This is a genomic window from Phytohabitans flavus (genome assembly GCF_011764545.1).
In the GTDB taxonomy this organism is placed as follows: Bacteria; Actinomycetota; Actinomycetes; order Mycobacteriales; family Micromonosporaceae; genus Phytohabitans; species Phytohabitans flavus.
Genome location: NZ_AP022870.1, coordinates 6,385,911 through 6,443,581 on the forward strand (window position 1 = coordinate 6,385,911; position 57,671 = coordinate 6,443,581).

At 69.4% G+C, this 57,671-nt stretch carries 48 protein-coding genes, 1 tRNA gene and 8 pseudogenes (2 of these 57 cut by a window edge); 20 read left to right on the forward strand and 37 right to left on the reverse strand.

Annotated elements, in window-relative coordinates:
• Positions 1 to 802, forward strand: the 3' end of a protein-coding gene (locus Pflav_RS27860) for an ATP-binding protein (protein ID WP_173039432.1). The gene continues 1,514 nt to the left of window position 1, outside the view; the window shows 802 of its 2,316 coding nt (coding positions 1,515–2,316); its start codon lies beyond the left edge, outside the window; the stop codon is at positions 800 to 802.
• A gap of 113 nt (positions 803 to 915) precedes the next feature.
• On the opposite strand, the gene Pflav_RS27865 is transcribed toward Pflav_RS27860, so the two are convergent.
• The 5 genes and pseudogenes from Pflav_RS27865 to Pflav_RS27885 form a co-directional block, all read right to left on the reverse strand.
• A complete protein-coding gene (locus Pflav_RS27865) occupies positions 916 to 1,662 on the reverse strand; it encodes an ABC transporter permease (RefSeq protein ID WP_173039434.1) in 747 nt (248 codons plus the stop codon).
• 22 nt (positions 1,663 to 1,684) lie between these two features.
• A pseudogene (locus tag Pflav_RS27870) lies at positions 1,685 to 2,404 on the reverse strand (ABC transporter ATP-binding protein); the annotation flags it as partial.
• A 13-nt stretch (positions 2,405 to 2,417) separates the two neighbouring features.
• A complete protein-coding gene (locus Pflav_RS27875; RefSeq protein ID WP_173039438.1) occupies positions 2,418 to 3,161 on the reverse strand; it encodes a hypothetical protein in 744 nt (247 codons plus the stop codon).
• Positions 3,158 to 4,033, reverse strand: a complete 876-nt coding sequence (locus Pflav_RS27880; protein ID WP_173039440.1) for an ATP-binding cassette domain-containing protein — start codon at positions 4,031 to 4,033, stop codon at positions 3,158 to 3,160. The genes Pflav_RS27875 and Pflav_RS27880 overlap by 4 nt, the downstream gene beginning before the upstream one ends.
• On the reverse strand, positions 4,030 to 4,383 hold the full coding sequence (locus tag Pflav_RS27885; RefSeq protein ID WP_173039442.1) for a GntR family transcriptional regulator: 354 nt from the start codon (positions 4,381 to 4,383) through the stop codon (positions 4,030 to 4,032). Before Pflav_RS27885 ends, Pflav_RS27880 begins: the two co-directional genes overlap by 4 nt.
• 196 nt (positions 4,384 to 4,579) lie before the next feature.
• Between Pflav_RS27885 and Pflav_RS27890 the strand changes: the two are divergent.
• Positions 4,580 to 5,430: pseudogene (locus Pflav_RS27890) on the forward strand (ABC transporter ATP-binding protein).
• Positions 5,427 to 6,218 (forward strand): ABC transporter permease, encoded by a 792-nt coding sequence (locus Pflav_RS27895; protein ID WP_173039444.1) that lies wholly within the window; start codon positions 5,427 to 5,429, stop codon positions 6,216 to 6,218. The pseudogene Pflav_RS27890 and the gene Pflav_RS27895 overlap by 4 nt, the downstream one beginning before the upstream one ends.
• On the opposite strand, the gene Pflav_RS27900 is transcribed toward Pflav_RS27895, so the two are convergent.
• Both Pflav_RS27900 and murA read right to left on the reverse strand, forming a co-directional pair.
• On the reverse strand, positions 6,215 to 7,069 hold the full coding sequence (locus Pflav_RS27900; RefSeq protein ID WP_173039446.1) for a 3-hydroxyacyl-CoA dehydrogenase family protein: 855 nt from the start codon (positions 7,067 to 7,069) through the stop codon (positions 6,215 to 6,217). The genes Pflav_RS27895 and Pflav_RS27900 overlap by 4 nt on opposite strands.
• A gap of 102 nt (positions 7,070 to 7,171) precedes the next feature.
• Positions 7,172 to 8,464 (reverse strand): UDP-N-acetylglucosamine 1-carboxyvinyltransferase, encoded by a 1,293-nt coding sequence (gene murA / locus Pflav_RS27905; RefSeq protein WP_377310526.1) that lies wholly within the window; start codon positions 8,462 to 8,464, stop codon positions 7,172 to 7,174.
• A 64-nt stretch (positions 8,465 to 8,528) separates the two neighbouring features.
• On the opposite strand from murA, the gene Pflav_RS27910 reads away from it, so the two are divergent.
• Positions 8,529 to 9,098 (forward strand): cob(I)yrinic acid a,c-diamide adenosyltransferase, encoded by a 570-nt coding sequence (locus tag Pflav_RS27910; protein WP_173039448.1) that lies wholly within the window; start codon positions 8,529 to 8,531, stop codon positions 9,096 to 9,098.
• Entirely contained in the window at positions 9,095 to 10,198 is a 1,104-nt protein-coding gene (locus Pflav_RS27915) for a beta propeller repeat protein (protein ID WP_173039450.1), read from the forward strand. The genes Pflav_RS27910 and Pflav_RS27915 overlap by 4 nt, the downstream gene beginning before the upstream one ends.
• A gap of 56 nt (positions 10,199 to 10,254) precedes the next feature.
• On the opposite strand, the gene Pflav_RS27920 is transcribed toward Pflav_RS27915, so the two are convergent.
• The 15 genes and pseudogenes from Pflav_RS27920 to Pflav_RS27990 all read right to left on the reverse strand — a co-directional run bounded on the left by Pflav_RS27920 (position 10,255) and on the right by Pflav_RS27990 (position 23,966).
• Positions 10,255 to 10,692 (reverse strand): DUF2550 domain-containing protein, encoded by a 438-nt coding sequence (locus tag Pflav_RS27920; protein ID WP_173039452.1) that lies wholly within the window; start codon positions 10,690 to 10,692, stop codon positions 10,255 to 10,257.
• 10 nt (positions 10,693 to 10,702) lie between these two features.
• Complete coding sequence (locus Pflav_RS27925; protein ID WP_173039453.1) at positions 10,703 to 10,984, reverse strand: F0F1 ATP synthase subunit epsilon; 282 nt, start codon at positions 10,982 to 10,984, stop codon at positions 10,703 to 10,705.
• 98 nt (positions 10,985 to 11,082) lie between these two features.
• Positions 11,083 to 12,198, reverse strand: coding sequence for an LCP family protein (locus Pflav_RS27930; RefSeq protein ID WP_173039455.1), 1,116 nt, complete (start codon positions 12,196 to 12,198; stop codon positions 11,083 to 11,085).
• Positions 12,199 to 12,321: 123 nt separating this feature from the next.
• A complete protein-coding gene (atpD, locus tag Pflav_RS27935; RefSeq protein ID WP_173039457.1) occupies positions 12,322 to 13,761 on the reverse strand; it encodes a F0F1 ATP synthase subunit beta in 1,440 nt (479 codons plus the stop codon).
• The gene (locus tag Pflav_RS27940; RefSeq protein ID WP_173039458.1) at positions 13,761 to 14,690 is read right to left on the reverse strand and encodes a F0F1 ATP synthase subunit gamma; all 930 of its coding nucleotides are present in this window, start codon (positions 14,688 to 14,690) and stop codon (positions 13,761 to 13,763) included. The genes atpD and Pflav_RS27940 overlap by 1 nt, the downstream gene beginning before the upstream one ends.
• A 9-nt stretch (positions 14,691 to 14,699) precedes the next feature.
• On the reverse strand, positions 14,700 to 16,343 hold the full coding sequence (atpA, locus tag Pflav_RS27945; protein ID WP_173039460.1) for a F0F1 ATP synthase subunit alpha: 1,644 nt from the start codon (positions 16,341 to 16,343) through the stop codon (positions 14,700 to 14,702).
• A 38-nt stretch (positions 16,344 to 16,381) separates the two neighbouring features.
• A complete protein-coding gene (locus tag Pflav_RS27950) occupies positions 16,382 to 17,206 on the reverse strand; it encodes a F0F1 ATP synthase subunit delta (RefSeq protein ID WP_173042673.1) in 825 nt (274 codons plus the stop codon).
• Complete coding sequence (locus Pflav_RS27955) at positions 17,203 to 17,739, reverse strand: F0F1 ATP synthase subunit B (RefSeq protein WP_173039462.1); 537 nt, start codon at positions 17,737 to 17,739, stop codon at positions 17,203 to 17,205. The genes Pflav_RS27950 and Pflav_RS27955 overlap by 4 nt, the downstream gene beginning before the upstream one ends.
• A 22-nt stretch (positions 17,740 to 17,761) precedes the next feature.
• A complete protein-coding gene (locus Pflav_RS27960; protein ID WP_173039464.1) occupies positions 17,762 to 17,989 on the reverse strand; it encodes an ATP synthase F0 subunit C in 228 nt (75 codons plus the stop codon).
• Positions 17,990 to 18,054: 65 nt separating this feature from the next.
• Entirely contained in the window at positions 18,055 to 18,831 is a 777-nt protein-coding gene (atpB, locus tag Pflav_RS27965) for a F0F1 ATP synthase subunit A (RefSeq protein WP_173039466.1), read from the reverse strand.
• Between the two features lie 15 nt (positions 18,832 to 18,846).
• A complete protein-coding gene (locus Pflav_RS27970; protein ID WP_232071987.1) occupies positions 18,847 to 19,005 on the reverse strand; it encodes a hypothetical protein in 159 nt (52 codons plus the stop codon).
• 228 nt (positions 19,006 to 19,233) lie between these two features.
• Positions 19,234 to 19,701, reverse strand: a complete 468-nt coding sequence (locus Pflav_RS27975) for a hypothetical protein (RefSeq protein WP_232071989.1) — start codon at positions 19,699 to 19,701, stop codon at positions 19,234 to 19,236.
• Positions 19,698 to 20,992, reverse strand: a pseudogene (locus tag Pflav_RS27980) (serine hydroxymethyltransferase). Before Pflav_RS27980 ends, Pflav_RS27975 begins: the two are co-directional and overlap by 4 nt.
• Before the next feature lie 31 nt (positions 20,993 to 21,023).
• The gene (locus Pflav_RS27985) at positions 21,024 to 23,099 is read right to left on the reverse strand and encodes a transglycosylase domain-containing protein (protein WP_173039468.1); all 2,076 of its coding nucleotides are present in this window, start codon (positions 23,097 to 23,099) and stop codon (positions 21,024 to 21,026) included.
• Positions 23,100 to 23,159: 60 nt separating this feature from the next.
• Positions 23,160 to 23,966 carry a lytic polysaccharide monooxygenase auxiliary activity family 9 protein gene (locus Pflav_RS27990; protein ID WP_232071991.1) on the reverse strand — a complete coding sequence of 269 codons (807 nt, stop codon included), beginning with the start codon at positions 23,964 to 23,966 and terminating at the stop codon, positions 23,160 to 23,162.
• Positions 23,967 to 24,155: 189 nt separating this feature from the next.
• On the opposite strand from Pflav_RS27990, the gene tsaE reads away from it, so the two are divergent.
• The 5 genes and pseudogenes from tsaE to tsaD all read left to right on the forward strand — a co-directional run bounded on the left by tsaE (position 24,156) and on the right by tsaD (position 26,951).
• The gene (tsaE, locus tag Pflav_RS27995) at positions 24,156 to 24,641 is read left to right on the forward strand and encodes a tRNA (adenosine(37)-N6)-threonylcarbamoyltransferase complex ATPase subunit type 1 TsaE (RefSeq protein WP_173039471.1); all 486 of its coding nucleotides are present in this window, start codon (positions 24,156 to 24,158) and stop codon (positions 24,639 to 24,641) included.
• 83 nt (positions 24,642 to 24,724) lie between these two features.
• A complete protein-coding gene (locus tag Pflav_RS49010; protein WP_415624399.1) occupies positions 24,725 to 25,042 on the forward strand; it encodes a hypothetical protein in 318 nt (105 codons plus the stop codon).
• Positions 24,970 to 25,287: a hypothetical protein gene (locus tag Pflav_RS28005; RefSeq protein ID WP_173032648.1), complete on the forward strand. Its 318-nt coding sequence runs from the start codon at positions 24,970 to 24,972 to the stop codon at positions 25,285 to 25,287. The genes Pflav_RS49010 and Pflav_RS28005 overlap by 73 nt, the downstream gene beginning before the upstream one ends.
• Positions 25,288 to 25,346: 59 nt before the next feature.
• Positions 25,347 to 25,953: pseudogene (locus tag Pflav_RS46335) on the forward strand (L-threonylcarbamoyladenylate synthase).
• On the forward strand, positions 25,950 to 26,951 hold the full coding sequence (gene tsaD, locus Pflav_RS28020; RefSeq protein ID WP_173039478.1) for a tRNA (adenosine(37)-N6)-threonylcarbamoyltransferase complex transferase subunit TsaD: 1,002 nt from the start codon (positions 25,950 to 25,952) through the stop codon (positions 26,949 to 26,951). The pseudogene Pflav_RS46335 and the gene tsaD overlap by 4 nt, the downstream one beginning before the upstream one ends.
• Positions 26,952 to 26,962: 11 nt before the next feature.
• Here tsaD and Pflav_RS28025 read toward each other — a convergent pair whose 3' ends face one another.
• The 3 genes from Pflav_RS28025 to prmC form a co-directional block, all read right to left on the reverse strand.
• Complete coding sequence (locus Pflav_RS28025; protein ID WP_173039480.1) at positions 26,963 to 27,577, reverse strand: arsenate reductase/protein-tyrosine-phosphatase family protein; 615 nt, start codon at positions 27,575 to 27,577, stop codon at positions 26,963 to 26,965.
• A 1-nt stretch (position 27,578) separates the two neighbouring features.
• A complete protein-coding gene (locus Pflav_RS28030; RefSeq protein WP_173042676.1) occupies positions 27,579 to 28,229 on the reverse strand; it encodes an L-threonylcarbamoyladenylate synthase in 651 nt (216 codons plus the stop codon).
• A 141-nt stretch (positions 28,230 to 28,370) separates the two neighbouring features.
• Entirely contained in the window at positions 28,371 to 29,243 is an 873-nt protein-coding gene (prmC, locus tag Pflav_RS28035) for a peptide chain release factor N(5)-glutamine methyltransferase (protein ID WP_269474547.1), read from the reverse strand.
• Between the two features lie 126 nt (positions 29,244 to 29,369).
• On the opposite strand from prmC, the gene Pflav_RS28040 reads away from it, so the two are divergent.
• Positions 29,370 to 30,929: a GGDEF domain-containing protein gene (locus Pflav_RS28040; RefSeq protein WP_173039484.1), complete on the forward strand. Its 1,560-nt coding sequence runs from the start codon at positions 29,370 to 29,372 to the stop codon at positions 30,927 to 30,929.
• An 8-nt stretch (positions 30,930 to 30,937) separates the two neighbouring features.
• Here the strand turns inward: Pflav_RS28040 and prfA are convergent, their stop codons facing one another.
• On the reverse strand, positions 30,938 to 32,026 hold the full coding sequence (gene prfA / locus Pflav_RS28045) for a peptide chain release factor 1 (RefSeq protein WP_173039485.1): 1,089 nt from the start codon (positions 32,024 to 32,026) through the stop codon (positions 30,938 to 30,940).
• A 76-nt stretch (positions 32,027 to 32,102) separates the two neighbouring features.
• Complete coding sequence (gene rpmE / locus Pflav_RS28050) at positions 32,103 to 32,327, reverse strand: 50S ribosomal protein L31 (protein WP_173039487.1); 225 nt, start codon at positions 32,325 to 32,327, stop codon at positions 32,103 to 32,105.
• Positions 32,328 to 32,498: 171 nt separating this feature from the next.
• Here rpmE and Pflav_RS28055 point away from each other — a divergent pair, with 171 nt between their 5' ends.
• The gene (locus Pflav_RS28055) at positions 32,499 to 33,395 is read left to right on the forward strand and encodes a phosphatase domain-containing protein (RefSeq protein WP_173039489.1); all 897 of its coding nucleotides are present in this window, start codon (positions 32,499 to 32,501) and stop codon (positions 33,393 to 33,395) included.
• Positions 33,396 to 33,413: 18 nt separating this feature from the next.
• On the opposite strand, the gene Pflav_RS28060 is transcribed toward Pflav_RS28055, so the two are convergent.
• The 7 genes and pseudogenes from Pflav_RS28060 to Pflav_RS28090 form a co-directional block, all read right to left on the reverse strand.
• Positions 33,414 to 36,722 (reverse strand): phosphodiester glycosidase family protein, encoded by a 3,309-nt coding sequence (locus Pflav_RS28060; RefSeq protein WP_173039490.1) that lies wholly within the window; start codon positions 36,720 to 36,722, stop codon positions 33,414 to 33,416.
• Between the two features lie 159 nt (positions 36,723 to 36,881).
• Complete coding sequence (gene rho, locus Pflav_RS28065) at positions 36,882 to 38,768, reverse strand: transcription termination factor Rho (protein WP_173039492.1); 1,887 nt, start codon at positions 38,766 to 38,768, stop codon at positions 36,882 to 36,884.
• Positions 38,769 to 38,986: 218 nt separating this feature from the next.
• A pseudogene (gene thrB / locus Pflav_RS28070) lies at positions 38,987 to 39,930 on the reverse strand (homoserine kinase).
• A gap of 20 nt (positions 39,931 to 39,950) precedes the next feature.
• Complete coding sequence (locus Pflav_RS28075) at positions 39,951 to 40,130, reverse strand: type II toxin-antitoxin system antitoxin (protein WP_173039496.1); 180 nt, start codon at positions 40,128 to 40,130, stop codon at positions 39,951 to 39,953.
• A 13-nt stretch (positions 40,131 to 40,143) separates the two neighbouring features.
• Positions 40,144 to 41,016 carry an SPFH domain-containing protein gene (locus Pflav_RS28080; protein ID WP_173039498.1) on the reverse strand — a complete coding sequence of 291 codons (873 nt, stop codon included), beginning with the start codon at positions 41,014 to 41,016 and terminating at the stop codon, positions 40,144 to 40,146.
• A 50-nt stretch (positions 41,017 to 41,066) separates the two neighbouring features.
• Entirely contained in the window at positions 41,067 to 42,296 is a 1,230-nt protein-coding gene (locus Pflav_RS28085) for an MFS transporter (protein ID WP_173039500.1), read from the reverse strand.
• An 11-nt stretch (positions 42,297 to 42,307) separates the two neighbouring features.
• Positions 42,308 to 45,519, reverse strand: a pseudogene (locus tag Pflav_RS28090) (efflux RND transporter permease subunit).
• Between the two features lie 233 nt (positions 45,520 to 45,752).
• Here Pflav_RS28090 and thrC point away from each other — a divergent pair.
• Together thrC and Pflav_RS28100 are read left to right on the forward strand one after the other, a co-directional pair.
• Positions 45,753 to 46,802: a threonine synthase gene (thrC, locus tag Pflav_RS28095; RefSeq protein WP_173039502.1), complete on the forward strand. Its 1,050-nt coding sequence runs from the start codon at positions 45,753 to 45,755 to the stop codon at positions 46,800 to 46,802.
• Positions 46,803 to 47,201: 399 nt separating this feature from the next.
• The gene (locus Pflav_RS28100) at positions 47,202 to 48,272 is read left to right on the forward strand and encodes an IS110 family RNA-guided transposase (RefSeq protein WP_173039504.1); all 1,071 of its coding nucleotides are present in this window, start codon (positions 47,202 to 47,204) and stop codon (positions 48,270 to 48,272) included.
• A 39-nt stretch (positions 48,273 to 48,311) separates the two neighbouring features.
• Here Pflav_RS28100 and Pflav_RS28105 read toward each other — a convergent pair whose 3' ends face one another.
• From Pflav_RS28105 to argS, 3 genes are read right to left on the reverse strand one after another with little or no spacing between them, the layout of a single operon-like run.
• A complete protein-coding gene (locus tag Pflav_RS28105; protein ID WP_173039506.1) occupies positions 48,312 to 49,604 on the reverse strand; it encodes a homoserine dehydrogenase in 1,293 nt (430 codons plus the stop codon).
• Positions 49,601 to 50,986: a diaminopimelate decarboxylase gene (gene lysA / locus Pflav_RS28110; protein ID WP_173039508.1), complete on the reverse strand. Its 1,386-nt coding sequence runs from the start codon at positions 50,984 to 50,986 to the stop codon at positions 49,601 to 49,603. The genes Pflav_RS28105 and lysA overlap by 4 nt, the downstream gene beginning before the upstream one ends.
• Before the next feature lie 3 nt (positions 50,987 to 50,989).
• Positions 50,990 to 52,633 carry an arginine--tRNA ligase gene (gene argS / locus Pflav_RS28115; RefSeq protein WP_173039510.1) on the reverse strand — a complete coding sequence of 548 codons (1,644 nt, stop codon included), beginning with the start codon at positions 52,631 to 52,633 and terminating at the stop codon, positions 50,990 to 50,992.
• Positions 52,634 to 52,732: 99 nt separating this feature from the next.
• Here argS and Pflav_RS28120 point away from each other — a divergent pair.
• From Pflav_RS28120 to Pflav_RS28140, 6 genes and pseudogenes are all read left to right on the forward strand, one after another.
• Positions 52,733 to 53,583 (forward strand): annotated as a pseudogene (locus Pflav_RS28120) (DUF3105 domain-containing protein).
• Between the two features lie 5 nt (positions 53,584 to 53,588).
• Positions 53,589 to 54,248: a DUF305 domain-containing protein gene (locus tag Pflav_RS28125; RefSeq protein ID WP_232071993.1), complete on the forward strand. Its 660-nt coding sequence runs from the start codon at positions 53,589 to 53,591 to the stop codon at positions 54,246 to 54,248.
• 417 nt (positions 54,249 to 54,665) lie between these two features.
• Positions 54,666 to 54,740 (forward strand) — tRNA-Arg (locus Pflav_RS28130).
• A 555-nt stretch (positions 54,741 to 55,295) separates the two neighbouring features.
• A pseudogene (locus tag Pflav_RS49015) lies at positions 55,296 to 55,583 on the forward strand (aminotransferase class III-fold pyridoxal phosphate-dependent enzyme); the annotation flags it as partial.
• A gap of 122 nt (positions 55,584 to 55,705) precedes the next feature.
• Positions 55,706 to 56,716, forward strand: coding sequence for an aspartate aminotransferase family protein (locus Pflav_RS46340; RefSeq protein WP_269474548.1), 1,011 nt, complete (start codon positions 55,706 to 55,708; stop codon positions 56,714 to 56,716).
• On the forward strand, positions 56,716 to 57,671 hold the start of the coding sequence (locus tag Pflav_RS28140) for a Pls/PosA family non-ribosomal peptide synthetase (protein ID WP_197938772.1). Its footprint extends 3,265 nt past the window's final position; 956 of the gene's 4,221 nt are visible here — the first part of the coding sequence; the start codon lies at positions 56,716 to 56,718; the stop codon falls past the right edge of the window. Before Pflav_RS46340 ends, Pflav_RS28140 begins: the two co-directional genes overlap by 1 nt.

Consider the following 57,671-nt stretch of genomic DNA (forward strand, 5'->3'; position numbering starts at 1 on the left):
GGCCGTGGCCATCGCCGAGCGGCTCGGCGACGGCGCCGCGGAGGCCGAGGCGTTCACCGTGTACGGCGAGTGCCTGCGCGACCTCAGCCGCTTCGACGAGGCCCGGGTGGCGCTGGAGCGGGCGGTTGACCTCTTCGTCGAGCTGGACGATGTCGACGAGGAGGTGGGTGCTCGCATCGCGCTGGGCACGCTCTTCAACTCGCTGTGGCAGCCCGAGCTCGCCGCGCCGGTGCTGGAGCGGGCGCGCGAGCTGATGCAGGCCGCGCAGGACCACCGGCGGCCGTGGACGCTGCTCGGGCTGAGCACGGCCTATCGGTTCACCGGGCGGCGGGCGGAGGCGGTCACGCTCAACGCCGAGGCGCTGGAGCTGGCGCGCGGCGGGAAGGACCGCTTCGCGTACGGGCACGGGCTGATCGAGCGCGGCTGGCTCGCCGTCGACGAGCGGCGGTACGACGACGCGGTCCAGGACATGCGCGCGGCGCTGGGGCTGTTCGAGGAAATCCGCCACGGCATCGGCGTCGGCCTGGCCTACCAGGCGATGGGCGAGGTGGCCGCCACGGCCGGGCGCCCCGCAGACGCGATCGCGGCGTGCGATGCGGCGATCGACCAGTTCGAGCGGCTGCGCGACCGGGTGCGCAACGGGCGGGCTCGGCTGCTGCGTGCCCAGGCGCTGGCCGATCTCGGGCGGGAGGCCGAGGCGCGGGGCGAGTGGCGCGCGGCCGAGGCGCTTATCGGCGATACGCCGCTTCCCGACGCGCCGCGCCGGCGGGAGAGCCTCCAGGAGCGCCTCGAAGGCTTCTGATGCCCATCTCCCACGCCTCGCTAGAGCCAGGCGGGGCGCTGCAAGGTCCAGAAGGCGGAGATGTGGCGGGCCCCGTGCCCCGCCACATCCCCTTGCCGATCACTCGCGGTGGGTCACTCCCAGCGGAAGAGCCGTGCCGCGAGCGCGCCGGCCGCCAGCAGGTAGCCCACCATCACGACCAGGTGCAGCGCGGACGGGAAGCTGCCGCTCCACGCGTCCTGCATCGCCTGGGACGCGGCGCCCAGCGGTGTGAAGTCACTGACCCGCCGCAGCCCGTCCGGCATGACCGGTCCGGGCGTCCACACGCCAGCGAAGAAGAGCATCGGGAAGTACACGAGCATGCCGATCCCGGTGGCGGTTTTCGCCCGCGGCGCGACCGCCGCGATCAGCAGGCCCATCGCGAACATCGCGGCCGTACCGAACACGAGCGCGATCAGGAAGCCAAGCACCTGCTGGGGCAGGTCCACGCCGAACGCCACCGCGCCGACGACAACCGCCAGCCCGACCGCGACGAGCGTGCCCGCGCCGTTGACCACAAGCTGCGCACCGAGCAGCTTGACCGGGCCGACTGGTGTGGTGGCCAGCCGGCGCAGCACGCCCCGCTCCCGGTACGTCGCCAGGTACGTCGGCAGCACGCTCACGCTCGTCGTGCAGATCGCCATCGCGAGCACGATCGGCACGTAGATGTCGATCGGCCGCAGCCCGTCCAGGTCGTCTGTCGCGTCCCGGAAGCCGGGGATCGCGAGGCCGAGCAGGAGCAGCAGTACAGCGGGGAAGGCGACGCCCATGACCATGGTCGTCGTGTCCCGGAGGAAGAGCTTGGACTCCACAATGGTCAGCCGCGCGACTGCGGTGGACATGGCGCTAAACCCCGATCTCGTGGCCGGTGAGGGCCAGGTAGGCGTCTTCGAGAGTGGCCCGCGTGAGGCCACGCTCGGCCTGGACCTTGGCGATGAGGGCGGCCGGCTTGTCGACCGCGACGGTACGGCCGGCGTCGATCACCGCCACCCGGTCGCAGAGGCGCTCGGCCTCGTCCATGAAGTGCGTGACAAGTACCACCGTGACGCCCCGGTTTCGGACGCTCTCGATCAGCGCCCACGTCTCCCGCCGGGCCGCCGGGTCGAGCCCCGTGGTCAGCTCGTCGAGCACGGCCACCTGCGGGTCACCGACCAGCGCGAGCGCGATGGAGAGCCGCTGCTTCTGTCCGCCGGAGAGCGTGCCGTAGCGGGCGTCGCGCCGCGCGGAGAGCCCCAGCACGTCGAGCAGCTCGCGCCAGTCGGCGGGCTTGCGGTAGAAGGAGCTGTACAGGTCCAGCGCCTCCCACACCCGGATCCGCTCAGGCAGCTCGCTCTCCTGGAGCTGCACGCCGACCAGCTCCCGCAGCTCGGCGCCGTCGCGGTCTGGGTCCTTGCCGAGCACCCGCACCGTGCCGCCGTCGCGCCGGCGCAGGCCGCTCAGCACCTCCACCGTGGTCGTCTTGCCCGCGCCGTTCGGACCGAGGATCCCGAAGATCTCGCCACTGTCCACTGTGAACGACACGTCCGAAACGGCCACGGTCTGGCCGTACGTCTTCCTGAGGTTGGATATCTCGATGACCGGCATGGTGCCTCCCCGTTCAGCCGGAAACTTTTTTGATGGCGACCGCGCGGACGAGCGCGAAGTTGACGGACCAGGCCACCGCGATGCAGGCGGCGGCCATGAGCACGCCGACTGCCAGCGGCGGACGCTCGATGCCGAGCCCGTTGTTGATGAGGTGGCCAAACCAGAGCGCGTCGAAGCCGATCTCGGTCACGATCGCCGGCGCGACCGTCAGCGGGATGAGGCCGATGCCCAGCCAGTTGCCGCACCTGTAGAAGCAGGTGCCCATCAGCCACCCGCAGCACAGGTAGACGATGCCGATGCACAGCTCGGCGACGAGCGCGACCAGCCCGTCCGTGACGTTCAGCACCGGGTACGGCTCCTGCAAGCCGCCCATGAGATCGGCCGAGGTGTAGATGCCGTGCTCGACGACGTAGCCGAGCGTCATGATGACCGCGTACACCGCGGCGATCACGAGGAGGTAGAGCGAACCGCCGAGCACGAAATGGCGCCGGGTGACCCCGTTGCCCACGTAGGCCGGGAGGAACACCGTCGTCAGCATCACGCCGACGGCCAGCAGGAAGTACTTGGGTGCCGATCCGCCGGAGGTGGCCCAGATGCTGACTTCGGTGTCGCCAGCAGCCAGCACCGCGGTGATGATCACCGTGTAGATCACGGCCATGACGCCCCAGTAGCCGGCGATCATGGGCAGGGCGGCGCGCAGCTGGGCACGCGAGACGATCAGAGGGGTGTTGACGATTCGCGCGCTGCGCTCGCTCATGGCCGCTCCTCGGCGGTCAGGTGGACGAAGAGGTCCTGGAGCCCGACCGGGCCCAGGTCCAGCCCGGCATACCGGGCCTTGGCCCGCTCGTCATCGGTGAGCTGGCCGTAGATCGTGGTCGAGCGGGTGCCGCCCAGCCGCTGGTCACCCAGCACCGTGCGCCCCTCGGTAAACGCCGCGACCGTGTCGGCCGGGCCGGTGACCGCGACGCCCCGCGCGCGCAGCGCCTCGGTCTCCTCGTGCGCCACCAGGCGGCCCTTGTCGAGGATCACGACCTCCTCGAAGAGGGAGCCCACCTCCTCGATCAGGTGCGTGGAGACGATGATCGTGCGCGGGTGGGTCATGTAGTCGTTGAGCAGCTCGTCGTAGAACGCGTACCGCGAGGGGGCGTCCATCCCCAGGTAGGACTCGTCGAAGATAGTGAGTGGCGCCCGCGCGGCCAGGCCGAGCGTGACGCTGAGCGCCGACTTCATGCCTCGGGAGAGCCCACTGATCCGCTTCCTGACCGGCAGGCGGAAGCGCTCGATCAGGGCCTGCGCGTACTCCTCGTCCCAGTTGGGGCGCAACGCGCGGGCCATCCGGAGCACGGCGGTGACCCGGTCGGTGTCCTGCGCGTCCACCCGGTCCCGCACGAAACAGATCTGCCGGGTCAGTGCGGCGTTTTCGAAGGGCTCGGCGTCGCCGACGAGCACCGCGCCGCTGGTCGCCGGGCGGAACGCGGAGACGGCCGAGAGCACGCTTGTCTTGCCCGAGCCGTTGCGCCCGAGCAAGCCGTAGATCTTGCCGCCGGCCAGCCTGAGCGTGAGCCTGTCCACGGCGACCGTGTCCCCGTACCGGATCGTGAGGTCTTTGACCTCGACGGAGAGGGTCACCTCGCCCCCTCGATCCGCCGGACGATCTCGTCCAGAGAGATGCCGATCACTCGGGCCTCAGCGATCATCGCGTCGACGACCTCCTCGAAGAAGCGCTCACGCCGCTCGGCGCGCAGCTTTTCGCGGGCATCGGCGCTGACGAACATGCCGATGCCACGCCGCTTGTACAGGACGCCCTCCTCGACCAGCTGCTGGAAGCCCTTGGCCGCGGTGGCTGGGTTGATCCGGTAGTAGCTCGCGTACTGGTTGGTGGACATGACCTGCTCGTCCTCCCCAAGTGCCCCGCTCAGGATGTCCTCTTTGATCTTGTCGGCGATTTGCAGATAGATCGGACTCCGGTCGTCAAACACGGGAGCACCTCAAGGTTCTTAGGTTCGTTACTTGACTAATGAACCGTAGCACCGAAGAACTGAGGCGGTCAATGGGTCGGTTCCTGATCGCGCCGTTCACCGGGGTGCGGCGGGCTGCGGACTCTCGCCGCTCTTTGCCCGCTGACCTGTCCGGGCGGGCGATACGCCAGAGATTGCTCCGACATAGTGTCTGCCCATGGGGAACGATCTCGCGGTCTCGGTGAAGGGGCTGCGCAAGGCATACGGCCGCACGGTGGCGGTCGATGGCCTGGACCTGGATGTACGGCGGGGCGAGGTCTTCGCCCTCCTCGGCCCGAACGGGGCCGGCAAGACCACCACTGTCGAAATCCTGGAGGGATACCGCAAGCGCGACGGCGGCGAGGTGAGCGTGCTCGGCCTGGACCCCGCCGCCCCGACCGCCGAATGGCGGACGCGGGTGGGATAGTGCTACAGGGCACCGGGGAGTTCGAGGAGCTCACTGTCGGTGAGCTGGTACACCACTTCGCGGCGTTCTATCCAAAGGCGGACGACCCCGACGATGTGATCGCGCGAGTCGGGCTGACCGACAAGGCGAAGGCCCGGACACACAGCCTCTCCGGCGGGCAGCGGCGGCGGCTGGATGTGGCGCTCGGCATCGTGGGCCGGCCCGAGCTGCTCTTCCTGGACGAGCCGACGACCGGCTTCGACCCGGAGGCGCGGCGGGAGTTCTGGCAGCTGATCCGGGAGCTCAACGGCGCCGGTACCACGATCATGCTGACCACCCACTACCTGGACGAAGCGGAGGCGCTCGCCCAGCGGGTAGGCGTGATCGCCGACGGGCGGCTCGTCGAGGTGGCCGAGCCGAGCCGGCTGGGCAACCGGGAGGGCGCGCCGGCAACAGTCTCGTGGCGTACCCCCGACGGCTCGGTCGAGTCGAAGGAGAGCGAGACGCCGACGGCGCTCGTCGCCGAGCTGGCCGCGCGCTTCGATGGCGAGGTGCCCGGCCTGACCGTCACCCGCCCCACCCTGGAGGACGTCTACCTACGCATGATCGGAGCCGTGGCATGAGCAGCGTGGACCTGGCGCGCCGGCAGGGCACCCTCGAGATCAAGCAGTTCATGCGCAGCCGCGAGGCGGTCGTGTTCACGATGGCGTTCCCGGTCATCATGATCTTGATCTTCGCCTCGATCTTCAACGACGAGATCGCGCCGGGCGTGAACTACACGCAGTACTTCATCACCGGCATGATCGCGACCGGCTTGATGACCGTCGGCTTCCAGAACCTCGGCATCCAGATCCCCATCGAACGGGACAAGGGCGTACTCAAGCGCTATCGCGGTACACCAATGCCTAAATGGGTCTACTTCGCCGGCAAGGTGCTCATGGTGGCCGCCATCGGGGTAATCGAGGTGGCGATCCTGCTGGTCATCTCGATCACCCTCTTCGACCTGCACGCACCCGCCTCGGCCGAGAAGTGGTTCACGTTCGCCTGGGTGTCGTTGCTGGGGCTGACCGCGTCCACGCTGTGCGGCATCGCGTTCTCGTCGGTACCCCGCAACGCGCGCAGCGCCACCGCGGTCGTGACCCCGGTGGCGCTGGTGCTTCAGTTCATCTCGGGGGTGTTCTTCGTCTTCACCGACCTGCCCACGTGGATGCAGCAGATCGCGGCGATCTTCCCGCTGAAGTGGATGTGTCAGGGGCTGCGGTCGGTCTTCCTGCCCGACTCGTTCGCCGCCGCCGAGCCGGCCGGCAGCTGGGAGCTGGGCAAGGTCGCGCTGGTCCTGTGCGCCTGGTGCGTGGTCGGCCTGGTGGTGTGTATCCGCACCTTTAGCTGGCAGAACAAGTACAGCCGTTAGGACTGGTAGTCGTAGAAGCCTCGGCCGCTCTTGCGGCCGAGGTCACCGGCGGCGACCATGCGCTGGAGTAGCTCTGGCGGGAAGAACTTCTCGTCCGCGGTGTCGGTGTAGATGTTCTTCGTGGCGTGCAGCAGCACGTCGACGCCGGTCAGGTCGGTGGTGGCCAGCGGACCCATCGCGTGGCCGAAGCCGAGCTTGCACGCGGTGTCCAGGTCCTCCGGCGAGATGACGCCGGACTCGACGAGCTTGACCGCCTCTACCACCAGCGCGGAGATAAGCCGGGTGGTCACGAATCCGGCGATGTCGCGGTTGACCACCACGCACGTCTTGCCGACCTCCTCGGCGAAGGTCCGGACCGTCGCCAGCGTGGCGTCCGACGTCTTGTACCCGCGCACGAGCTCGCAGAGCTTCATCATCGGCACCGGCGAGAAGAAGTGTGTACCCACGACCGACTCGGGCCGCTGGGTGGCGGCGGCGATCTGGGTGACCGGGATCGCGCTCGTGTTCGTCGCCAGCACTGCCTCCGGCCGGCAGATCTTGTCGAGCTGCCGGAAGACCTCCTGCTTGACGTCCAGCCGCTCGAACACCGCCTCGACCACGATGTCCGCCTCGGCCGCCGCCTCCAGCTCGGTGGTCGGGGTGATGCGGCCCAGCGTGGCCTCCACGTCGCCGGGCTCGATCGTCCCCTTGCTCGCGAACCTCTCCAGCGACTTGCGGATCCCCGCCAGGCCCCGGCTCGTCGCCGCGTCATCGAGATCGCGGAGAGTGACCTCCCAGCCAGCCTGCGCGGCCACCTGGGCGATGCCCGAACCCATCAGCCCGGCCCCGACGACCGCCAGTCGACCCGCCATGCCCTCACTCCTCAACTCGTTAGCCATGGATGGATGCTAAACGACCATTCAGGATGAGCTTGAGGTGCGAGGCTGACGCCATGGCGCTGGCCCGAGGGCGCTCTACTGGAATGTGAAGGTCGGCTCCTCCGGCGCGGCCACCCGCTCGACCTTGACTCCCAGGCCGCGCAGGTTCGGCACGAAGTCCGGGTAGCCACGGTCGATGTGGTGCACGTGCGACACCTCGGTCATGCCGTCGGCGCAGAGCGCGGCCATCACCAGCCCGGCACCGGCCCGGATGTCGGTCGCCCGTACCGGCGCGCTGGAGAGCCGCTCCCGCCCCTGCACCACGGCGTGGTGACCGTCGGTGCGGATGTCGGCACCGAGGCGGACCATCTCGTTCACGAACATGAACCGGCCGTCGAAGATGTTTTCCGTGACGAGCGACGAGCCGTCGCTGACCGAGGAGAGGCCGATCGCCATCGGCAGCAGGTCGGTCGGGAAGCCCGGGAACGGCAGCGTGACCACGTCGACCGCGTTCGGGCGGCGATCCATCTGCACGCGGAATGAGTTGGACCGGGTCTCCACCAGGCCGCCCGCCGAGATCACCTTGTCGAGGGCGATCTCCAGGTGGGCGGGGTTAACCCCGGTCACCGTGACGTCTCCCCGCGTCATCGCCGCGCCGAACGCCCAGGTACCGCCCACGATGCGGTCACCGATCGTGGAGTGATGCACCGGGCGCAGCTCGGTCACGCCCTGCACGCGCAGCGTGGACGTGCCGGCCCCCTCGATGCGGGCGCCCATCTCGGAGAGCATCGTGCAGATGTCGACGATCTCCGGCTCGCGGGCCACGTTGTCGATAACCGTCTCGCCGCGCGCCAGCACCGCCGCCATCAGCAGGTTTTCGGTGGCGCCCACGCTGGGGAAGTCGAGCCAGATCGTCGCACCCCGCAGCCCGCGTGGCGCCGAGGCGATCACGAAGCCGTGCTCGCCGGTGATCTCCGCACCCATCCGGGCCAGCCCGTCGATGTGCATGTCGAGCCCACGCGAGCCGATCGCGTCGCCGCCCGGGTGGGCCACCCGCACGAACCCGCGCCGCGCCAGGAGCGGGCCGAGCACGCAGATCGAGGCGCGCAGCCGCCGCACGAGGTCGTAGTCGGCCTCGGTGCCGGTCTCCTCGGGGACGTCGATCGAGACGTCGTCGCCCGTGTACTCCACCGTGCAGCCTAGCCGCCGCAGGACCTCACCCATGATCGCGATATCCGTGATCCTGGGGATGTTGCGCACCACGCTCCGGCCGGGCGCCAGCAGCGCCACCGCCATGAGCTTGAGGGCCGAATTCTTGGCGCCGACGACGTGTACCTCGCCTGCCAGCCGCGCCCCACCGAGCACCTGGATCACATCCACGTCGGCCATCGTAGAAGCTTCTGTCTCCGCCATGTCGTCGGCCGGGACCGCTGACGGTCGTACGCTAAGGCTCATGGCCGTCCACCTCACCAGGATCTACACGAAAGCCGGCGACACCGGCGCGACCCGGCTCGTCAACAACGAGCAGGTGCCAAAGACTCACCCGCGGATCGCGGCGTACGCCGACGTGGACGAGTGCAACGCCGCCATCGGGGTCGCGCTCGCGCTTGGGCAGCTCACCGACGAGGTACGGGCCGTGCTCGGCACCGTGCAGAACGATCTCTTCGACGTGGGCGCCGATCTGGCCAACCCGGAGTCGCCGGGCGAGGGGCGGACGCTGCGGATCACCGAGGAGTACGTGACCCGGCTCGAGGGCTGGTGCGACGACTTCAACGCGCAACTGTCCACACTCGACTCCTTCGTGTTGCCCGGTGGTACGCCGGGCGCCGCGCTGCTGCACGTGGCACGCACTGTTGCGCGCCGTGCCGAGCGTGCGGCGTGGACTCTCGTGGAGAGCGATCCGGACCGAACCGGTACCCTCCCGGCAAAGTATCTCAATAGGCTGTCCGATCTGCTGTTCATCCTGGCGAGAACCGCAAATCCCGCCGGAGACGTGGTCTGGGCACCGGGCGCCAACAGGTGAGATCTGGCGCGCTCGCCCTGTGCGTGCTCGCCCTCGCGTCCTGCTCGTCGCCGCCGCCTGTCCCACCCACGCCTCATACCCTCACCTGGCGCGAGGTCACCCTCCCGGCCGCCGGCGCGACAATCCAGGACGTCGCGTTCTGCGACGACCACTGGCTCGCGGTGGGCGGCCTCCCGACCGGACCGGCGGCCTGGCGGAGCACGGACGGCATGACCTGGACCGGGGTACGGCTCGCGCCCGTCAGCTTCTACGGCAGGCAGAGCACGCTCTCCACGGTCGCCTGCCGGGGCGCCGACGCGGTGGCGGTGGGCGCTGCCTCGGGCGGTGCGCACGGCAACCCGCGTACCAGCACGTGGCGCAGCCGGGCGGACGGGAGCTGGCTGGAGTACGAGCCGGCCTTCACCCAGTTCGGAGGACAGGACTCGGTCGGCGTCGGTGCCGCGGCCGCATCACTGGGCGCCCCCGCCGCCTGGGCCATCGTCGGCAACTGGCTAGGCCCGGACGGCTCCCCCGGCCCCGCACTGTGGCACTCGGCGGACGGTGCCACGTTCCAGCGCACGCTCGTCGCCCCAGGATCCGCCGCGCGGGGTACCGACGTGGCACCCCTGCCGGGCGGCGGCTGGCTCATGGCCGGCGAGGCGTACGGGACCACGCTCACCGGCGCCTCCTGGACCTCGGAGGACGGCGGCACGACGTGGACTCCGGTCCCGGTGGGCGGACCGCTGGCGCTGGTCACCCCGTACGGGAGCGGCACGCTGGGCGTGGGCCAGGCCGGCTCCTGGTGGTACGACGGCACGACCTGGCAGCGACGCGGCACATTCGGCGACGCGAACGGGTGGCGCTTCCTGTCCCTGTCCGCCGCCGCGCTGCCCGCCGCCGCGGTCGACAGCGGTCTGGGCGTGGTCACCGCCGCGGCGGGCACGGCCTGCCGGATGTGGACCAGCCGGGACGGCGGCGCCAGCTGGCAGGAGGCGGCGATGCCGGTATCCCTGCCGGTGACGGCCGAGACGGTCGCCGCGACCGCCGTGAACGGGGACACCGTGCTCCTCGCCACCGACGACGGCACACAGGCGCGGCTCTGGCTGGCGAGCGCCGCCTAGGGCGCACAGATTGGCGTGCGCGCGGCCCCTGCTGAGCGGGTGAGGCCGGGGCGAGGCTAGTGGGTGGCCAGAAACGAGGAGACCGCCCCGGGTGGGGCGGCCTCCAGCCACGACATGAAACCCGTCACCGTCGTCTTGGCCATCGCGATCTCGACGGGAGCCTGGTGGCTCAGACAGCGGAGGATCACCCAGTCGGCGGGGATGCTCATCAGCTCCTGTCCCTCCGGTCTGCGCCGGCGCTCCACCACCAAGCCGTCGCGGGAAAGGCGGCGCTTCGGGCGGATGGCGAGGCTGAACATGCGGTAGAAGCGCAGCTCGTCACCGGCAAAGCGGCCGAATCCCGGAGACCACCCGCGGCCGTCGAGCATTGTCGACACGCGGAGGTTAAGCCTGATGGTCCCGCTGCCCGCCATGACGGCACGGCGGATGAACAGGGTCGCCACGAAGGCGAGCAGGATGAGTATGCCGATCCCGATCCACTCCAAGACCAGCATCGGCGTACTGTCAGCGAGCGGCTGGAGCGGCCTGCTCGGCGCTCTCCGCGAGCACCGTCACGCCCTCGTCCGTGATGGAGAGGAAGCCACCCGACACGTCATAGCTGATCTCGTCGCCACCAGAGATCTTGACGCGGACCTGGCCCGGCTCGGCCAGCTGGCCCAGCAGGGGCGCGTGGCCGGGAAGCACACCCAGCTCACCCTCGGTGGTCCGTGCGACGAGCATCTCGGCCTCGCCGGACCAGATCTTTTCCTCGACCGCTACAACCTCGACGTGCAGCTGGTTCGCCACGCTGTCTCCTCGGTAACTCTGGGGATTAGACCGAGTTTAAACAGCGGACCGACGTCGCCCTAACGAGGGTGGCGCGCAACACAGTCACAAACAGACCGTCATTTATTGATCATCTCGGGGTGCGCTGCCATGAACGCGTCGACGGTGTCGTCCTGTACCGCCGCGAAGAAGTCCTCGGACGGGGAGACCAGCCGCTCCCCTCGGTAGTTTCGGCCGCTACCGACCCCTTCGCCGGGGAGCTTGACCATGGTGATCGAGTCGGAACGGATGTTGCGCAACGTGAAAGCGTAGTCGACCACGCTGTGGCCGCGGCCGTTGAAGACAAGTGACTGGCCGCCGGCGCGCAGCACGGCGTCGAGCTTGCCCGGGTTGGTCACCACGTCCCTGCTGAACGCCTGGTTGACCATCGCCTTGATGAACTGCTGCTGGTGGCGCTGCCGCACATAGTCGCCGCCAACCGTCTTGCGCTGCCGCACGATGTCGAGCGCCTCCCAGCCCTTGAGCTCGTGAGTGCCCTTCTTGTACAGCTTCTGCGGCCCCACGTACCCGTCGCCGTAGGGGTTGCCATCGCGCCCGCTGCCGTCCGGCTTGAGGTGCTCGGAGCGGATGTCCATGTCGAGAGTCATCGTGACCCCGCCCATGGCGTCGACGATCTTGCGGAAGCCCTGGAAGTTGACGATCGCACCGGCGTCGAAGCGCTTGATGCCCGTGTACTGCGTGATCGTGCTGGCCAGAAGCTCGAAGCCGCGGGCCGGGTCGGGCACCTCCTGGCCGGGGACCCTGCTGCCATACGCCATCGCGGCGTTTATCTTGTCGCGCCCGCCCCCGAAGTCGGCCTTGGGAAACCGCGGGATCTCGACCAGCAGGTCGCGCGGGATCGAGAACAGGTAGGCCCGATCGTGCGCGTCCGGGACGTGCAGGATGAGGATCGAGTCGGAGCGGGGCGGCTCGTTGGGGTTGTCGACCCGGGGGTCGATGCCGACCAGCAGGATGTTGAGCGGGCCCTTGATGTCGGTCTTGGGCTCGGGCGTCGGGTCGGCCTGGTCGCCGAAGAGGTCGGCGGTCTGCACCGTGGCCTCGTAGCGGGACAGCAGCACCTCACTGGCGAGCAGCGCGCCTCCACTGCCGAGCACCAAAAGCGTGCCGAAGACAGTGCACAGCACGGCCCATCTGGGCAGTCGACGGCTCGCCTGGCCCACGCGGCCTCCAATCACGGGTTCCCTCTACAGGTAAGACGGATCAGGAGGGCGTGAAGGTTTGCTACCCAAAAGTATCTCGGCATATACAAAGGCGCCCGCCGGGAACTGGCGGGCGCCTTCGGTTGAAAAGGGGGCAGATCAGTCGTTCTTCATAAGCTCGCGGGCGTTGCGCTCGAGGTCGTCGAGGCCGCCGCACATGAAGAAGGCCTGCTCGGGGAAGTGGTCGTACTCGCCCTCGCTGATCTTCTTGAACGCCTCGACGGTGTCCTTGATCGGCACGAAGGAGCCCTCGATACCGGTGAAGACCCTCGCCGCGTAGGTGTTCTGCGACAGGAAGCGCTCGATCCGCCGGGCCCGGCCCACCGTGACCTTGTCGTCCTCGGAGAGCTCCTCCAGGCCGAGGATCGCGATGATGTCCTGGAGGTCCTTGTACCGCTGGAGGATCCGCTTGACCTCGGAGGCGACCGTGTAGTGCTCCTGGCCGACGTACTCCGTCGCGAGGATCCGGGACGAGGACGCCAGCGGGTCCACCGCCGGGTAGATGCCCTTGTCGGAGATGGACCGCTCCAGGTTGGTGGTCGCGTCCAGGTGGGCGAACGTGGTGGACGGCGCCGGGTCGGTGTAGTCGTCCGCCGGCACGTAGATCGCCTGCATCGAGGTGATGGCCTGGCCACGGACCGAGGTGATCCGCTCCTGAAGCTCGCCCATCTCGTCGGCCAGCGTGGGCTGGTAACCCACGGCCGAGGGCATCCGGCCCAGCAGGGTGGAGACCTCGGAACCGGCCTGGGTGAACCGGAAGATGTTGTCGATGAAGAGCAGCACTTCCTGCTTCTGCACGTCGCGGAAGTACTCGGCCATCGTCAGCGCCGACAGGGCGACCCGGAGGCGGGTGCCCGGCGGCTCGTCCATCTGGCCGTAGACCAGCGCGGTCTTGTCGATAACGCCGGTCTCGGTCATCTCCAGGATGAGGTCGTTGCCCTCGCGGGTGCGCTCACCGACGCCGGCGAACACCGAGGTACCACCGAAGTTGTTGGCAACCCGGATGATCATCTCCTGGATGAGCACCGTCTTGCCCACGCCGGCACCACCGAAGAGGCCGATCTTCCCGCCCTTGACGTACGGGGCGAGCAGGTCGAGCACCTTGATGCCGGTCTCCAGCATCTCGGTCTTGGGCTCGAGGTCGGCGAACGCCGGAGGCTTGCGGTGGATCTGCCACCGGTCGCTGATCTCGAGGCGCTCGCCCTCCTTGAGGTTGAGGCAGTCCCCGATCGCGTTGAACACGTGACCCTTGGTGGCGTCGCCGACCGGCACCGTGATCGGCGAGCCGGTGTCGCGCACCTCGGCGCCCCGGATCAGGCCGTCGGTGGGCTGCATCGAGATCGCGCGGATCATGTTGTCACCCAGGTGCTGGGCGACCTCCAGGGTCAGGATCTTGTCACCCTCGGAGAGCGACACGGTCACCTGTAGCGCGTTGAAGATGTCGGGCATCGCGTCGCGCGGGAACTCGGCGTCGACGACCGGGCCGATGACCCGGACCACGCGGCCCGTGGCGGTCTTGGTCTCTACTGGTGCAGTCATCACACTTCACTTCCCGAAGCGGCGAGCGCGTTGGCGCCGCCGACGATCTCGCTGATCTCCTGGGTGATCCCGGCCTGACGCGCGGAGTTCATCTCCCGCGTGTAGTTCTGGATCATCTCTTCCGCGTTGTCCGTCGCGCTCTTCATCGCGCGCCGGCGGGCCGCCGACTCGCTCGCCGCCGACTCCAGCAGAGCGGCGTAGATGCGCGTGTTGATGTACTTGGGCAGCAGCGCGTCGAGCAGCGCCTCCGCCTCCGGCTCGAACTCGTACGCCGGGAGGACGCCCTCCACACGAGGCCGTTCCTCGACCTCCATGGGTCCGATGATCCGGGTCGTCGGCGTCTGCGTCATCAACGACTTGAACTCGGTGTACACGATGTGCAACTCATCCACACCCTGTACCCCGTCCGGGCCGGAGTGGTCCTCGCCGTCGTCGGCACCGTGGGTGAACGCCTTGATCAGCGTCTCACCCACGGCCCGCGCGTCGTTGAACGCCGGCTGCTCCGAGAAGCCGGTCCAGCTCTGCTCGATCGGGCGGTTGCGGAACCGGTAGTACGTCACGCCCTTGCGGCCGATGACGTACAGCACCGGCTCCTTGCCGTCCTCGCGCAGGCGCGCCGTCAGCGACTCGGCCGTCTTGATCGCGTTGGAGCTGTAGCCACCGGCCAAGCCACGGTCGCTCGTGATGAGCAGAACGCCGGCCCGCCGCACCTGGGGACGCGCCGTCAGCAGCGGGTGGTCGACGCTGGCGTTGGACGCCAGCGCCGTCAGCACGCCGGTGATGGCCTGGGCGTACGGCAGGGACGCCGCCACCCGCGCCTGGGCCTTGGCGATGCGGCTCGTCGCAACGAGCTCCATCGCCTTGGTGATCTTCTTCATCGACTTCGCCGAGCGGATCCGTTGACGAAGAACGCGAACCTGGGCCGCCATCGGTCGTCCCTACTGCTTCTCGGGTGAGGTGTCGCGGTAGCGGGTCACGGTCTCGTGCTCCTGCTCACCCTCCAGCGGCTCGGCGGCCGCCTCGGTGCCGACCGCGCTCCGCTCCTTGGCCAGGAACATCTGCTTGAACTTCGTGATCGCCTCGTCGAGCGCCCCGATGATGTCGTCGTCCCAGTTGTTGGCCGCGATCGACTGGAGCGTCGCCTTGTACGAGTGGCGCAGGAACTCCAGGAACTCGGACTCGAACCGCCCGATCTCGCCAACCGGGACGTCGTCGAGCTTGCCCTCGGTGCCGGCCCAGATCGAGACGACCTGCTCCTCGACCGGGTACGGGGTGTAGTTGGTCTGCTTGAGCAGCTCGACCAGCCGGGAACCCCGGTCCAGCTGAGCGCGGGACGCCCGGTCCAGGTCGGACGCGAACGCGGCGAACGCCTCCAGCTCGCGGAACTGCGCGAGGTCCAGCCGGAGCCGGCCGGCGACCTTGCGCAGCGGCTTCACCTGTGCCGCGCCACCCACGCGGGACACCGAGGTGCCCACGTTGATCGCCGGCCGCACGCCCTGGTTGAACAGGTCGGTCTCCAGGAAGATCTGGCCGTCGGTGATCGAGATGACGTTGGTCGGGATGAACGCGGAGATGTCGTTCGCCTTGGTCTCGATGATCGGCAGGCCAGTCATCGAGCCAGCGCCCATCTCGTCGGAGAGCTTGGCGCAGCGCTCCAGCAGCCGGGAGTGCAAGTAGAAGACGTCACCGGGGTACGCCTCGCGGCCCGGCGGGCGGCGCAGCAGCAGCGACACCGCGCGGTACGCCTCGGCCTGCTTGGTCAGGTCGTCGAAGACGATCAGGACGTGCTTGCCGCCGTACATCCACTGCTGGCCGATCGACGAGCCGGCGTACGGAGCGATGTACTTGAAGCCAGCCGGGTCGGAGGCCGGCGAGGCGACGATGGTGGTGTACTCCATCGCGCCGTGCTCTTCGAGCGTGCCCTTGACCGACGCGATCGTGGACGCCTTCTGGCCGATGGCGACGTAGATGCAGCGGACCTGCTTCTTCGGGTCGCCGGACTCCCAGTTGGCCCGCTGGTTGAGGATCGCGTCCAGCGCGACGGTGGTCTTGCCGGTCTTGCGGTCGCCGATGATCAGCTGCCGCTGGCCCCGGCCGATCGCCGTCATCGCGTCGATGGCCTTGATGCCGGTCTGGAGCGCCTCGCTCACCGGCTGGCGGGCCATAACGTTGGGCGCCTGGATCTCAAGCTCGCGGTAGCCCTCGTTTTCGATGTCGCCGAGGCCGTCGATCGGGTGGCCCAGCGCGTTGACCACGCGGCCCAGGAACTTGTCACCGACCGGCACGGAGAGCACTCGGCCGGTCCGCTTGACCCGCTGGCCCTCCTCGATCCCGGCGAACTCGCCGAGGACCACGACACCGATCTCGCGGACGTCGAGGTTGAGCGCCACGCCCAGCGTGCCGTCCTCGAACTCCAGCAGCTCGTTGGCCATCGTCGAGGGCAGGCCCTCGACGTGGGCGATGCCGTCGCCGGCGTCGGTGACGGTGCCGACCTCCTCGCGGGAGATGTCAGGCGTGTACGAGGAGACGTAGCGCTCCAGGGCGCCGCGGATCTCCTCGGTCGAGATGGTCAGCTCGGCCATCCTCAGCTTCCTTCTGGGTTCGAGTGGTTCAAAGCGGGCTAGCGCTTCGCGAGCGCGTTGCGTGTGTCGGTGAGCCGGCGTAGGACCGTGCCGTCGTACAGGTCGGAGCCGACCCGCACGCTCATCCCGCCGAGGATCTCCGGCTGCACAAGCTGCTTCACGGAGACTTCTCGACCGTACAGTTCGGCGAGCTTGGCGCCCAACCGGCGCTCTTCCTCGTCGGTCAGCGGGGCGGCCACGGTGACATAGGCCACTTGGCGGTCCCGCCGCTCTGCCGACAGCTCGACCAGCCGGGCGAGCGCGCCGTCGAACGAGCGCCCGCCGAACCCGGCCAGAGCCACCTCGACCAGCCGGACCGTCACCGCCTTGGCCTTGCCCGAAAGCAACGCCCGGACGAGCTCGGCCCGCTGTGCGACCGGTGCGATCACATCGCTCAGCGTCCCACCGAGCGCCGGGTCGGCGGTAACGATCTGCCCGAACCGGAACAGCTCGTCTTCCACCTCGCCGAGGTCGCCGGCCCGGTCGGCGCTGGCCAGCAGCGCCTCCACGCCGAGCCGCTCGGTCGCGCCGAGCAGCTCGGACGGCGCCGACCACCGCCCGGCCACCAGCGCGCCGACCATGTCGAGGGCGGGCTTGCCGACCTTGCCCTCAAGCAGGGTGGAGAGCAGACCGGCGCGGTCTTCCCCGGGCCGGGCCGGGTCGGAGAGCGCCCGGCGCAGCCGTGGCTCGCGACGCAGCAGGTCAGCCACCCCGAGGACGTCGCCGGCGGTGCCGGCGATCGTCTCCGGGTTGGCCCGGCGGGCGTGCGCCTCCAGCCGCTCGCTGGCGGCGGCGTACGACTCCCGGCTGACAGAGGCCATCAGCGGGCCCCGGAGCTTTCGAGGTCGGACAGGAAGCGCTCGACCGTGCCCTTGCGCCGTGCCTCGTCGGCCAGCGACTCACCCACGATCTTGCTGGCCAGATCGACGGCGATCGTGCCGACCTCGGCCCGCAGCTCACGGATAATCGTCGACCGCTCGGCAGCGAGCTGCTCCTTGCCCGCCGCGATAATGCGGTCGGACTCCTCCCGTGCCTTTGCCAGGACGTCCTGCCGGATACCCTCGGCGTCGGCACGCGCGTCGTCCCGGATCCGGGCGGCGTCCGTACGGGCTTCGGCCAGCTGGGCGCGGTACTGCTCCAGCAGCTGGTTTGCCTCGGCCTGCGCCGCCTCGGCCCGCTTGATGCCACCCTCGATGGCCTCGACCCTCGCCTGGAAGGTCTGCTCCATACGAGGGAAGACGAACTTCATCAGCACGTAGCACAGGACCGCGAACGCGACCGTGCCGACCACGATCTCCTGCCAGAGCGGGATGATCGGGTTGTGCTCCGCGCCTCCCTCGGCGGCGAAACTGAACATTCGAAACCTCCGTTCGAGGCTGTCAGCCAGCCCAGATGAAGCCGAACGCGACACCCAGCAGGGCGAGCGCCTCGACCACGGCGAAGCCGATCCAGACGAACGGCTGCGTCAGGCGGGACGACTCCGGCTGGCGCGCGGTCGCCTGCACGTAGCTGGCGAAGATCAGGCCGACGCCGATACCCGGGCCGATGGCGGCCAGGCCGTAGCCGATGGCGGCGGTGCTGCCCGTTACCTCAGCGAGCAGTGGCATAGCTGTGCTTCCTCCTGGTTATCGCGGCGTGTCGATCACGCGCGGGACGACGGAACTTACAGATCTCAGTGCTCTTCGGCGAGCGCGCCCTGGACGTAGCTGGCGGTCAGGACGGTGAAGACGTACGCCTGCAGAACGATCACCATCGCCTCGAGGAACGTCAGCGCGATCGTCATCAGCCAGGACAGGACCGACACCGGAGCGAGGAGGGGAGTCGAGTTCAGCATCACGAACCCGCCGAGCGTGAAGACCAGCAGGATCATGTGACCCGCGAACATGTTCGCGAAGAGACGGACCGCCAGCGTGAACGGGCGGAAGAGGAAGGTCGACATGAACTCGATCGGGATCAGGATCGGCAGGATGAACCACGGCGCCGGCGGCACCAGTGAGTTCTTCATGTACTTCCTGAAGCCGTGCTGCTTGATGCCCAGGTAGTTGAAGAGCACGTAGCTGATCAGAGCCAGGATCGCCGGGAAAGCAATGTGGGAGTTGGGCGAGATCTGGATGAGCGGCACGATGCTGAAGAGGTTCATCAGCAGTACGAAGCAGAAGAGCGTGGTCAGGTACGGCGCGAACCGGATCCCGTGGTGCCCGATCAGGTCACGGGCGACCGTGTTGCGCACGAAGCCGTAGATCGACTCGGCGATCCACTGCCGCTTCGTCGGCACCAACTTCGGCTCGCGGTAGGTAACCAGGAAGAAGATGATGAGGATCGCGACCGCGACCCACACCAGGACAGTGATCTTGGTGAACCAGGGGTCGGTGCCCTCCGCGATCGGCGGAAGGAAGAAGTCCTCCACGCTCGGCGGCCACGGCACCTCCGCCGCAAGACTGGTGCTCAAGACCCTGCCCCTCCTCTAGACCCCGAGCCGGCGGACTACCAGATAGACGCCCCCGGCCGCACCGACTATCGCTCCGATCCCGATCGGCACTCCGCCGAGATCGAACCAACGGTCGACCAGCCAACCGATGAAGCCCCACACCGCGATCCCCGCGATGAGGTAGCTGATTGCCACCCAACCCTGCCCGGCGCCTCCGCCGGCAGGTGGTTGGGGGATTGGTCACCGGCCATGACGCGCCGAACCATATCAGGGAGGGTTCTTGAGGGTGCGACTCACCCCCACGCAAGAGCCTTGTGCGGGCGGCTGGGATACTGGAGTCGTCTGTGCCCGTACGCTACTCCTCATTGGCAAGTCCGGTCGCCCATCGTTCGCCGGGTGTTCGCCAAATGCATGAGACGCCGGTCACTCCACAGCTGTCCGTCGATCTATCGTCCGGTCGCGCCATCGCGGCCAAACCCGGACAAGCCACCAGATATGCACGCCGGTCCAGGCGACGATCCCCGCGGCCACACCCCAGCCGAACGGCACCAGGCCGGGCCACTCGCTGGTGCCGATCAGGATCATCGCGGCGGCGAGCAGGCTGTACTTCATCACGTAGAGGCCGACGCCGAAGGGCAGTACAAGCCTCGGGTTTTGCTTGTCCGCCCAGGCCAGCACCACCGTGGACAGTGTGAAGCTGGCGCTGGGCAGGGCCACGCCGACGGCCGCGCCGACCGCACCGGCGCCGCCCTGCGTCAGCCCGCCGACCACCGCACCGACCACGATGACCACCGCGCTGGTCACCAGCAACGTGGGCAGGTGCCGCACCCGCCAGGGCTCGTCGTCGCCCGCCGCCGGCGCCGGCGCGGTCATCGCCTCCCCGGCCGTCATCGGGGGTACGCCGGGAAGGCTCGGACCAGCTCGGTGACCTCGGAACGCACGTCACTCAGGGTACTTGTGCCCGCCGCCGGGTCGGTCCGCACCGCCTTGGCGATCAGCCCGGCGATCTGCCGCATCTCCGCCTCCCGCATGCCCTGGGTGGTCACGCTCGGCGTGCCCACCCGAACCCCCGAGGCGACCATCGGCTTCTGCGGGTCGTACGGGATCGCGTTCTTGTTGAGCGTGATCGAGGCGGCGTCACACCGCTCCTCCGCCTCGCGCCCGGTGACACCCACGTCGCGCAGGTCGATGAGCGCCAGGTGGGTGTCGGTGCCGCCGGAGACCGGGCGCATCCCTCGGCGGCCAGCCCGGCGGCGAGCGCCTGGGCGTTCTTGACCACCTGTGCCGCGTACCCCTGGAACTCGGGCAGCGACGCCTCGCGGAGGGCGACCGCCTTCGCGGCGACGGCGTGCATCAGCGGCCCGCCCTGGGTGAAGGGGAAGACCGCTTTGTCGATCCGCTCGGCGAGCCCGGCGCGGCACAGGATCATGCCGCCGCGCGGGCCGCGTAGCACCTTGTGGGTGGTGAAGGTGACGACGTCGGCGTGCGCTACCGGCGACGGGATCGCCTTGCCCGCGACGAGCCCGATGAAGTGCGCGGCGTCGACCAGCAGGTACGCGCCCACCTCGTCGGCGATCTCCCGGAACTTCGCGAAGTCGATCAGCCGGGGGTAGGCCGTGGCGCCGCTAATGATCACCTTGGGGCGGTGAGCCAGCGCCAGCTCGCGTACCTCGTCGTAGTCGATCAGCTCGTCGTCCTTGCGTACGGTGTAGCCGACCGTTGCGAACCATTTGCCAGAAAAGTTCACCTTGCTGCCGTGAGTCAGGTGACCGCCGTGTGGCAGGCCCATGGCGAGCACCGTGTCGCCCGGCTGGAGCAGCGCCGCGTACGCCGCGAGGTTGGCGCTCGACCCGCTGTGCGGCTGGAGGTTGGCGTGATCGGCACCGAAGAGATCCTTGGCCCGCGCGATGCCGATCTCCTCCGCCTTGTCGACCTCGGCGCACCCCCCGTAGTAGCGCCTTCCGGGGTAACCCTCCGCGTACTTGTTGGTCAGCGTCGAGCCGAGCGCGGCGAGCACCGCCGGCGAGGTCAGGTTTTCGCTCGCGATCAGCTGGAGCCCGCCGCGCACCCGGTCGAGCTCGCCGAGCACCACCGCGGCGATCTCCGGGTCGTTGGCTTCGAGCGCGCCGAAGTCGGGCCCCAGAAGGTGGTCATCGACACACTGTAGTGGGAGCGGCTCCACCCACGGTGTCACCGATGCGGCCCCACCCAGGTCACCGGCCCCCGCCGAAGGCGATGCGGGTGTCCGGCCGGTTGAAGTTCTGCTTCGGGAAGCCGTCGAGCGCCGAGGACATTGTCTGTGTCACCGCGCCGATCACGCTGTCCTGTACCCCGGAGCCCACGTAGTCGTGCGGGTTGTCCGGGTTGGCGGCGATCGAGGCGGCCGCGATCTGCGGGGTGTAGCCGACGAACGTCGCGGTCGAGTCGTACTCCGAGGTGCCCGTCTTGCCCGCCACCTGCCGTCCGCCCATCATCCCCGCGACCGCCTCGGCGGTACCGCCGTCGCAGCGGCCGTACGCGGACTGGTCGCCCACCGGGCAGCGCGCCGCGTCGGTGGCGGCTCGGGCCACGTCCTGCCTCAGCACCCGCGCGCAGTGCGGATTGCTGGACGGGAGTCTGTTGCCATTCGTGTCCATGATCGACAACACCGGCGTGGCCTCGCAGTGCACACCCTCGGCGGCCACCGTCGCATAGGCGTTGGCCAGGTCGAGCGGGGTGGTGGCCGACGTACCCAAGGTGAACGACCCCCATTCGTCGGCGCGTTCCTTCGCAAGCTTCGCGTCGGCGCCCGCCCGGAACTGGATGCCCAGCCGCTGGGCCATGTCGATCACCTTGTGAACGCCGATCTCCTGCTCCAGCCAGACGAAGTAGGTGTTGACCGAGCGCCCGAAACCGGTCCACATGGTGCGGTAGCCGTTCATCCATCCCGGCGAGGCGTTGCGCGGGCACCACTTGTCGCCGCAAACCGCGTCGCCGCCGCCCGGGTACTTGGAGCGGAACTGGGTCTGGGCGTTGAAGCCGGTGTCCAGGTCCCGCCCGGACTCCAGCGCGGCGAGCATCGTAAACATCTTGAAGGTGGAACCGGCCTGGTACCCGACAATCGACCCACCGCCGGCGATCAGCTGGTTGGTGGTGTCGTTGAGGCTGAAGTGGCGGTTGACCGCCAGCGCCAGCACCCGCCCGGTGCCCGGCTGGACGACGGCCATCGGAGCGGCTCGGTCGCTGCCGTACCCGTACACGCCCAGCGCGTTGTTCTGGGCCTCCCGCTGGATGTCCGGGTCGAGTGAGCTGACGATCTTGTAACCGCCCTGGAACAGGTTGCGCTCCCGCATCTGCGGGGTGCGGCCGAACTCCGGCTGGGCCATCCACCAGTGCCGCACATAGTCGCAGAAGAAGCCCCAGGTGTCGTTGCGTGACGCGACACACCCGCTGGGCAGATTGGTGGGCTTGAGCCGGAGCGGCTCGGCCTTGGCCTTGGCGGCCTTGTCGGGCGTGATCTTCCCGGTACGGGCCATCGCGTCCAGCACGTACCCCCGGCGCTCCAGAGCCCGCTTCCTGTCGCCGGCGATCGGGCTGTCGCTGTCGGGCGACTGCACAAGGCCCGCGAGCAGCGCCGCTTCGGCCAGCGTCAGCTTCGCCGGCTGCTTGTTGAAGTAGCGCTCGCTGGCCGCCCGGATGCCGTACGCGCCCGCGCCGAAGTAGGAGATGTTCAGGTAGCGGTTGAGAATCTCGTCCTTGGAGATCTTCCGCTCGAGCGCGGACGCGAAGCGTATCTCCTGGAGCTTGCGGCGAGCCGTGTCGTCGGTGGCGTCCTGGCGCTCCTGCGGGCTCAGGTTCGGATCGTTCTTGAGCACGTTCCGCACGTACTGCATGGTCAGCGTCGAAGCTCCCTGCTCGACCTCGCCGCCGGCGCCGTTGGCCACGAAGGCGCGGATGATGCTGCGCATGTCCACGCCGCCGTGCTCGTAGAAGCGGGCGTCCTCCGCCGCCACGATCGCGTCCCGCATGGCCGGCGCCACGTCGCGCAGCCGCACGTTCTCACGGTTCACGTCGTAGAACGTGGTGATCAGGGTCTTGCCGTCGTTGGCGTAGAGGTACGAGCGCTGCTCAGGCGTGGGCATGCTCAGATCGCTGGGCAAATCTATGTACATGTCGCTGGCGGCCTTGGTACTCAACGCGACCACCGCGCTGACCGGGAAGCCAGCCACGGCTAAGGCCACGCCGGACAGCAGGCCGCACAGGAGCAGGGTCAGAAGCTTGGGCGACAGATACCGGAGACGGAGACGCACGTCGCATGACTGGCCGCGAGAAGGAGAGGTAAACCAGGTCCGGCGGAGAATGTCGGACTCTCAGCTGCTTTTTCTCCTCAGGAAAACTGCGAGAAGCGCGCCGAGGACGACGACCACCGCCGCGCCGCCGCCGATCAGCGGGAGGGCGTTTGTGCTGGCCACGGGCTCTTGCTGGGCGACCGGCTCGGGTGATTCCGGCGCCTCGGCGGTCGGGGCCACAGCTGAATCGGCCTGTGGTTTGGTCTCGTTTGCGGGCTTTGCGGCGGGATTCGAGAAAATCACGTCCGAGCATGAATAGTAAGTGTCCGGTGTGCTCGAATTCTGCCAAATTGTATAGATCAGGTGCCGACCGCTCTTGCCGGCCGGAAGCTTGCCCTTCATCCGGTACGCGTCGTCCCGGAACGGCGGGTCCTCAGCCTCCAGGAACGGCTTGCTCTCCAGGTCGGACCAGGCCAGCGGCGCCGCCGGGTCGTAGCCGTCCCGGGTGACGTAGAACTTGAACGTGCCCTCGTGCGGGATCGTGCTCCGGTACGCGAACGCGTAGCTCGCCCCCGAGGTCAGCCGCGTCGCCGGCCAGTCGGCGCGGGCCAGGTCGAGCCCGGCGTACCGACCGATGCCGGCGCTGCACAGCTTGCCGTCCGGAATCACCTCGCGGTCCCGACCTGCCACGTCCGGCAGGCGCAGGTTGTCCCAGTCGGCCCACTGATCCCGATCACTCTCGGCGAGGGCCGCCCGGCAGGCCGCCGAGCCGGCGTTCGTCCCCTCGGTACCGCACGCGGCCAGCCGGCTCACCGGGGTGGTGAGCGCACCGTGCGCCTGTACCGGAGCCGGAGCGGCCACGATCACCACCACGACCGCGGCGAGCACGTATAGCACCTTCACGCGCAGGGGTACGTAGGCCGCCGCCCAACCGTTCAAGCGAGCACGGCTCGGAAAGGCCGCATCTCGTGGCGGGGGACACCGGCGTGGCGGTTGCTCAAATGCCCCACGGGTAGTATGACAAGCCGTCAACACCGTCCCGATGACGGGAAGGCGAACCAACAGCTTAGGGTGACCATGGATTCATTCGACGTGACGTCCACCGGGCCGGAAGAAACCGGTCGCATCGCGTCCATCCTCGCGGAGTCGTTGCGGGCCGGAGACGTGATACTGCTGCGCGGGGCGCTCGCGGCGGGTAAGACGACCTTCGTCAAAGGCGTAGCGGCCGCATTGGGATCCGTCGACACGGTCACCAGTCCGACCTATATGTTGGCACAGTTCTACAGGTCCGAGAGTGCACCGATACTCCATATGGACGCGTATCGACTCACGGGTGTCGCCGAATATCGGGACCTCGGCCTGGAAGACTATCTCGCGGATTCGATAACGCTTATCGAGTGGGGCGAAAAGCTCGCCGACGATTTCCCCTGCCACCTGACCATCGATTTCCGGGCTGGTGCCGCGGATCCCGATCACCGCACATTGTCGTTCGCCTCGTCCTGCGACCGCTGGATCTCGATCCTGCCGCTACTGCGCGCCGGCGTCACCCTGGAGGTCGCGTGAAGCTCACCCTCTCGATCGAGACTTCTTCCAGCGACTACGGAGTTGCGCTTTCAGCCGGCCGTGACCTCGTCCGGCACCAGACCGTGAGCCGGTTGACGCCGGGCTTCGTCAACGTCGGCGAGCTCGCCGCCGCAACGCTCCGCGAGGCTGGTCACGGCTTCGAAGACCTCGAGCGCCTCGCGGTCAACGTCGGGCCGGGCAATCTGGGCTCCGTTCGGGCTGGCGTCTCGTACGCCAATGGCCTGGCGTTCAGCCTCCAGGTCCCGGTCCTTGGTGTGGACTCGCTCACACTCACCGCCATCCAGGCTGGCCGACCCGGCGGTCCCCCGTGCTGTGCGTCCGCAACGCCGGGGGCGGCAACATCTACGCCGGACTCTTCCGTGAGGGCACCGCCGAGCTGATGCGGCACGGCCCGCTACCCACGGTCGTGCCCGAGCTTGCCGGGCAGTTGCCTGCGGTGTCGGTCGCTGGCGTCTTCCGCCAGCAGGTGGCGCGCCTGCTTCCGGACGTCGCGGTGGAGGACACCGGTGTCGAGTTCCCGAGTGTCCTGACCTTGCACGAGGTCGCGCTGGCCAGGTGGGACGACCCCAGCGAGTGGGCCGATTTCGTCAGTCCGCTGACCGACGCCTCGGCGGCATTCCAATGAGCGATCTTGCGTTCACCGGTGTACGGCTCATAAATACAGCAGAGAGGGGCGAGCCAGGCATGAAGTATCTCCACGGCTTCCAGGAAGCCCTCCCCCAGGTGAAGGACTGCCTGCTCGATGGCGGGGTGGCACTTCTGCCGACCGACACGGTGTACGGGCTGGCGGTGCACCCGACCCGGCCCGACGCCGCAGCCCGTCTATTCGCGATGAAACGGCGCCCCCGGGTCGCAATCTTCCGATCATGGTCGCCTCCGCAGCCGACTTGAAGCAGCTGGGTGTGGAGATCAACGAGCCGGCGGCCCGCCTTATCGAGGCGTTCTTCCCCGGGCCTCTCAGCTTGGCTCTGGGCCTACGGGAGGGGGAGAGCCCGAGCTGGCTGGCGGGACGAGTGGAGGTGGCAGTGCGCGTACCGGATGACGCCGAACTTCAAGCGGTTTTGGCGGCCACCGGCCCCTCCTCGTCACCAGCGCGAATCTCCACGAACAGGCGACGCCGGAATCTGCCGAGTCCGCCCTCGCCGCACTGGCCGACGAGCCCGACCTCGTCATCGACGGTGGCCTGCGCCAGTCAGTACCGTCGACTCTTGTCAACTGCAACGTCCCAGCACCCGTGATCGAGCGGGAAGGGGCAGTCTCCCGCGAGCAGATTGAGCAGGTTCTGCGATGACTGAGTCAAACGGCCTGGTGCTGGGCATCGAGACATCCTGCGACGACACCGCGGTCGCGCTTGTGGATTCGAACGGCATCGTGGTCTCGTCCGCGGTCGCTTCTCAAACCATGATCCACAACCGGTTCGGCGGGGTGTACCCGGAGGCCGCCAGCCGCGCTCATGTCGACAAGATCCTCCCGACCGTCCGCATGGTGATCGAGGACGCGGGCATCGACCCGCGGGAGCTCGAGGCCATCGGCGTGACGCGCGGCCCGGGTCTCATCGGTTCGCTGATGGTGGGCGTCGACACGGCCGCGGGGCTCGGGCACGGCTGGGGAGTACCGGTCATCGGCGTCAACCACCTGCGCGGGCACCTGCGCAGCGCCGACCTCGAAGAGCGCCGGGTCACCTATCCCGCGATCATCCTGCTCGTCTCCGGCGGCCACACGCTCCTCGCCCGGATGACAAGCCCGAGCGACATCCAGTTGATCGGCAATACCCGCGACGACTCGGTCGGCGAAGCCTACGACAAGGTCGCCCGGATGCTGGGTCTCGGCTATCCAGGTGGCCCGGTCGTGGACAAGCTCGCGCTCTCCGGCCAGCCGACCATCCCGTTCCCCCGGCCGATGATCGACCAAGGGCTCGAGTTCTCGTTCTCCGGCCTCAAGACGGCCGTCATGTACTACCTGGCGAAGGAAAAGGACGCTCCGGCGGCGGACATCGCGGCCTCCTTCGTCGAGTCCTGCATGACCGTCCTGCTCGCCAAGTGCCGCCGGGCCCTGGAGGCCTACCCGTCGGCCTCCCTCGTCGTCGTGGGCGGTGTGGCGGCCAGCCCGCAGCTGCGGACGCAGACGAAGGCGCTCTGTGACGAGCTCGAGGTCGAGCTGTGCCTGCCACCACTCAAGTGGTCCACCGACAACGGCGCGATGATCGGCCTGGCCACCTGGGACTACCTCACGACCGGCCGCTCCGCTCCCCTGGCGCCGCAGACCGGGCTCACGATCGAGCAGTTCTGACGGTCGGCCCTCTACGCCAGCGGGAAGAGCGCGCGGGCGAGCGGGTCGACCGTGTCCTCGATCTCGTCCGCCACACGGGTGAACGCCTGGTCACCCCGGCCCCACGGGTCGTCGAGGTCGTCCGCGGCCACGGGCGGGGCGTTGCCGCGCAGGGTGTTGACCGCGTCGACCAGGGCCACCCCTCGGCTGTACACGTCGTCGGGCGTGGTGCCCGAGGACGGCAGCGTCGACAGGTCGACCGCGTTGAGCAGGCGGCCGAACTCGCCCAGCACGAAGGTGCGCGCGGCCGCGTCGGGGCGCAGCGCCACCACGTACTCCTGCTGGTCGGCCGTTGCCGTGAGGACGAGGTCGGCGGCGTCGATCAGGTCCGAGCGGAGCTTGCGCGCGACGAACCCGTTTGGGTCTCCGCCGCGGGCCCGGACCTGGCGCGCTGCCGGCGGGTTCATCTCCTCGCCGGCGTGCCAGCCGCCGGTGCCGGCGCTGTGGCTGTGCAGCAGCTCCTCGGCCGGTGGCGTGGTGCCCACCTTGGCCAGCCGCTCGCGCACCGCCCGGTCGAGCATCCGCTCGGCCATCGGTGAGCGGCAGATGTTGCCCATACACACGTGCAGGACGGTGAACGGCGGCACGTCAGGACTCCGGGTCCGGTCCGACGATGTCCGGCACGACGTCGCGGATCTTTTCGAACGGGATCGCGCCGGTGCGCAGCACCCGGGGCACGTCACCGGTCAGGTCGACGATCGAGCTGGGCTGCGGGTCGATCGAGGCACCCGCCTCCAGGTAGATCCGCACCGCGTACCCAAGCTGCTCGCGGGCCTCCTCGGCGGTCTTGGCCGCCGGCTGGCCGAGCTTGTTGGCCGAGGAGTGCGCCATCGGGCCGGTCTCGCGGAGCACCTCCAGCGCGACCGGGTGCAGCGGCATCCGTACCGCGACCACGCCACCGGTCTCGCCGATGTCCCACTGGAGGCTCGGCGCGTGCTCGACGATGATCGTGAGCGCGCCCGGCCAGAACGCGTCGGCCAGGTCGCGGGCCAGCTTGGGCAGCATAAAGACAAGGCCGTCGAGCGTGTGGCGGGAGCCGACCAGCACCGACGGGGGCGCCTGCGGGCCGGGGCCCTTGGCGTCGCGCAGGGCCGTCACCGCGTACGGGGTGAACGCGTCCGCGCCGATCCCATAAACCGTGTCGGTCGGGAGGACCACCAACTCGCCGTTCTTGACCGCCTCGATCGCCGCGGCGATGCCTCGGTCGCGGTCGGCCACCGTCCGGCAGTCGTAGAGCATCACGGTGTGCAGTCTGCCATGCCCAATGGCTCGGCTTCCCGCTCGCTCCGCTCCTCGGTCGCTAGCGCTCCCTGCGATGCTCACTCGCGACGCCTCGCGCGCCCAATGGCTCGGCTTCCCGCTCGCTCCGCTCCTCGGTCGCTAGCGCTCCCCGCGATGCTCACTCGCGACGCCTCGCGCGCGAACGGCGGTGGCGTACCGCGGCCGGCCAGCCAGATCGCGATGGTCTTCGATGTCCGTGAATCGCCCATCGGCGCGGAGCAGGGCTGGCACCGCAGCGCCGTGCGAATCGTCGTGTTCGACCCCAAAAACTCCGCCTGGGCGGAGCAACGCCGCGGCCCGCGCGATCACTGGCCGGATGACCGCCAGGCCGTCCGCGCCGGCGAATACCGCGTCGTACGGGTCGTGGTCGGCCACGTCGGCGGGTACGGCCACGCCGGACGGCACGTACGGCGGGTTGCAGAGCACCGCGTCCACCGTGCCGTCGAGGTCGGCGAGGACGGCGAGATCGGTCACGTCCCCCTCGATCACGTGGATCGGGGTGTCCCCGGCGGCCGCCCGCGCCTCGGCGTTGCGGCGGAGCCAGGGAAGGGCGGCCGCCGAGCGCTCGACCGCGTACACCCGGGTGCCGGGCACCTCGTTGGCCACCGCGAGCGCGATAGCCCCGGAGCCGCTACACAGATCGACCACGGTCGTACCGGGCGTTATCAAAGTGACCCCCCAGCCCGCCAGGAGCTCGGTCTCCGGCCGAGGCACGAACACGCCCGGCCCCACCGCCAGCTCCAGGTACCGAAATCCGGCACTTCCGACCAGGTGCTGCACCGGCTCGCCCGCCGCCCGCCGAGCGACCAACGCGTCGAACTCCGCGAGCTGATCGGCCGTAAAACCATCTATCAGCGCCAATCGCCCACGGGGCACACCGAGCACATGTGAGGCAAGGATTTCTGCATCGACTCTTGGCGATGGCATACCTACTCTGGACAGGAAGTTTGTGGCACGAGCGACCGCCTGCAACGTCCGTGTCCGATCCGTCCCGCCCGGGGCTGTTCCAGATGCCCTGTCACGAGATAATCATTGAACAGCGGGTCGACGCGACGGCCCGGGGGTAGACCGGACGTCTTCCGGGGTTAGGAGGCTTGAGTGAGTTGGCTCGACCGGGTCACCGACCAGGCCGATACGCTCCATAAGGCTCGTACGCTGCAGGAAGTCAGCCGCTCCGCGGAAGCGTGCCTCCTGCTCGACGAAGTCTTGGCCACCACTGACGACCCCTTCGCGCGGGCCGACGCCCTCGTGCAGCGCGTCTCCGCCTTGATAAACCTGGGCCGCACCGCGGAGTACAACGTGGCGGTCCAGATGGCGTTCGACGCGATCCGTGACCTCGGCGAGCCGCTCCTGCTCGGCAACCTGCACGCCCTCGCCGCGCTCGCCGCCCACCACCAGGGCGCGCTGGAGCGGTGCGTGACCCACCTGGTGCACAGCGCCCGCGCGATGGCCACTGTGGAAGACCTCGACTGGGACACCGCGATCGCGTGGAATGACCTGGCGATGGCGTATTCGTACCTCGGCTTTCACGGCCACGCGCTGGGCGCGATCGAAAAGGCACGCCAGGTCGCGGCGGCCGCCGAGGTGACGCCCGAGACGTTCGCGGCGCCTGGCATCCGGCTGCGCAACGCGGTGGCCCTCGACCACAACGGCGACACAGACGGCTGCCTGCGCGTGCTGCGCGACATCACCGCCGACGCGGAGCGGTTCCTCGACGGCGACAGCGCGGGCAAGCTCCGCCCGAGCGGCCGCGCGGCGTATGGGTACGCAATCGCCCGCCGCGCCGCGCTCGGCGAGCCGCCCGAGTCCGCCCGCCAGGCAGCCCGGCTGCTGGCCGACGGCGGAGACGGTGCCCGCGCCCGTGACCTGCGGATGCTCGGCGAGGTGTGCCTCGCGATGGCGGCCGGACGGCCGATCGAGGCGCTTACCCGGCTGGAGACGGTGGCCGTGTCGAGCGAGACGCTGGGGCCGGCCGAGCACGCCCGGTTGCGCAGCCTGACGTACACCCGGGCCGGCGACCACGCGGCCGCACACCGGGCCGACCGGCACGCGTTCCGGCTCGCGGCGCAGCGCAGCGACCGCCTCCGCGACGTGTACGTGGAGGGCATCGCCGCCCGCCTCGACCACGAGGACATGCGCCGTGCGGTGTCCAAGTTCGAGGACGAGGCGCTGACCGACCCGCTCACCGGCCTGGCCAACCGCCGCCACCTGGAGCGGTACGTGGCGGCGATGGTCGCGCGGGGCGAGCGGGCCACGGTGGGCGTCTGCGACCTCGACGGCTTCAAGGCGGTCAACACCGCGCACGGTCACCTCTCCGGCGACCTGGTGCTCCAGCGCATCGCCGGGGTGATCAACAGGGTCATGCGCCGCGGTGACTTCGTCGCGCGGTACGGCGGGGACGAGTTCGTGGTGGTGCTCCCGGGCGCCGGCATGGCCGAGGCGTCCGAGGTGGGCCGCCGGATCGGCGCGGCCGTCGAGGCGGAGGATTGGGAGTCGCTCGTGCCGGGGACGCCGGTGGGCGTAAGCGTCGGGTTCGCCGAGGTCAGCGCCTCGGCAAACCTGCGCGAGGCGCTGGGCACCGCGTTCGAGCTCGCCGACCGGGCGATGCTCCTGGCCAAGCCAGGCGCCCGCCCCCAGCCGGCCGCCGCGGCCTCTTAGAGCTTCGCTCAGCTCCGCTTGAGCTCAGTGTCGCCGGCCAGGCGGGCCTGGCGGTCCGCCTCCGCGAGCGCGTCCAGGACGCCGTCCATGTCGCCGCCCAGCACCAGGTCCAGGTTGTACGCGGTGTAGCCGATCCGGTGGTCGGTGATCCGGTTCTGCGGGAAGTTGTACGTGCGGATCCGCTCCGACCTGTCGACGGTGCGCACCTGCGAGCGGCGCGCGTCCGAGGCGGCCGCGTCGGCCTCCTCCTGGGCGGCGGCGAGCAGTCGCGCCCGCAGGATCCGCATCGCCTGCTCGCGGTTCTGTAGCTGGCTCTTCTCGTTCTGGCAGGAGACCACGATGCCGGTGGGCAGGTGGGTGATCCGGACGGCGGAGTCGGTGGTGTTGACCGACTGACCGCCCGGGCCGGACGAGCGGAAGACGTCGATCCGCAGGTCGTTCGGGTCGATCGAGACGTCGACCTCCTCGGCCTCCGGGAGCACAAGCACGCCGGCCGCGCTTGTGTGGATCCGCCCCTGCGACTCGGTGACCGGCACCCGCTGCACGCGGTGTACGCCGCCCTCCCACTTCAGCCGCGACCACACGCCGTTGCCACCCTCGGGCACGCCCTTGGTCTTGACGGCCAGCGAGACGTCCTTGACGCCGCCGAGGTCCGAGTCCTGCGCCTCGATCACCTCGGTGATCCAGCCGCGCCGCTCCGCGTACCGCTGGAACATGCGCAGCAGGTCCCCGGCGAACAGGGCCGACTCCTCGCCGCCCTCGCCCGCCTTGATCTCCAGGATCACGTCCTTGGCGTCGTGGGGGTCACGCGGGATCAGCAGCTCGGCGAGCCGCTCCTCCAGGGCCGGCAGCCGGGCCGCGATCGCATCGGCTTCGGCCGCGAACGTGGAGTCCTCGGCAGCCAGCTCCCGGGCGGCTTCCTGGTCGGCGCGGGCCTGCTCCAGCTCGCCGGCCGCCTTGTACAGCGGGGAGAGCTCGGCGAAGCGCCGGCCAACGCGCCGTGCCGTGGCCTGGTCAGCGTGGATCGCCGGGTCGGCGAGCCGCTTCTCCAGCTCGGCGTACTCGTCCAGCAGCCCGCTGAGGCGATCAGTGCTCATCTGCGTACCCCTCGTTCGTTGGAAAGACGCGAACGGCGCCCGCCCCCAGAACGGAGGGCGGGCGCCGTCGGGGTAGCTACTTGGCCTTCTTGGCGGCAGCCTTCGCGTACTTCTGCTGGAACTTCGCGACCCGGCCGGCGGTGTCGAGCACGCGCTGCTTGCCCGTGTAGAACGGGTGGCACTCGCTGCAGGTCTCGGCGTGGATCACGCCGTTCTTCGCCGTGCTACGGGTGGTGAAGGTGTGGCCGCAGGAACAGGTGACCTCGGTCACGACGTACTGCGGGTGAATGTCGGGCTTCATCGCCTCGGTCCTTTCGTAAGTGGTCGCCGGGTCGCCTTCGTCGCGGACCGCCTTGGGGCCGCTCTAGCGTGAACCGGAACCTTGGCCGATTGACCAGTGTGCCATGCCTGGCCGATCGATTGAACGCGGGTACACCCGGTGGCATTCCCCGGGCTGGCATGCTTGAAGACGATGCTGCGCTTGATCATCACCCGAGGATTGCCCGCGTCCGGTAAGACCACATTCGCCCGCAAACTTCAGCCGGGCGTGGTCCGGGTCAACCGCGACGACCTGCGGCGCATGCTCCACGGTGCTCGGCTGTACACCAACTGGGCTGAGAGCCAGGTCACCGCCGTGCAGCGGGCGCAGGTCGAGGCGCTGCTGCGCGCCCGCGCCGACGTGTGCGTCGACGACACGAACCTCTCATCCCGGCTCGTACGTGAGTGGGCGGAGATGGCCGCGCGGTTCGGCGCGACGTTCGAGGTGCACGACTTCACCGACGTACCGGTCGACGAGTGCGTACGCCGCGACGCCGACCGCCCCGAGTCCGAGCGGGTCGGCGAGGAGGCGATCCGGCGGATGCACGAGCGGTACCTGGCCGGGCGCACCCTGCCGCTCCCTGTGCCGGATGTCACGCCTGGGCGCCCCGCGGTCGTGTACAACCCGCCGCCCGAGGCCCCGAAGATCGTCCTGGTGGACATCGACGGCACGCTGGCGCTGATCGGCGACCGCAACCCGTACGACATGCACCGGGTCGGCGAGGACAAGCCCCACCAGGCCGTGATCGCGGCGGTGCGGGCCATGCACGCCGCCGGCCACGGGGTCGTCTATTGCACCGGGCGCGACGAGTCCGCCCGCGCGGCGACCGAGGAGTGGCTCGACCACCACGTCGGCGTGCCGTACGAGGCGCTCTACATGCGCGAGATCCACGACCCCCGCCGCGACGCCGAGGTCAAACGCGAGATCTTCGAACGCGAGGTCCGCGACCGCTACCACGTGGTCGGCGTCTTCGACGACCGCATGCAGGTGGTCCGGATGTGGCGCGAACTCGGCCTGACGGTCTTCCAGGTCGCCGAGGGCGACTTCTGACGTTTCTCACGAGACGGGCTAGGCGGCTGCTTTCCGAGGCGCGGCCAGCGTGACCGTCGCGTGGGCGGTTACGCCGTTGACCGTCACGGACAGCACCACCGAGCCGCTCGATCGCAGCGCGACAAGCTTGCCCGTCGACGGGTCGAACCAGGCCGCGTGCCACGGCCGCAGACCGAGCGCGGATCCGATGTGGACGCTCGGGGACGCGGTCCAGTCGGCGCTCACCGGCGGTGCCACGGGCACCTGCCGTCCGCCCTGCGTCACCACGGCCGCCACGTCGATCGGCGTGCCCCGCGGGGCCGTAGCGGGCGCCGAAACCGCGAGCGAGTCCACGTGTGCCTGGGTCTCGGCCACGACCTCGCCGCGGCCGTCCACGCCAAAGTGAGTCCAGCCGGTGAAGCCGCCCAGGTGCGGCGCCGACGACGGGCCCTTGCCGGAGTTGCCGTTGATGACGTACGGCACACCGTCGACCCGGTCGGCGTGGAACGTGCCCACGTGCGCGCCGACGAAGAGCGCGCTCTTGCCGGAGCGGCGCTCGAAGTCGGCCAGCCACTCCTCCAGCATCGCGGCCTCCTTGCGGTCGCCGAGCTGGCTCGCCTTGGCCGGAGTGGGGTCGCGGGGCGGGTGGTGGTGCAGCACGACCACCGACTTCACCCGCCGGTCGGTGCGCGCCGAGTCCAGTGCCTGCCGCAGCAGCTTGACCTGGTCGAAACCGCCGCCCCCCAGGGTCCCGGTCGAGGAGTTGAGCGTGACGAAGCGGACTCCCTTGTGGTCGAAGACCCGCGACGTCGCGCCGAACACCGCCTGGAAGTTCGTGATGGGCGCGCCCATGATCTCGTGGTTGCCGGGCACGTAGTAGTACGGCAGCTCGCCGCCCAGCTCCTCGTCGAGGATCCGCTTGGCGAGCGCGAAGTCCGCCACGGTGGCGGTGTCGACGAGGTCGCCGTTGATGACGAGGAAGTCCGGCCAGGCGGCCTTGACCTCGCGGAGCGTACGACGGGCCTGGGCGACCAGGTCGCTGTCCGGCGCGGCGGCCACGAACTGCGCGTCCGACATCACCGCGAAGCGCCACTGTGCACCGTCCACAGTGCCATCGCGGAGCACGACGCCGTCGGTCCGGAGGGGCACGGCGGGCTGGGCCACGCTGGGCGGGACCTTCGCGACGATGTCGTCCACCACGATCTCGTTGGTGTACTGGGCGTCGGGGCGGGTCTCGGCCACGTAGAAGCGGCGCACGCGCACCGGGTACTGCACACCGGCCGGCACCGCCATCTCCACGTACCGCCAGCCGGTCCACGTCACCAGCGGGCCGCTCAGCACGTGCTGCTGGTCGAGCGCGTCGTGCAGGTGCAGCCGGGCCCACTCGCCCTTGCCGTTGCCGTAAATCCACATGCCGAACGCCTGCGGCTGCCCCGGGACGGCGATCCAGGCCGGTGGGTCGGCGTACGCGGCGCGGGTGCCCGTGGAGAGGCTGAAGTCGTACGACAGCTTGAGGCCGGTACCGGTGTGGCCCGGTGCCGGGGCGACCGAGCCGGCCGCACGGGCGTGGCTGAACTTCCAGCTCGCCGCGTCGTCCTCGAACATGGCGATCGGCACGTCCTCCAGCCCCACCGTCACCGGTACGACCACAGTGGACCGTCCGACGTGGAAGGTGACGAGCCCGGCACCGACGTCCTTCTTGGCGCGTACGGCAAAGGACCCGTTCTCCGCCGGCGTGACGTCGAGCAGCGCGGTGTCGTACTCGACGCGCACGTCGGCCGGCTCGACCGGTGCGCTGCTGCCCTCCGCGTCGTACCCGACCACGCCGACCGTGCCCGAACCTAGCGCCGGCAGCCCGATCCGCTCGGCGGTCGCGGCGATGCGCTCCAGTGGGCCGAGCACCCGCAGCTCGATGTCGCCAGAAGCGCGGCCCTTCGAGGCGGTTACGGTGGCGGTGCCAGGCAGCACCGCGCGGTAGACGCCGTCGCGGCTCACGTACCCGCGGGTGGCCCGCCACGAAGGGGTACCCGATGCCGGGCCGTAGGTCTCGTCGTAGCCGGCGGCCGTCAGGCGGCGGGTGAGGCCGGGGAAGACGCGGTCCGGGTTGCCGCCGCGGACCGGGCCGGTGCCGGGCGCGGTCGCCGGGTCGGCGGCGGTCTCCACCCAGAAGCCGGCGAGCCGGCCGGAGCCGGGTGCGGCGTAGAGCGCGAGGCCATTCGGCACGGGCCGCTCGGAGCCGTCGGACGGGCTGTTCTCCACCTGCACGGTGGCCTGCCCCGGCTCGCGGGCGACCAAAGTGGACGACCCGCCGCCGTCGAGGTTGAGCGCGTTGTAGGCGCCGAGCTCCGCCATCAGGCGGCCGAGCTCGGTGAGCGTGACGCCGCGGCTGTCCGCCTGGCGGCCGTCGACGGTCAGCAGGTACATCCGGCGGCCGTCGGCGGAGAAGCCGACCGCGGTGCGCGGCTCGGGCGTGACGTCGCCGATGTCCTGCGGCACCCCGTCCCGGACCAGCACCTGGCGGCCACCAACCGCGGCCTTGAGCGTGCTGCCGTCCGACGAGCGGGACGCGTACGACACGTCCACCGCGTCGCCGGGCTTGAGCACGGCGAGTGCGTCGGCACCGGCGTCCCGGCCGAGCAGCACCGTCGTACCGCCCGGGATCGGACCGCTGCCCGGCACACCCGTCACCGAAGCGACCACGCCGCCGGTGAGCGCGACTTCAGTGACCCGGGCCGCGCCCTCGACCGCCCGCTTGCGGTCGTACGAGCCCCAGAGCGCCGTGAACGCGCCCACACCGCCCGGCTGTACGAGGTTGTTGAACTGGGTCAGCGTCACCCGGGTACCGCCCGGCAGCACAGCCGTACCGTCGAAGTAGACCTCGACCACCTTGCCGACGCCACCGGGCGTGATGCCCACGGCGTTGACGCTCCCCTGCACCGGCGACTGGACCAGCTGTCCACTTTGGATGCCGATGCCCTGGGCGGCGCCAGAGGCGTTGATGTCGAAGAAGTCACCGTTTACGGCGGCGACCGCGTGGGTGCGGTCGGCGGCCTTGCGCAGCGGCTCGGTCTTGGCGACCTCGCCGGAATTGACGTAGTCGGCGCTCAGCTTGCCGGAGAGGTCGGCGGTGAGCGCGTCGGCGCGCAGCCAGCCGGCGGAGTGGTAGCGGTCGAACGACGTCAGCGTCAGCCCCGGCGCGACGGGCCGGGTGCGCTTGGCGGTTTCGATGTCGTCGAAGGCATCGACAGCCGGCGCGTGGACCGGTGCCGATGGGGCCACCGGAGCAGCCACGGCCGGCGCCGGCACAGCGAGGATCGAGACCAGAACGAGGACGGCTGCGCTCCGCATGGCGGCCAGTCAACCCGATCACGTATGGAACCTTCAATGGCTCCAGGTCTAACTGAAAGAAAACTTCAGACGATCGGCGACCCGCCAGCGTCGTACCGCCGACAGAAACGAAACAAGGGCAAGGGATCGATCGGTCCCTTGCCCTTGAACGGGGAGAAGCTACTCTCCCGGAGTCGACTTCGCGATCTGCATCAGGAACTCGATGTTCGTCCGCGTCTGCTTGAGGCGGTCGAGCAGCAGGTCCAGCGCTGCCTGCGACTCCAGCGAGTGGAGCACCTTGCGCAGCTTGTGCGAGATGGCGAGCTCCTCCGGCGCGAGCAGAATCTCTTCCTTACGCGTACCGGACGGGTTGATGTCGATCGCCGGGAAGACGCGCTTGTCGGCGATCTTGCGGTCGAGCTTGAGCTCCGCGTTACCCGTGCCCTTGAACTCCTCGAAGATGACCGTGTCCATCATGGACCCGGTCTCCACCAGCGCGGTGGCGAGGATGGTCAGGGAACCACCATTTTCGATGTTGCGCGCCGCGCCGAGGAAGCGCTTCGGCGGGTACAGCGCAGTCGAGTCGATACCACCCGACATGATCCGGCCGCTCGCCGGCGCCGCCAGGTTGTACGACCGGCCGAGCCGGGTCACCGAGTCGAGCAGCACGACAACGTCGTGGCCCAGCTCGACAAGGCGCTTGGCCCGCTCGATCGCGAGCTCGGCGACCGTCGTGTGGTCCTGCGGCGGGCGGTCGAACGTGGCCGCGACGACCTCGCCCTTGACCGACCGCTGCATGTCGGTGACCTCTTCGGGCCGCTCGTCGACAAGCACGACCATCAGGTGGCACTCGGGGTTGTTGTGGGTGATCGCGTTTGCGATCGCCTGGAGCACCATCGTCTTACCCGCCTTGGGCGGCGAGACGATCAGCGCGCGCTGCCCCTTGCCGATCGGCATGACCAGGTCGATGACCCGGGTCGTGAGGATGTGCGGCTCGGTCTCCAGCCGCAGGCGCTCCTGCGGGTAGAGCGGGGTCAGCTTGTAGAACTCGGGGCGCCGACGCGCCTCGTCCGGGTCCATGCCGTTGATGGTGTCCAGCCGGACCAGCGGGTTGTACTTGTCGCGGCGCTGCTCGCCCTCGCGGGTGGCGCGCACCGCGCCGGTCACCGCGTCGCCCCGGCGCAGGCCATACTTCTTGACCTGGGACATCGAGACATAGACGTCATTGGGGCCGGACAGGTAACCGGTCGTGCGGACGAACGCGTAGTTGTCGAGGACGTCGATGATGCCGGCGACCGGCACGAGCACGTCATCCTCGGTCACCGGCGGCTCGTTACCGCCGCCGCTACCGCCCTCGCTCCGCTCGCCACGGCCGCGCCGGCGGTCACGGAAGCGGCTGCGCCGACTGCGCCGGCCATTGGCATCGTCGCCGTCGTCGTCGCCATCGCGGTCACGGTCGTTGCGCTGCTCGCCGCGGTCGGCGCGGTCGCCACGGTCGGCGCGGTCGCCACGGTCACCCCGCGGCCCGCGCTCGCTGCGGTCGCGGCCGTTGCGCGACTCGCGGTCGCCCCGCTCGGTGCGGTCGCCCCGCTCGCCACGGTCGGCGCGCTCCGCCTCGTCTGCGGTGCTCTCGCCGCGCGACTCCGGCGGACCCGCGGGCCGGCTGGACCGGCGCGAGCCGCGGTCGCGCTCTTCGCCGTCGGTCGACGGCTCGGGGGACGTTACGGGCGCGTCGCCGCCACGACGCTCGGTCTCGATGGTGTCGGGCACCTCGGCCCGTACTTCTTCGCGAACCGGCGCGGCGGCGGCCGCGACCTCGGCCCGCTGGCGCGGCGCACCGGCAGCGCTGTCGGCGTTGCCGCCCTGGCGCTCGGAAATCGCGGCGACTAGCTCGCCCTTTCGCATACGGGCCGTACCGGAGATGCCGAGCGACGCGGCCAGGCTCTGAAGCTCCGGCAACAGCATCGCCGACAGCCCGGTGCCACGGCGCGCGCGGCGCGCGGTGCCGGTGGCGGCCTGGTCAGCGACGTTGGTGACATCCGACGTCACGTCGGTGGTGTCGCTCAATGGATTCCTTCCCTCGATAGGCCGGGGCTGCCCGGATCGAAGATCCTAGGTGGCCGGGCGGCCTCGGTGCACCCGCCTCATGAACAGGGCGGGAGTTTGTAACACAGCAGCGGTGGGCCAAAGCAGCGGGTAAGACGAACTGACCGCCGAAAGCTTCGAGGTGCGCCGCCACGCAGAGATCTATTGCCTCGCGACTGTGTGCTAGGGCCAGAGCGTAATCAACTCATCGGACCTGCGGCAACAGTGGTCCGCTCGGCGTGTCCCAGTGTACCCCCTCAACGCGGGCCCCGGTGACATCTACCTCCAACCGTTGTTGGAGCCAAGCCATTCCCGGTGTGAAATGTTCCGGCACGGGCGACAGCGCGAGCACGGACGGACCCGCCCCGCTCACCACAGCCGCCACACCCGCCTCCCGCAACGCCGTGACCAGGGCAAACGTGGCCGGCATGCCTGGAGCGCGATACTGCTGGTGCAATCGGTCCTCGGTCGCCGGAAGCAGCAATGCCGGCTCTTCGGTGATGGCATGGACTAGCAGAGCGGCCCGGCCCGCCGAACGCGCGGCGTCCGCGTGGGGCACGGTTGCCGGCAACGCCGCCCTTGCCTCCGCGGTCAACCCCCGGTCCGCGGGCACGAAAACCGTCGGTTGTACGGAATCGGAAGGTCGCCGGGTCACGGCGATCGCGCCCGATTCCTCCGTCCATGCGATCGTGAAACCGCCCAGAAGGCAGGGCGCCACGTTGTCGGGATGCCCCTCCATGCGAGCCGCGAGGCGCAGCGCGGCCGCGTCGTCCATCAGCTTCTGCCCGTCGACGACGAGCCCGCGGGCGAGCTGGATGCCGGCCACGATGGCCGCTGACGAGGAGCCGAGGCCGCGCGCCTGCGGGATGCGGTTGACACACGACACCGCCAGGCCTGGCGGGCGTCCGCCCAGCTCATCGAAGGTCTCAAGCATCGCGCGTACCACCAAATGGGACGCGTCCGTCGGCAGGTCGTCCGCTCCCTCGCCGGTCACCTCGACCGCGACGCCGCCCGCCGTCACGCGAGCCGCGACATCGTCGTACAGCGCCAGTGCCAGCCCGAGCGCGTCGAAGCCGGGGCCCAGGTTGGCGCTGGTCGCCGGGGCGCGTACGCGCACGTCGGCGGGGACGAAGGAGGGGGCCACGGGCTCATCGTAGGGCGGGGCTAGTCGTCGTCTTGCGCGGGCGGCGAGCGGCGCGGCGAACGGCCGGCGGACTTCAGGGCCAGGCGGAGTGCGAACTCGATCTGCGCGTTCACACTGCGCAGGTCGTCGGCGGCCCACTTGGCGACCGCGTCGTACACGTCGGGATCCAGCCGGAGCAGGAGCTTCTTGCGCTCGGGCATGAGCTTCCTCTGGTCAGCTGTACAACGAGCCCGTGTTGACCACCGGCTGGACGGCCCGGTCGCCACACAGCACCACAAGCAGGTTGGCCACCATCTGTGCCTTGCGCTCCTCGTCCAGGTCGACGACGTGCTCGTCGCGGAGCCGGTCGAGGGCGTTGGAGACCATGCCCACGGCGCCCTCCACGATCTTGAATCGGGCGCTCACGATCGCGCTCGCTTGCTGCCGGGCCAGCATCGCCTGGGCGATCTCCGGCGCGTACGCGAGATGTGTCGTACGCGACTCGAGCACCTCCACGCCGGCGAGCTCGACCCGCTCGCGCAGCTCCTCGGTCAGCTCCTCGCTCACCACCGAGCCGTCCCGCAGGCTGGCCCGCCCGCTGTCGTGCGCCTCGTACGGATAGCTGGTCGCCATGTGCCGCACGGCCGCCTCGGACTGCACCGCCACGTACTCCACGTGGTCGTCCACCGCGAACGCGGCCTTGGCCGAGTCGACCACCCGCCACACGACGACGGCCGCGATCTCGACCGGGTTGCCGTCGGCGTCGGAGACCTTGAGCCGAGCGGTCTCGAAGTTGCGCACGCGGAGCGTGACCCGGCGCCGGTTGGACAGCGGCACGGTCCAGTAGAAGCCGGCCTCGCGGATGCTCCCCACGTACCGCCCGAAGAACTGCACCACCTGCGCGTCATTGGGGTTGACGACAGTAAATCCGGTAGCGGTCACGGAGACCACCGAGGCCCACGTGCACGCGACGCTCGTAACGCTCGCCGCGATCGCGGCCTCCGAGCCGCGGGCCGTGGCGAAGATGATCACCAACCCGATCAGGGTGAGCACGAGCAGGCCCACCAAGGCAAAGAAACCGGACACCCGGAAGGCGGGTCTCTCCATGACGACTCCCCGGACAACCTCGATAGCAAAGTGATATCACTACGATAGCGTCAGGAAGTCTCCTCCGCTACGGCTGGAGTGCCCAGGCCGCGGGTGGCGATCCGCCAGCCGACCGCGTACACGAGCGTGACCAGCGCGCATCCGGCGAGCAGTGCCCGCTCGTCGACGTGATCGACGAGCGCGGCGACCACGATCTGGCTGACCGAGATGGAGAGCGTGGCGAGCATGAGGTCGGCGGCGAAGACCCGGCCGCGAAGGCGATCGGGGACCTCGCCCTGTAGCGCGAAGTTGGACATGATCCAGTTGGTGCCGCCGGCGAAATGCGCGGCGAAGACAAGCGCCAGTACCAGCGGAAACCAGGGCGCCACGGCGACGCCGAGGTAGGCGAGGCCGTACGCGGACATCGAGAGCGCCAGGCCGGGCAGCAGCCACGAGCGGTTGCCGAGCACCTTGCGCATCGTGAGCGGGCCGACGAGCGCGCCCGCGCCGCGCACGCCGAAGAGCAGCCCGGCTCCGATCGCACCCACCCCGAAGCGACCGGCGAGCAACGGGAAGACGGTCAGCACGCCGTTGCCGAGCCCGACCGCGGACTTGACCGTGACCAGCGCGAGCACGCGCGGCCGGTGCGCGATGTAAGCGAGCGACTCGCGGATCGCGGTCCAGGTGCCCGCCCGGCCTTCCGCGCTCTCCCGAGGCGCCTGCAAGGGCCGGCGGATCCGCCACTCCAGCGCCGCGGCCACGGCCAGGGCCGCGGAGGCGACCCAGAAGCACGTGTACGCGCTGAACGCCGCGCTCAGCACGCCCCCGAGCGAGGCGCCGACGACGGCCATCGTGCCCCAGGCCGAGCCGGAGACCGCGTTCGCGGCGGCGAGGTCCTCGGGGTCCACCACGTTGGGGAGGGCGGCCTGGGCAGCCGGGGAGTAGAACGCCTTGGCCACCGCCAGCGCGCCGATCGCCATGAGGGCCAGCCCGGCCGCGCCCGCGCCGCGCACGGTCTGAAGGAGCGTCACGGCGAGCAGCGCAGCGATGTTCGACAGGATGAGGAGCTTCTTGCGGTCGAACCGGTCGGCGATCGTACCGGTGATCGGCAGGAGCAGCGCGACAAGCCCGGTGTCGACCGCGAGGACCAGCCCGCCCCAGACGCCGCTGCCGGTCAACTCCGGCAGGAGGACCAGCAGCGGCACCATCACGAACCAGTCCGCACCGAATACGACGAGCTCGGCGGCGAAGAGGTTACGGAAGTCGCGGTTGCGTGTAAGGACCGAGAGGGGTGACGACACGTACCCAGACGTTACTGGGTAGGTTTTTTGATCTTCGGTAGGCGCAGCACCTCGAACTGGTCGGTGCCCTCCACGAGCGCCGCCGAAGGCTTGGAGGGCGGCGGGGCGACGAGCGAATCGTGGCCGTTGGACGTACGCGCTCCCGGAGCCGCGAACGCGAGGTCCTGGTCACCGCCGCCCCGGCCGAACCGCTCCTTGAAGCTCTCCACCATCGTGTAGAGCGTCGGCACGAGCACCAGCGTCAGCAGCGTGGAGCTGATGAGGCCACCGATCACCACGATCGCGAGCGGCTGCGAGATGAAGCCGCCCTCGCCGGTCAGCCCGAGCGCCATCGGCAGCAGCGCGAAGATCGTGGCGATCGCGGTCATCAGGATCGGGCGCAGCCGGCGCCGGCCACCCTCGACGACCGCCTCCAGCACTGGCATGCCCTGCTGCCGGTACTGGTTGATCAGGTCCATCAGCACGATCGCGTTGGTGACCACGATGCCGACGAGCATGAGGATGCCGATCAGCGCCGGTACGCCGAGCGGGGTGCCGGTGACCAGCAGCAGCGTGATCGCGCCGGTCGCCGCGAACGGGATCGACACGAGCAGGATCAACGGCTGGATCAGGCTGCGGAACGTCGCCACCATGATGACGAAGACGATCGCGATCGCGGCAAGCACGGCCAGCCCGAGGTCCGCGAACGCCTCAGCCTGGTCGGCGCTGACGCCGCCGACCTGGTACGTGGCACCCGGCGGCAGGTCGAGCCCGTCGAGGCGCTCGGTCAGCGCGGCGCTCACGGCGCCCACGTTCGAGCCTGTCGCCGTGCCGGTGACGCTGGCGCTGCGCTCGCCGTCGATGCGGGTGATCTCGAGCGGGCCGGAGACCTCCTTGACCTCCGCGACGTCCATGAGGCGGAAGGAGCTGATCCGGTACGCCCGGAGTCCGTCCACAGTGACCGGTGGGTTGGCGGCCCTGAGCACCACATCCTGCTGTACGCCGTCGAGGGCCACCTGGCCCACCGGCACGCCCCGCATGATCTGCGCGACCATCTGGGCGATGGCCTGCTCGCTGAGGCCCACCCGGGCAGCGGAGGCCCGGTTGACCACCACGTCGATCCGCGGCACGTCGGCCGACAGGCTCGTGGTCACCTGCTCCACGTCGGGCGTCTCGCTCATCGCCTGCCGCACCTGCTCGGTGGCCTGGGCGAGCGTGTCGGAGTCGGCGGCCTGGACGATCACCTCGAGCTCGTCGGCGGAGCCGCCACCGGCCCCACCGCCGCCACCGCCGACGGTGATCTCGCCGGCGCCGTAGACGTCGCCGAACTGCTCGCGAAGCTGGTCCTGCACCGCTCCGGAGTCGACGCCCTCCTTGACCGTGACGGAGAAGCTGGCCGCGGCGACCCCGCCGCCCGACCACGGCGCACCCCGCCCCCGGCGGTCACCTGGTACGACTCGATGTCGTCACGGCCGGCGAGCACGCCCTCCACCTGCCGCGCGGCCGCGTCCGTGGCGTCCATGCTGGTGCCGGGAGGCAGCTCCTGGCTGATGACGAAGGTGTCCTGGCCGGAGTCGTCGATGAAGTTGGTCTTCAGCTGGGTGGACAGCCCGAACGTGCCGATCAGCACCGCGATGCCGATGCCCACGGTTGCCCACCGACGCCGGGTGGCGAAGCCGATCACTGGCAGGTACGCCAGCTGGAGGAAGCTGTGCCGCTCCCGCTCCTCGGCCGCCCGCCGCACGGACGCCTCGTCGCCGACGACGGTGGCCGGGCGGAGGAACCAGTACGCCAGCACCGGGATGACGGTCAGCGAGACAAGCAGCGACGCGAGCAGCGCCACCGTCACCGTGATCGCGAAGGGCGCGAAGAGCTGCCCCACGAATCCGCCGACGAGCGCGATCGGGGCGAACACCGCCACCGTGGTGAGCGTCGACGCGGTGACCGCGCCGGCCACCTCCTTGACGCCGTCGACGATCGCGCGGCGCTTGTCCTCGCCGTACCCGAGATGGCGTTTGATGTTTTCCAACACGACGATCGAGTCATCGACGACCCGGCCCACCGCGATCGTGAGCGCGCCGAGCGTGAGCAGGTTGAGCGAGTAGTCGCCGACCCACAGCGCGATCAGCGCGACAAGCACCGACAGCGGGATCGACACGGCGGTGACCAGGGTCGAGCGGACCGACAGCAGGAAGACGAGGATCACGAGCACGGCCATCAGCAGGCCGAGCAGGCCCTCGGTGGTGAGGCTGTCGATCGACTTCTCGACGAACGGCGCCTGGTCGAAGATCACCGTCAGCGTGGACCCGCTGCTCTCGCTGAGGGCGGCGAGCCGGTCGCGGATCTCGTGGGAGATCTGCACCGCGTTGCCGTCGGGCGAGGCGGTAACCGCGATGCCGAGGCTCTCCTCGCCATTCGTGCGGGTGAACCCGGTCGCCGGTGCCAGCCCCTCCTCGACCGTGGCCACCGTGCCCAGCTGCACCGGGTTGAGACCAGGGGGCGCGTTCAGCCACAGCCCGCGCAGCTCGTCGATGGTCACGATCGGCGTACCCACCTGGATCGTGCGCGTCTTGTCGTCGCTCGTGAGCGTGCCGGCGGGGATGGCGACGCCGTTGGCCTGGAGCGCCGCGCCGATCGCGCGCGTGTCGATGCCGGCGGCTGCCATCTTCGCCGGATCCGGCGTGACCGTCACGACCGGGTCGCGGGCACCCTCGATCTCGACCGTGCGAACCCCGTCGATCCCCTCGATGTCCGGCACGACCGTGCGGGCCAGCCGGTCCGCGAGCTCCTTCTGGTCGCCACCGGTGCTGCTCGACGCGTAGAGCACGATCGCCGGCAGGTCGTCGGTGCTGCCCGCGAAGACCTGCGGCTCCACCCCGTCGGGCAGCTGCGGGCCGACCCGGTTGAGCGCCGTCTGAAGCTTGTTGACCGCGTCGTTCAGGTCGGTACCGAACGCGAACTCGACCTGGATGCTCGCCGAACCCTCGCGGGATGTGGAGGTCACCTTGCTGAGCCCGGCGATGCCCTGGACGCCGTTTTCGATCGGCTCGGTCACGCGCTCCTCGACGATCTCCGGCGCGGCACCCGGGTAAGGGGCCACGACGAACGCCGCGGGGAACTCCAACGAAGGCAGCAGCTGCTGCTTGAGCGAGGGGATGGCGAACGCCCCGAACGCGGTGATAACCACCGCGACCAGCGCGACCAGACCGCGATTGGCGAGGCTGAGTCTGGCGAACAACGACATGTCGGAGCTCACTCCAAGGGGGGTGGGAACGCACGAGGGATGCGGCGCTCACCTTAGCGGTCGTCACTCTGACGCGGTGTAGGACATCCGGCCTCATCTGCCCCGTCCGTCTCGCTTTTCACTCTTTCCGTGGTGGGAGCGTCCCGGTAGGTGGTTATTGGTCAGGTGGGGGCAACCTGGGCGTAGGCGGGTGGGGCATTCTGAACCTGCGACCCGAAGACAGGAGAAGCGCCATGTGGCGGGGTCTTATAGAGCAGTACCGGGACCGCCTGCCGGTCACCGGATCCACCCCGATCGTCACGCTGTACGAGGGCAATACGCCGCTCGTGCCCGCTCCCGTACTGTCGTCCCGTTTGGGCTGTGATGTCCAGCTCAAGGTGGAGGGTGCAAACCCGACCGGCTCCTTCAAGGACCGGGGGATGACGCTAGCTGTCTCTAAGGCGGTCGAAAGCGGGGCGAAGGCGATTATCTGCGCCTCGACCGGCAACACCTCGGCGTCCGCGGCGGCGTATGCGGCACGCGCCGGCCTCACCTGCGCGGTACTCGTGCCGCAGGGCAAGATCGCGCTCGGCAAGCTTGCCCAGGCGCTGGTGCACGGCGCCCGCCTACTCCAGGTGAATGGCAACTTCGACGACTGCCTGTCGCTCGCCTCGAAGCTCTCCCTCGACTTCCCGGTGGCCCTGGTCAACTCGGTCAACATCGACCGCATCCACGGCCAGAAGACGGCCGCCTTCGAGATCGTCGAGGAGCTGGGCGACGCGCCGGACATCCACTGCCTGCCGGTCGGCAACGCGGGCAACATCACCGCGTACTGGATGGGCTACCAGGAGGACTACGACGACGGCAATGCCACCCGCCGGCCGAAGATGTTCGGCTTTCAGGCCTCTGGCGCGGCCCCGATCGTCACCGGCAAGGCGGTCGCCGAGCCGTCCACCATCGCCACGGCCATCCGCATCGGCAACCCGGCGAGCTGGACCAAGGCGGTCGACGCCCGCGACGCGTCGAAGGGCCTGATCGCCTCGGTGACCGACCGCCAGATCCTCTCCGCGTACCGGCTGCTCGCCCGCGAGGTCGGCGTCTTCGTGGAGCTGGCGAGCGCGGCCAGCGTGGCCGGCCTGCTCCAGGAGGCCGAGGCCGGACGCGTCCCAAGAGGCTCCACGGTCGTCTGCACCGTAACTGGCCACGGCCTGAAGGACCCAGAGTGGGCCATCTCCACAGCCCCCTCCCCCACAACAATCCAGCTAGACATCCTAGCCGCCGCCCGCGCGCTGGACCTCGCCTAGGGCGCCCCACCCCCATCCGCGTTGATCAGGGAGTTCGTGGGCGTGTCGGTCGGCGTGTCGCCCCACGAGGTCCCTGATCAACCGTGCGGGAGGCCCGCTAGGCCGAGCCGGCTTTGGTTGTGAAGCGCGGAGGGTGAGGCCGCGGGAGCAGCGGTCCGGACCACCGCGGACAGAGATGATGTTTGTGAGCACCTCCCGTCCGGGGTCTGACCCGACGGCGGACTGACCTTGGGGTCTTGGAAGATGATCTGTCGGCCCTGGTCGGGAGGTGCTCGTGCACTCACTGGACGTGGCGTTGTGACTTCATAGGAGCCTGGCTAGAGGCCCCGTCTCTGTCTTGTCCGCGTTGCCCGGCTGGTGCGTGCCGCCCTGCCCCCAGTCACGAACGACAGGACGACGATGCCCTCTATTACACCCGACACCGCCGCGATCGAGGTCGTCGGTGGCGTGGACACCCATCTCGACACGCACACCGTCGCGGTGATCGACCTGGTCGGACGGGTGGTCGGCACTGAGCAGTTCCCGGCCACCACAGCCGGCTACACGGCCCTGCTGGCCTGGATGCGCGGACACGGACGACTGGCCCGCGTGGGGGTGGAGGGCACCGGCGCCTACGGCGCCGGCCTGACCCGCCAACTACGCAACGCCGGCGTCGAGGTGATCGAGGTCGACCGCCCGGACCGCAAGACCCGCCGCTCGCAAGGCAAGTCCGACCCGATCGACGCCGTCCAAGCCGCCAAGACCGCCCTGGCCGGCCACCGCACCGGAACCCCCAAACAACGCGACGGCCGCGTCGAAGCCCTCCGCAACCTACGCGTGGCCCGGCGCAGCGCGGTCGAACAACGCGCCGACACCCAACGCCAGATCAAAACCCTGATCGTCACCGCCCCCGACGAACTACGCGCCCGACTGCGTGGCCTGAACGTCAAGCAGTTGATCGCGACCTGCGCCACCCTGCGGCCCGACCGGGCCGACGCCGCCACGCCGGCCACTGCCGTCAAGCTCGCCCTACGCTGCCTGGCCCGCCGTCACCAGCAACTGTCCGCCGAGATCACCGACCTCGACGAACTACTTGAACCCCTCGTGGCCGCCATCAACCCCGACCTGCTCGCTGTCCACGGCGTCGGCCCCGACGTCGCCGGCCAACTACTGGTCACCGCCGGCGAAAACCACGACCGACTCACCTCCGAAGCCGCGTTCGCCATGCTCTGCGGCGCCGCCCCCATCCCCGCCAGCTCCGGCAAAACCAGCCGCCACCGCCTCAACCGCGGCGGTGACCGACAAGCCAACGCCGCCCTCTACCGCGTCGTACTCACCCGCCTACGCTGGGACCCCCGCACCCGCGCCTACGCCGAACGACGCACCAAGCAAGGCCTGTCCAAGAAAGAAATCATCCGATGCCTCAAGCGCTACGTCGCCCGCGAGCTCTACCAACACATCACAACAAACGATCTTGAACTAGCCGCTTGACATCCATAGGAGCATCATCGCGGTAGCCCAAATCTTTCTCTATGTCGCTTCGATGCCCTCGACGCGGAGCACGCTCGCGATCGAGCGGACGATGTCGAGCTGCTGGAGCTCGCGGACCGTCGCGGTGAGCGCGGCGTCCGGGGCGGCGTGGGTGACGATCACGAGTATCGCCTCGTCGCCGCGGCCGGACTGGCGGACCGTGGCGATGGAGACGTCGTGCTTGGCGAAGACGCCGGCCACCGCGGCGAGCACGCCCGCGCGGTCGGCGACGTCGAGGCTGATGTGGTAGCGCGTGACCGCCTCGCCCATCGGGCGGATCGGCAGGTCGGCGTAGCGGGACTCGCTGGCCGCGCGTACCCCCGCGAGCCGGTTGCGGCTCACCGCGACGATGTCGCCGAGGACCGCGCTCGCGGTCGGCGCGCCGCCCGCCCCACGGCCGTAGAACATGAGCTGGCCCGCCGCCGCGGCCTCGACGAAGACCGCGTTGAACGCGTCGCCCACACTGGCCAGCGGGTGGGTGCGCGGGATCATCGCCGGGTGCACGCGCACGCTGACCGAGTCGTCGATGCGCGCCGCGATGCAGAGCAGCTTGATGGTGCAGCCCATCGCCTTGGCGCTGGCCACGTCGGCGGCGGTCACCTCGGTGATGCCCTCCCGGTGCACGTCGGCCGCGCTCACCCGGCTGTGGAACGCGAGCGAGGCGAGGATCGCCGCCTTGGCCGCCGCGTCGAAGCCCTCGACGTCAGCGGTGGGGTCGGCCTCCGCGTACCCGAGTGCGGTCGCCTCCTCCAGCGCGTCGCTGAAGGAGGCGCCGGTGGCGTCCATCGAGGACAGGATGTAGTTGGTGGTGCCGTTGACGATGCCGGTGACCCGCGTGATCGTGTCGCCGTGCAGCGACTCGCGGAGCGGGCGCAGCAGCGGGATCGCGCCGGCCACGGACGCCTCGTAGTACAGGTCTGCGCCGCCCTCGGTGGCCGCGTCGTGCAGCGTGCCGCCGTCTTCCGCGAGGAGCGCCTTGTTGGCCGTCACCACGCTCTTGCCGGCCTTGAGCGCCTCGACGAGCCAGGTGCGGGCCGGCTCGATACCGCCGACGACCTCGACCACCACGTCGACGTCGTCGCGCTTGACGAGGCCGAGCGCGTCGGTCGTGAGGAGCGCCGGGTCGACGGGCAGGTCACCACGGTCGCGGCCGAGCCGCCGCACGGCGATGCCGGCGATCTCCACCGGCGCGCCGATCCGGGCCGTGAGGTCGCCGGCCTGCTCGTGCAGCAGCCGGACAACCTCGGACCCGACCGTGCCGCATCCCAACAGCGCCACCCGTACAGGCTTCATCCCACATCCAATGCCAGCAGGTCGTCCTCGGTCTCCCGGCGAACGATCACCCGTGCCCGCCCGTCACGCACCGCCACCACCGGAGGCCGTGGTACGTGGTTGTAGTTACTGGCCATGCTCCGGCAGTAAGCGCCGGTACCGGGCACTGCGAGAAGATCTCCGGGCTGCACGTCGGCGGGCAGGAATTCATCCTTAACGACCACGTCACCTGACTCGCAATGTTTTCCCACCACCCGGGCGAGCAGTGGCGGTGCCGAGGAGGCGCGGGAGGCGACGGTCGCCGAGTACGTCGCGCCGTAGAGCGCCGCCCGGATGTTGTCGCTCATGCCGCCGTCGACGCTCACGTACGTGCGGATGCCGTCGACGTCCTTGACCGTGCCCACCTCGTACAGCGTGAAGACGGCCGGACCCACGATCGCCCGACCCGGCTCGATCGAGATGTGGGGCAGCGCCAGCCGCAGCACCTCGCACTCGTCCGCCACGATCTTGTCGAGCCGCTTGGCCAGCTCGGCGGGGGCGGCCGGGTCGTCCTGCGTGGTGTACGCGATACCGAAGCCGCCGCCCAGGTCCAGCTCGGGCAGCTCGACGCCGTGCGCGTCGCGGATCTGTGCCTGCAACCCCAGCACGCGACGGGCGGAGACCTCGAAGCCGCTCGTGTCGAAGATCTGCGAGCCGATGTGGGAGTGCAACCCGCGCAGGTCGAGGACGTCCTCGTGCAGGATCTTCGTCGCGGCGTCGAACGCGGCACCGCCGGCCAGCGAGAATCCGAACTTCTGGTCCTCGTGCGCCGTCGCGATGAACTCGTGCGTGTGCGCCTCGACGCCGACCGTCACCCGCAGGAGGACGGCGGGCTTTGTGTTCAGCCTGCGGGCGATCTCACTGAGCCGGTCGATCTCGTGGACCGAGTCGACGATGATCCGACCCACCCCGACCTCGACCGCGCGGGTCAGCTCGGACACCGACTTGTTGTTGCCGTGGAAGCCGATCCGCTCCGGCGGCATCCCGGCCGACAGCGCGGTGGCCAGCTCGCCGCCGGTGCACACGTCGAGGTGCAGCCCCTCCTCGGCGATGATCCGCACCACAGCGCGGCACAGGAACGCCTTGCCCGCGTAGTACACGTCACAGCCGGCGAACGCGGCGAGGAAGTCGCGGCAGCGCGCCCGCATGTCGTTTTCGTCCAGTAGGTACGCCGGGGTGCCGAACTCCTCGGCCAGATCCCGCACGCTGACGTCACCGATGGCGAGCGCGCCGTCGGCCGCGCGCGCCACGCTGGTGGGCCACAGTTGCGGCAGGATCACGTTGACGTCTTCGGGGGTACGCAGCCAGGCCGGCCCTCTGCTGCCCAGCTCTCCGTGCAGTGCCCCCGCTTCGTGCGCGCGCAAGCCCTACATCCTCTCCGGCGCCGAGACGCCCAGCAGGTCGAGACCGTTAGCGATCACGGTACGGGTGGCGTCGTTGAGCCACAGCCGTGCGCGGTGCAGATCACCGATCGGCTCGTCACCCACGGGAAGGATGCGGCAGTTGTCATAGAAGCGGTGGTATGAGCCAGCCAGCTCCTCCAGGTAGCGGGCCACCCGATGTGGCTCGCGCAGCTCGGCCGCCTGAGCCACGATCCCGGGGTAGTCGCCGAGCGCCTTGAGCAGGTCTTGCTCTTTCTCGTGGCCGAGCAGCTCGGGCCGGAAGTCGTCGGCCTCGCCCCGGGCGAGCCCCACCTCGGCGGCGTTGCGGCCGACGCTGGCGGTACGGGCGGCCACGTACTGCACGTAGTAGACCGGGTTGTCGCGCGTGCTGCGGGTCCACAGGTCGACGTCGATGTCGATCGGTGAGTCGCTGGAGAAGCGGGCCAGCGCGTACCGAGCGGCGTCCACCCCGATCGACTCGACCAGGTCCTCGATCGTCAGCACGGTGCCTGCGCGCTTGCTCATCCGCAGCGGCTCGCCGTCCTTGACCAGGTTGACCAGCTGGCCGATGAGGATCTCCAGCGTGCGCTCGGGCTCGTCGCCGAAGCACGCGGCCATCGCCCGCATCCGCCCGATGTACCCGTGGTGGTCGGCGCCGAGCAGCATCAGGAGCCGCCCGAAGCCGCGCTCCCGCTTGTCCAGGTAGTACGCACAGTCGGCGGCGAAGTAGGTCCACTCCCCGTCGGACTTGCGCAGCACCCGGTCCTTGTCGTCGCCGAAGTCGGTGGTGCGCAACCAGATCGCGCCGTCCGCGTCGTACACGTGGCCCTGCTCGCGCAGCCGGGCCAGCGCCGTGTCCAGCTCGCCCCGCGTGTGCAGGTCCGACTCCCGGAAGAACAGGTCGAACGGGACACCGAAGTCGGCCAGCGAGGTGCGGATCTCGCGCAGCATCAGCGCCACGCCCTCGTCCCGGAACGTCCGCTCGTCGGCCTCCGGGTGCTTCGCCTTGATCTCGTCGGCGAGCTCCTTGATGTACGCCCCCGCGTACCCGTCCTCGGGCACCGGCCGACCCTCGGCCGCCGCGTGCAGCGAGCGGGCGAAACGGTCGATCTGGGCGCCGGCGTCGTTCACGTAGTACTCAGTGCCGACATCCGCGCCGCTCGCACGGAGCAGCCGGGCCAGCGCGTCGCCGAGCGCCGCCCAGCGGGCGCCGCCGATGTGCACCGGGCCGGTGGGGTTGGCCGAGACGAACTCCAGGTTGATCCGCTGGCCGGCGAGGCGCTCACTGTGCCCGTACTCCCGGCCGGCCTGCACCACGACGCGGGCGAGCTGGCCCGCGGAGGCCGTGTCGAGGCGGATGTTGAGGAAGCCCGGACCAGCGATCTCGACCGATTTGACGCCCGGTGTCCGACCCAGGTGGTCGGCTATCCCGCCGGCCAGCTCACGAGGCTGCGCACCCACCTTTTTCGCCAGCTGAAGCGAGATCGTCGATGCGTAGTCGCCGTGCTCGGGGTTGCGCGGCCGCTCAACTGTGGTCGATGCTGGCAGGGCGGCAGGATCGAACCCACGCTCGGTAAAGAGCGCGCGGGCGGCAGCGAGGACAGCCTCGGCGAGCTTGGCGGGAGTCACCGAGCAATGCTAGCGGGGGTACAGTGGGTGCCTCGGCGGCGACCCTGTGCCCGTGCTCGATCCGCCCACCCCCGTGACCGACCGACCAGACGAGGCACCATGAGCGTGAGTACCCCGGCCGGCGACCAGCGCCGTCCGTCCGTGGTCAGCACCGGTAAGAAGGCGCCGGAAGGCGCTGCCAAGTCATCCAGTCCTGCCAAGTCGGGCTCTGCCACCGCCCGTAAGAGCACGTCAGGCGGCAAGGGCGGCGGGGCGGGCGCAGGCAAGGGCGGCGGCGGCAAGGGCCGCAAGCCGATCGCGCCGGTCAAGGTCAGCCAAGGCCGCAACTGGGGCCCGATCGGGCTCTTCGTCGCGGTCGGTGTGATCGCCGTGGCGATCATCGGCTACGGCTCGTATGCGGCGTTCCAGGGCTCCAAGTCCTGGGAGGACCGCGCGGCCGGCATCGACGGCATCGTCAACTTCCGGGAGCAGGACCCGGCGCTGGCCCAGGGCGGCCAGCACGTGCCGGGCAAGGTCGACTACACGGTGAAGCCCCGGTTGGCGGCCAGCACAACCAGGACTGGCAAAACTGCATGGGTGATGTGTACGACGCCCCGATCGCCAGCGAGCACGCCGTGCACAGCATGGAGCACGGCGCGGTCTGGGTGACGTACCAGCCGAACCTGCCCAAGGACCAGGTCGACAAGCTCGCCGAGCGGGTGCGCGGCACGGAAAAGCTGCTGATGAGCCCGTACGAGGGCCTCGACGCGCCGATCTCCCTCCAGGCGTGGGGCTACCAGCTCAAGGTCGACAACGCTGACGACAGCCGCATCGACGACTTCATCAAGGCGCTGCGCGTCAACGCCTCGGTGGAGGGCCCGACCGCCCTCTGCGCCCAGGGCATCACCGCCACTGGCACCGAGCCGCGCAACCTCCAGCCGCAGCAGCAACAGCAGCAGCCGCAGGGCTAGCCGTGGTGACCACCGCCACGCCCGCGGAGGCGGCAACCTCGCCCGACGGCCCCTCGCACGGGGCCGTCGGGTGGCGCTTCGGCACCGTTGCGCTCGCGATCGCCGTCGCGGTAGGACTCCTCCTGGGGTACGGGGCGGGCTGGCTCACGCCCACGCTCACCCGCCCCGGCGACACATCCGCCGAGGCGGGCTTCGCCCGCGACATGACCACGCACCACACGCAGGCCGTGCAGATGGCGCTGGTCGCGTTCAAGTACGGGCAGGACGACGGGATCACCCAGCTCGGCGTCGACATCGCCACCGGCCAGCAGGGCGAGATCGGGATCATGCAGACCTGGCTGCGTCAGTGGCACCTCGACCCGACCGGCTCGGAGCCCAGGATGGCCTGGATGCCGGACGGCGAGCAGTTCAAGCGCGAGGGCGGCCTGATGCCCGGCATGGCCACGAAGGAAGAGATGGACAAGCTGGAGGCCGCGCGAGGCCACGAGCTGGACATCCTCTTCATCGACTTGATGATCAAGCACCACCTCGGCGGTATCCACATGGTCGACGCCATCCTCGACCAGTCCGACGATCCCCAGGTCACCGAGGCCGCCCAGCGCATGAAGAACACCCAGCAGGGCGAGATCGACAACATGCGCAGCATCCGCGATCGCATTCAGTAGTTTTCTGACTGCTCAGCCCCACCCGACCCTTTCGTCCTCGTTGTCCGGTCGGGGGCGTTGTTGTCGCTGCGTCTTCTTCTCGGCGCTAGGCCGCCCATTGGTGCCGTCGCCGCCCGCCGCCGCCACAACGTCCTCGCCCGCGCTCAGGAACTCGCCCTGATCGAAACCATGCGCGACCGCTTCCCCGACCAGCTCGACCTGAACGCTCCCTTGTGGAAGGCCTCCACAATGTCCCCGCTGAGCCCGACCGCCGCCGCCCGCTACCTCCGCGCCTGGGGCCTCAGCACCCGCGAACCCGTAGACCGCGCCTGCCCCCTCTGCGCCGAATCGGTGGTCCGCTGGAGGCAGGCCCTAGAACTGGGGCGGTGTCGATTCGGCCCGCGGACAGCGAGCCTGCTACGCTTCCTTGGTCGCTGAGCCCCCGTAGCTCAGGGGATAGAGCACCGCCCTCCGGAGGCGGGGGCGCAGGTTCGAATCCTGCCGGGGGCACCACTCATCTGATCAGCCTTCGTGGCCATCGCAAGGATCGTTGTGTCCGCGTGGACGACCGAGATCACTTGCGCGCCCACTCTGCTCGTTCCGGCCATCCTCAGCGGTAAGATCTTTATAGCGATTGCCCGACACGCCCGGACGCCGCAACGCCGACCGGTGCTATGTGCCGTTCCGTTCCCCGTGACCGTACTTTCGATCCGTGCTGAAGAGTACGCGGGCTACGCGGCTGTAGTTTCACGTTCCGTGTCACGGGCCGCTTCGAGGAAGCTAGAGTCGGTGCTCAGTGGCGTTACGTGAAAGAAACGATGACGACACACAATCTGCGGAAATGCTTCTAGCATCGTGTCCTCTTGCTGAACGACGTTGCGGGGACCCTGCAATGGCAGCATGCGGGTTGGACTAATCAGCCAGTAAGAAAGCCGCCGCGGCTGGACCCGGGCTGCCGTTTTTCCGGGTCGGCGGCTCACTGTCACGTCTTCCATGCACCAAATGGAAGCGTGCCTTCCGCACGCGAAAGAAACGACGGCCCCCACCCAAATGGCAGAGGAGCTAGCAATGATCTTGCCGGACTGGGCGGCAATTTCAATCTATCCACGTGTGTACGGCGATCTTCCGGGCCGACGTTCGGCAACTTTGCTTGAACGGCAGCACCGGCGAGAGTCGAACGCCCGCACCTATCCTCGACATCTACCCATCGCTATCGCCAACGCGTCGGGCAGCTTCGTACGCGATGTCGACGGCAACGTCTTCATCGACTTCCTCATGGGCGCGGGAGTGCTCTCGCTCGGCCACAACCATCCGGAGCTGGTCCAGGCGGTAACCAGACAGCTCTCGCAATTCACTCATGGTCTTGACTTCCCGACGCCGGCGAAGGACGCTTTTATCGAGGCCCAGCTCTCGATGCTTCCCGAGCCCATGCGTGATCGTATGAAGCTGCACTTCTGCGGCCCTACCGGGCCAACGCGGTGGATGCCGCGATCAAGCTCTGCAAGACGGCTACCGGCCGCGGCGACATCGTCTCCTTCCAGGGTGGTTTCCACGGCAGCAGCCATGCCGCCATGGCGGTTACCGGGCTGGTGGAGCAGAAGGAGCCGGTCGCCAACGGCATGCCCGGCGTCCACTTCTTCCCCTACTCCTACTGCTCCCGCTGCCCGTTGGGGCTCGCGCCCGACACGTGCGCGATCAACTGCGTCAACTACCTCGAGCGGTCCTTGAGCGATGCCAACGGTGGACTCGCGCTGCCCGCGGCCGTCATTCTGGAACTGGTCCAAGGCGAGGGTGGCGTGGTGCCGGCCCGCAAGGAGTTCGTCGGGCGGATCCGGGCATTGACCCGCGAGCTCGACATCCCGCTGATCGTCGACGAAGTGCAGACCGGATGCGGGCGCGTCGGGACGTGGTTTGCATTCGAGCAGTACGACATCGAGCCCGACGTCATCGTCGCGTCGAAGGCATTGAGTGGGATCGGCGCCCCCGTAGCCGTCATATTCTACGACAAACGGCTCGACAGCTGGGCGCCCGGCGCACACACAGGCACCTTCCGCGGAAATCAGTTGGCCTTTGCAGCCGGCGCGGAGACAGTAAACATTTTCCGCCGCGACAACGTGCTGAGTAATGTCCGTGAGCGTGGCGAGCAGATCGGCGATCGGCTCGCCAAGTTGCAACTGAATCCGTGGGTGCGCGATGTACGGGGCGTGGGCCTGATGTGGGGAATCGAGCTGGCCGATCCGCAGGATGGGCGGCCCGCCGGCGCCCTGGCTCGCAAGGTGCAGGCACGGGCCCTGCGGCGAGGTTTGATCCTCGAAGTCGGTGGCCGCGACGACTGTGTTATCCGGTTGCTCCCCGCGCTCAACGTTTCCGCAGAAATTGTCGACACGGCTTGCTCGTTGATCGAGGAAACGATCGAGGAATGCTGTGGATCGGCCACATCCTCATCCTGGGCGCCGGCGCGAGGCCCAGACGCAATGGGCGACGGCTGATGCGGCAGGAAACGAGCAGGCACGTCAATACTGTCGATGTCCAGCCCCAGATCCTGGTCTGCCCGGGATACGACAACGCGATTCGCTGGCGACCTGGGGAACGCCTTCAGGATCTCTTCGAGCAGCAGTGCGACCGGATGCGGGAGATCGGCGAAGGCGATCACCTGGCCGTGGACGCGGGCGACGTCCGGCTCACGTACGCCCAGTTGGACGCGCAGGCCAACCAGCTCGCTCGCCACCTGCTCGGGCAGGGAGCCCGGCCCGGCGACCGGATCGGGTTGCTTTTCGACCAGGCTGTGCTCTCGTACGTCGCGATGCTGGCCGTACTGAAGATCAACGCGGCCTACGTTCCGCTGGACGTCGGTTTCCCGGCCGACCGGCTGGCGTACATCGCGCAGGACGCCAATGTGCACACGGTGCTGACGACGTCGCACCTGCGGGACCGGCTTGGGCACCTGGCCGCAACGCCGCTCTGCCTCGACGACGTGGAGTCGAAGGTCGCCACCGAGGCCGCGGACCGCCTCACGGACGCGGAGAGGGGGGAGCCTGTCGACGAGCTCTGCTACATCATCTACACGTCGGGCTCGACGGGGCGGCCGAAAGGCGTGGCGATCCAGCACGCCAGCATTGTCAACTTCCTGCGCGTCGCGGCCGAGGTCTACGGGATGCGGCTGACCGACCGGGTCTACCAGGGCATGACGATCGCCTTCGACTTCTCGGTGGAGGAGATCTGGGTGCCTTGGATGGTCGGGGCGACGCTCGTGCCCAAGCCGGGCGGCTCCAGCCTTCTCGGCTCTGACCTGCACGATTTCCTGCTAGCCAGAGACATTACGGCGCTCTGCTGCGTACCGACGCTCCTCGCCACCATCGACGACGAACTACCTGGCCTGCGTTTCCTGCTTGTCTCGGGCGAGGCGTGCCCGCAGGACCTTATTGCCCGGTGGCACCGGCCCGA

Bases quoted from the DNA above. Each gene is read 5' to 3' on its own strand.
- Pflav_RS28105 (WP_173039506.1), bottom strand. From the start codon at position 49,604: ATGAAGCCTGTACGGGTGGCGCTGTTGGGATGCGGCACGGTCGGGTCC.
- thrC (WP_173039502.1), top strand. From the start codon at position 45,753: ATGTGGCGGGGTCTTATAGAGCAGTACCGGGACCGCCTGCCGGTCACC.
- Pflav_RS28060 (WP_173039490.1), bottom strand. From the start codon at position 36,722: ATGCGGAGCGCAGCCGTCCTCGTTCTGGTCTCGATCCTCGCTGTGCCG.
- tsaD (WP_173039478.1), top strand. From the start codon at position 25,950: ATGACTGAGTCAAACGGCCTGGTGCTGGGCATCGAGACATCCTGCGAC.
- atpA (WP_173039460.1), bottom strand. From the start codon at position 16,343: ATGGCCGAGCTGACCATCTCGACCGAGGAGATCCGCGGCGCCCTGGAG.
- Pflav_RS28075 (WP_173039496.1), bottom strand. From the start codon at position 40,130: ATGCCCGAGCGCAAGAAGCTCCTGCTCCGGCTGGATCCCGACGTGTAC.
- Pflav_RS27910 (WP_173039448.1), top strand. From the start codon at position 8,529: ATGGCCGTCCACCTCACCAGGATCTACACGAAAGCCGGCGACACCGGC.
- Pflav_RS28030 (WP_173042676.1), bottom strand. From the start codon at position 28,229: ATGCTCTACGACTGCCGGACGGTGGCCGACCGCGACCGAGGCATCGCC.
- atpD (WP_173039457.1), bottom strand. From the start codon at position 13,761: ATGACTGCACCAGTAGAGACCAAGACCGCCACGGGCCGCGTGGTCCGG.
- Pflav_RS27895 (WP_173039444.1), top strand. From the start codon at position 5,427: ATGAGCAGCGTGGACCTGGCGCGCCGGCAGGGCACCCTCGAGATCAAG.
- Pflav_RS28080 (WP_173039498.1), bottom strand. From the start codon at position 41,016: ATGGAGAGACCCGCCTTCCGGGTGTCCGGTTTCTTTGCCTTGGTGGGC.
- Pflav_RS27865 (WP_173039434.1), bottom strand. From the start codon at position 1,662: ATGTCCACCGCAGTCGCGCGGCTGACCATTGTGGAGTCCAAGCTCTTC.
- Pflav_RS28100 (WP_173039504.1), top strand. From the start codon at position 47,202: ATGCCCTCTATTACACCCGACACCGCCGCGATCGAGGTCGTCGGTGGC.
- prfA (WP_173039485.1), bottom strand. From the start codon at position 32,026: ATGAGCACTGATCGCCTCAGCGGGCTGCTGGACGAGTACGCCGAGCTG.
- murA (WP_377310526.1), bottom strand. From the start codon at position 8,464: ATGGCCGACGTGGATGTGATCCAGGTGCTCGGTGGGGCGCGGCTGGCA.
- rpmE (WP_173039487.1), bottom strand. From the start codon at position 32,327: ATGAAGCCCGACATTCACCCGCAGTACGTCGTGACCGAGGTCACCTGT.
- Pflav_RS28055 (WP_173039489.1), top strand. From the start codon at position 32,499: ATGCTGCGCTTGATCATCACCCGAGGATTGCCCGCGTCCGGTAAGACC.
- Pflav_RS27960 (WP_173039464.1), bottom strand. From the start codon at position 17,989: ATGCCACTGCTCGCTGAGGTAACGGGCAGCACCGCCGCCATCGGCTAC.
- Pflav_RS27955 (WP_173039462.1), bottom strand. From the start codon at position 17,739: ATGTTCAGTTTCGCCGCCGAGGGAGGCGCGGAGCACAACCCGATCATC.
- Pflav_RS27900 (WP_173039446.1), bottom strand. From the start codon at position 7,069: ATGGCGGGTCGACTGGCGGTCGTCGGGGCCGGGCTGATGGGTTCGGGC.
- Pflav_RS27920 (WP_173039452.1), bottom strand. From the start codon at position 10,692: ATGCTGGTCTTGGAGTGGATCGGGATCGGCATACTCATCCTGCTCGCC.
- Pflav_RS27875 (WP_173039438.1), bottom strand. From the start codon at position 3,161: ATGAGCGAGCGCAGCGCGCGAATCGTCAACACCCCTCTGATCGTCTCG.
- tsaE (WP_173039471.1), top strand. From the start codon at position 24,156: ATGGATTCATTCGACGTGACGTCCACCGGGCCGGAAGAAACCGGTCGC.
- Pflav_RS27975 (WP_232071989.1), bottom strand. From the start codon at position 19,701: ATGACGGCCGGGGAGGCGATGACCGCGCCGGCGCCGGCGGCGGGCGAC.
- Pflav_RS27940 (WP_173039458.1), bottom strand. From the start codon at position 14,690: ATGGCGGCCCAGGTTCGCGTTCTTCGTCAACGGATCCGCTCGGCGAAG.